Raw genomic sequence first — 47,379 nt, 5'->3', positions numbered from 1 at the left:
ACGGTGAGCCCGGCGCCGCGAAGCGCCCTGGCCCTCTCCACCATTCTCCTACTGTATGCCATGCGGACTCCGTTCCGGACCTCAACGGTCCAACTTTTTGTCCGCAGTCCCCGTCCAGAATGGGCCGCGCTTTCCCAAAGGGGGTCCTCTGGGAAAGCGCGGCCCAGAATTCGGCAAAATAATGGGGCACAGTTTCCGGTTGAGCCTTCTGGCGGAAACTGTGTCCCATCGTTGACACTCGAAGTGGGATGTGGTTTCCGTCCCGCTCTCGACAAGCATCTAACGCTACAATAACTACCACGTGGCTGGGTCTGGCCGGCCAAATGTGCGATGCTGCGGGAGGGGACATGGTCGAGTTTACAAAGACGATTAAAGATCCGTTGGGACTACATGCCCGCCCGGTTGCGCTTCTCTATGACATTATCGCCAAGCATCGTAGTGACGTGTCGGTCAGCATCGGCGATCGCCACACGGATGGCCGCGATATCATGGGACTCATGGCCCTCTATGGTGAGTGCGGCGAGAGCGTTGTCTTTCGTGTTTCGGGCGCGGATGAGGCCTCGTGCGTCACGTCGATCAGAAACCTCTCGCTCTAAGCGTAACAATGTGAAAAAGGGAGAGTCCCCTCTGTTGCATACATTGGTATGACAAGGCACCGCAAAGAGACCGTCTTTGCGGTGCCTTTGTTTAATATAGGAAACTTTTTCGAAAACTGAATAGAGATTCTTTCCAAAAAGTTAACCGCGTGTTATTTTACTAGTTCGAACATAGACGCGGTTAACTTTTATCGCGTCGATGTTGAGGACGAACCGATGTTAGGAGCTCACTCATGTCTTGCGGACCGCAGATGCCGGCCATGCCGCTTTCGATGGTAAAAGCGGGCGAAACCGTGCACGTTTCTCGTGTAAAGGGCGATGAGGACATAAAGCACCGTCTCAAGGACCTCGGCTTTATCGAGGGCAGCGAGATCCACGTGGTGAGCTCGAGTGGCGCCAATATCATCGTCACGGTGCTGGGCGCACGCTTTGGCATCGATTCCAAGGTTGCCATGCACATCATGACCGTCGGTTAATCCGCAGCATTTCATAAAAACCGAAAGGGGGACAAGAGGATGAAGACGTTGGGTGACGTTAAGGTGGGCGAGAGCTCTACCATCGTCAAGCTTCACGGTGAGGGCGCGCTTCGCCGCCACCTTATGGACCTGGGGCTCATCAAGGGCACTTCGTTTAAGGTCGTGAAGGTTGCACCGCTCGGTGATCCGGTCGAGATCAACGTGCGCGGCTACGAGCTTTCCATCCGCAAGGAGGAGGCGGCCGTCGTCGAGGTCCAGTAAGGGCCCACGACGTATATTTCTGCAGATTAAGTTAGATATTTCTAACTTAATGCAGTAACTTTGAAGCACATTATCCATCCTGCGCGGAGAAAGCAGCGCGGGCAAACAAGGAAGAAGGATTGAATGGCGGATTCTCAGATCCATGTCGCGCTGGCGGGTAACCCCAACTGCGGCAAGACCACGCTTTTCAACCTGATCACCGGCGCCAACGGCTACGTTGGCAACTGGCCCGGCGTCACGGTTGAGAAAAAGGAGGCCAAGCTCCTGAGCGACAAGAACGTTACCATCACGGACCTCCCCGGCATCTACTCGCTTTCCCCCTACAGCCCCGAGGAGCAATGCTCGCGCGATTACCTCATGAGCGGCGAGCCCGATGTGGTCGTCCAGGTGGTCGACGCCACCAACCTCGAGCGCAACCTGTACCTGGCGCTTCAGGTTATCGAGACCGGCCTACCCGTGGTCGTTGCCCTTAACATGGCCGACTTGGTCGAGAAGAACGGCGACAAGATAGACACGGACAAGCTCTCCAAGAAGCTCGGCTGCCCGGTCATGATGATTTCGGCCCTTAAGAACAAGGGTATTAAGGAACTGTTCGAGCAGGTTAAGAAGTCCGCTGCTTCCAAGGGCCAGGTGCCGGAGCACAAGTTCGATTCCTCCATCGAGGACGTTCTGGACCACATCGAAAACAACCTGCCGGCGAGCGTTCCCGCCAACAAGCGTCGCTACTACGCGGTTAAGCTGTTCGAGCGTGATGCGGACGCCTGCAAGCTCATCAACCTCACTAAGGAGAAGGCCGCTCGCGTGGAAGAGCTGGTCGCCCAGTGCGAGCAGGACTGTGATGACGACGCCGAGTCCATCATCACCGGTGAGCGCTATGGCGTCATCGCGCACATCATCGACGAGTGCCTCACCAAGGCTCCGGCCAAGATGAGCACCTCCGAGAAGATCGACCGTGTGGTTACCAACCGTATCCTGGGCCTGCCGATCTTTGTGGTCATCATGTTCTGCGTGTACTACATCGCCGTTTCCACCTTAGGTGGCACGGTGACCGACTTCACCAACGACCAGCTCTTTGGCACCGACGGTTGGTATGTGCTCGGTCAGGGCCGCGACGCCTACGATGCAGCCGTCGAGGCTGCGGGCGACGATGCCGACTCGGTTGACCCGGCGCAGTACGGCCCCTATGTCCCGGGTATCACCACCGTGGTGCACGATGCCCTTGTGGCGGGTGGCACCGAGGACGGCGGCCTGGTCGATTCGCTGGTCTGCGACGGCATCGTCGGCGGTTTGGGCGCCATCTTTGGCTTTGTGCCGCAGATGTTCCTGCTGTTCGTCATGCTGTCTTTCCTGGAGGATTGCGGCTATATGGCCCGCGTTGCCTTTATCATGGACCGCGTGTTCCGCCGCTTTGGCCTGTCCGGTAAGTCCTTTATCCCCATGCTCGTGTCCTCGGGCTGTGGCGTCCCCGGCGTCATGGCCACCAAGACCATCGAGAACGAGAAGGACCGCCGCATGACGGTCATGACCACCACGTTTATTCCCTGTGGCGCCAAGCTGCCGATCATCGCCCTGCTCATGGGTTCCATCATCGGCGATTCTTCCACCACCGCCGCGTGGATCAGCCCGCTCTTCTACTTCCTGGGCGTCTTCGCCGTCATCGCCTCGGGCCTTATGCTCAAGAAGACCAAGCTCTTCGCCGGTCGCCCGACGCCGTTCGTTATGGAGCTTCCTGCCTACCACTTCCCGGCGATCCGCTCTTGGGCACTGCACGTGTGGGAGCGCTGCTGGGCCTTTATCAAGAAGGCCGGCACGGTCATCTTCGCATCCACCGTCGTTGTTTGGTTCCTCTCCAACTTTGGAAGCTACAACGGTTCCTTTGGCTTCCTGCCTGCAATGGACGGCATCCCCGAGGAGTTCATGGACTACTCCGTGCTTGCCATGCTCGGTAACCTGGTCGCTTGGATCTTCGCTCCGCTCGGCTTTAGCACCTGGCAGGCAACTGCACTGACCGTCTCGGGCCTTGTGGCTAAGGAGAACGTCGTCGCCACCGCCGGCTCGCTGCTGTCCGTGGCTGATGCCGCCGAGACCGACCCGAGCCTGTGGACTGCGTTTGCCGGTATGTTCCCCACCATGGGCGCTTGCGTTGCCTTTGGCGCGTTCAACCTGCTGTGCGCTCCGTGTTTTGCCGCCATGGGTACTATCCGCAACCAGATGGATTCCGGCAAGTGGACTGCGATTGCCATCGGTTACGAGTGCGCCTTCGCTTGGGTGATCGGCCTGTTCATCAACCAGTTCTACAACCTGTTTGTGTTGGGACAGTTTGGTATCTGGACGATTGTGGCCATCGTTCTGCTGGTTGCGATGCTCTTCCAGATCTTTCGCCCTATCCCTGCGCATGCATGGACCGACGAGGACGAGACCAACACTGCTTCCGCCGCAGTTTCCGCTTAAGTCCGAATAAGGATTAGCCCCTTTCCACGAGCCCGGGTGTCCCAGCGACACTCAGGCTTTTTGGCGTAATGGGGGACAGATTGCTTTGCTCCAGAAGTAAGATGTGGCGTTTCCGCAGATAAAACCGACCAAAATAAACCTGTCCCTTTTTGGTAGGTGGAAAATAGGGTAAAGTAAGTGCTGGTTAACTAGAGGAGGCTTGCTATGGCACCTATCGATATTGTTGTTCTGGCTGTTATCGGTATTGCGTTTGTCGCGGTATGCGTGCGCATCTACCGCAAGGGCACCTGCGCCGACTGTGCTCAGGGTGGCGTTTGCACGGGGCATTGCTCCAACAAAAAGACGTGTGCCGCACTTAAGGGCGTGGACAAAATCGCCGAAGACCTGGGCCGCGGTATTCATTAGTCGAACGGCGCTTGGGCATGTATGACTGCAGATACGGCAGCTGCTGATACGATAGGTGTGTTAGCAACTGCCGCCGAGCGGCTCAAACGAAAGGAACCCTGTATGGAGTCCTGTGCCTACCCGATGCTCTTTAGCCCGATCAAGGTCGGTACGACCGAGGTCAAGAACCGCGTCTTTATGCCGCCGGTATCTACCAACCTAGCCGATCACGGCTATGTGACCGACGACTTGGTCGATCATTACCGTGCCCGCGCCAAGGGCGGCGTGGGCCTCATCATTACCGAGGTCGTGACGGTTGAGCCCACCTATACCTATCTGCCGGGTGACATGTGCTGCTACGACGACACGTTTATCCCCGGCTGGGAAAAGCTCGCCGCGGCCGTCCACGAGTATGGCTGCAAGATCATGCCGCAGCTCTTCCACCCCGCCTACATGGCCTTTAACATTCCGGGCACGCCGCGCCTGATCGCTCCGTCCTTTGTGGGCCCGTCCTATGCCCGCGAGGCACCGCGTCCTATCACGGTCGATGAGATTCACGAGCTCACGCATCAGTTTGGCGACGCTGCCGTACGTATGCAGAGGGCCGGTGTCGATGGCGTCGAGGTCCATGCGGCACACGCCCACGGCATGCTCGGCGGCTTTTTGACTCCGCTCTACAACAAGCGTACCGACGAGTACGGCGGCTCGCTCGACGCCCGTATGCGCTTCTTGCTCGAGGTCATCGCCGAGATTCGCGAGCGCTGCGGCAAGGACTTTATCATCGACGTCCGCATCTCGGGCGATGAGTACACCGATGGCGGCCTGACCCTCAACGACATGATCTACGTCTCGCGTCGCCTGGAAAAGGCCGGCGTCGACATGATTCACGTGTCGGGCGGCACCACCATCAAGCGTGGCTCCGCGATTCCCGCCGCCGGTACCCAGCAGGCCTCGCACGCCGCCTGCTCGCGCGAGATCAAAAAGCACGTCAACATTCCCGTCGCCACCGTCGGACGTATTAACGAGGCCTGGATCGCCGAGGAGCTGATCGAGGACGGCGCGGCCGACATCTGTATGATGGGCCGCGCCAATCTGTGCGATGCCGAGTTCTGCAACAAGGCAGCCGCTGGCAACGCCGACGAGATCCGTCCCTGCATCGGTTGCCTGCGTTGCCTGAACGGCATTATGTTTGGCAAGCGCATCTCCTGCACCGTCAACCCGGACGTGGAGCGCGACGAGGCTGGCTACGAGCCTGCCGCCGAGGCCAAGAACGTACTGGTTGTGGGCGCCGGTCCCGCGGGTATGGAGGCAGCCTACATTGCCGCCAAACGCGGTCATAACGTGGTGCTCGTGGATAAGCAGGACGAGCCGGGCGGCGAGATGCGCATCGCAGCCGTTCCGCCGGCAAAGCAGGAACTCACCCGCGTGATCAAGTATCAGTACCGTCGCCTGGCCGAGGCCGGCGTAAAGTGCGTCTTTGGCACCGAGCTTACTGCCGAGGACATTCAGCGTGACTACGCCGACTACGAGGTCGTCCTGGCCTATGGCGCCGAGCCTATCGCCCCGGCCTTCATGCAGGGCTTTAAGCAGGTTATGACGGCTGACGACCTGTTGGGCGGCAAGGCTTTCCCGGGCAAGAAGATCGTCATCGTGGGTGGCGGCACCGTTGGCTGCGAGACGGCCGATTACCTGGCCCCGTTGGTCAACGACCTGTCGCCGGCCAACCGCGACGTCACCGTCATCGAGATGACCAAGACGCTCGCCGCCAACGAGGGTGGTGCCGGTCGCGCGGTGCTCATCACGCGCATGCTCTCAAAGGGCGTTCACGTGCTGACCGAGGCCAAGGTGACCGAGATTACCGAGGACACTATCAGCTACGAGAAGGACGGCGAGGTCCACACCATCGCCGGTGCCGATACGCTGGTGCTTGCTATGGGCTATCGTCCCAATACCAAGCTGGCCGACGACCTGGCGGCAGCCGGCGTTACCACTCACGTGCTGGGCGATGCCAACAAGTGCGGCAACATTCGCGACGCCATCGGCGATGGCTACAAGGTCGCCTGCGAGCTCTAGTCAACCCCTTGTTGCATGGGGACAGGTTGCTTTGCACCAACTTGGTGCATGTGAACCTGACCCCATTGCACCATTTGATAAAACGCAAGCGGCGGCCGTCCCGTGTTTGGGCGGCCGCCGCTTGCGTTTTATCAAAGAAAGATCATTGCCGAGCCTTAAATGCCTTTTGTCTGTGTGCCTTCCACAATCATGTTGCGGTTGTAGGCCAGGTGCAGATACATCGCATCGTGATCGATTGAGCCATACGAAAGCGAAATTATGCGTCTTAATTCCGTACGCAAATCAAGATGAAAACCGTTTGCGTCTCGGATAAATCAGTACGCAAACGGTTTTCGTCTTATATCTTGAAGGCCTACAGGCGAAACGATTCGGCAACGGTGGAGGTCGACCGGTTTGAGTATGGCAGGCTGACGCTCGAAGGCAGCAACGTAACGTTCGACGCGCTCATGTCGGCTCGCCAGGACTTGAGTTTTCACACGCTCGAGCATAAGTGTGTTGAACATCTCGGCATTTCTGAGCTAACGCCGGATATTATGCGCACGCTTCGCTTGCTCGGCAAAGATGGCTATACCAACGCTGCGGCGATTTTGGCGGATAAGAATGATTTTCCGGGCATCGACTGCGTCCGTTTTGGTGATACCGAGGATGTGATCTTGGATCGCGAGGCGGCGACAAATGTATCCGCAATTGAGCAGGTGGACAGGGCGGTGGCTATGTTTGCACGCTGCTACCGTTATGAACGTATCGAAGGGATGGAGCGCGTCCAAACCGATCGAATTCCTCTCGAGGCGTTTCGCGAAGCTGTCGCAAATGCTTTGGTGCATCGGACGTGGGACGTTCGAGCTATAGCAACCCGCATAGCGTGCCTTGATCATCAACCGTCCGTATTTCGCAGCAACTTATAACAGGCTCGGGGTGCCAATTTGGGGTGCAGTAGTGCTGCGCCACGAAAAGGGCCTATCTACTACGTTTAAGCCTCAGGGGTCAACCATAGTCGGCTTTTTCGAAAATCGACAAGCTGCCTACCTGCGGTTTTGTTTTCACGGTTTTTGGTATGGCCGAGGCTATCCGTGTTAACGTAGTAGATGGGCCACTTTTGTGGCAAGGGGCCGATCTGCGGGCTAGGGTAGCTAAAAGAGCCCCGTCCCAAAAAGACTGATTGGGAGCTGGGGCGTGTCGATGCGATAGTATTGCATGGTGGTATTCGACTAACCGAGGGTTTATCCGAGGGCTTTATGGAACAGCACCAGCATAATCAAAGCTTGCAAGATCAGGCATACAATGCACTGCGCTCCAAGATCATCTATGCCGAGCTCAAGCCCGGCACGCGCCTTTCGGCGATTGGTCTGGAAAAGGAGACGGGAATCGGGCGTACGCCCATTCGCGAGTCCTTTGTGCGCCTGCGTGAGCAGGAGCTGGTGGAAACGCGTCCCAAAAGCGGCACCTACGTCTCTAAGATCAGCATGGAGCGCGCCGAGAACGCCTGTTTCTTGCGCGAGAAACTCGAGCGAAGCGTACTCATTAAATGCTGCTCGGTCGCCACGCCCGAGCAAAAGCATCGGCTCGATCAGATTCTTGCCGAGTCCGAGTCGCTCGACCATGGCGAAACGCGTCGTTTCTTTGACCTGGACAACCTGTTCCATGAGACGTGTTTTGAGATTGCCGGCCGTCACATGTTGTGGGATTGGATGAAGAGCGTCAATACGCATTTTGAGCGATACAACTGGTTGCGTATGGTGTCGCAGGATCTAGATTGGGAGCCGATTCGTCGGCAGCATCGCCGGATTCTCGAGGCCATTAAGAGGGGCGATACCGACGCGGCGAGCTATCTGGCCGAGACACACCTGCACCTGATGCCCGAAGAGCAAGGTCCGGTTATCGCCTTACATCCCGATTATTTTGAGCTGTCCAAAGACTCGGCTATCTAGCCCATTATCGCATCTGCTCGAGACGCAAAAACGATGCTGTTCACCTACAGCGTTTTGCAACCGAGATTTTTAAAAAATGCCTAAAATGGCTCAGACTGCCGACAATGGGGAAACGGGGTGCGCTATGGCGCAGATGAGAATCAAGGACATTGCCGTCGAGGCGGGTGTGAGCCCGGCCACGGTCTCGCGCTATCTCAATAACCGCCCCGGGCAAATGACCGAGGAAACCCGTGCTCGCATTGCGGAGGTTATCGAGCGTACCGGCTATCGCCCACGTGCCGCCGCGCGCAATCTGCGCAGCTCGCGTACCAACCTCATCGGCGTGATCTTGGCCGACATCGCCAACCCGTTCTCTAGCGCCATGCTCGAGGGCCTTTCCGCCAGCGCCGCCGCGCGCGGCTGCTCGCTCATGACAGCCATTAGCGGCAACGATCCTGCCAAGGAGGCCGAGTCGCTCACCAGGCTTATCGACGCTGGCGTGGACGGCCTGGTCGTCAATACCTGCGGTGGTAACGACGAGGCGATCGTCGCGGCAGCGGGACGCCTGCCCGTTGTGCTGCTCGACCGCGACGTTGCCGACGGCGGTGTCGATCTGGTGACATCTAACAACCGTGAGCTGGTCGCCGGCTTGGTAGACGCCTTGGCTGCTGCGGGCAGCGAGCACCTGTGCCTGCTCACCGAAGCAAGCGACGATAGCCCCGTCCGTCGCGAGCGCGCCGAGGCCTTTACCGACGAGCTTTCGCGCCGCGGCCTTGCCGGCGAGGTCGTCACCTTGGCCGATGGCGGCGCCACGGGCGTCGGCCGCCTGGACGAGACCATCCGCGGCTATGCAGGAAAAGAGCTCGGCCTCATTGCCGTCAACGGCCTGGTTTTCCTGAGCCTGACCGAGGCGCTGGCTCAGCTTGGTCCCTCGCTGCCGGCGGGGCTCAAGATCGCGACGTTTGACGACTGTCCCTGGAACCATGTGCTCTTTGGCGGAGTCACCACGGCCGCGCAGGACACCCTCACCATCGCCGAGCGCGTGGTCGATCGCCTCTCCGAGCGTATCGACGTTGTTACCACCACCGTGGGCGATGCCGCAAAGCTCGCCCCTAAGCGCATCGAGGTTCCCGGCCACATCGAACACCGCGCTTCGACCTCGCGCTAGCCGCTCGTTCGTAACTGCCTGTTCGCGCACGTTTTTTGGGCGCTTGATACGCTTTAACCCTGCGGAAACATTTTTCTGCGATAGTATCTGCGATATAGACCAGTCGAAACCCGCCCGAAAGAAAGGGGAGCGACATGAACCAGCAGAACATCGATTACGTACTCCGTTCCGTAGAGCAGCGTGACATCCGCTTTGTGCGTCTGTGGTTTGTCGACATTCTCGGCCGCCTCAAGAACTTTGCTATTAGCCCCGAAGACCTCGAGGTCGCTTTTGAGGAGGGTATTGGCTTTGACGGCTCCGCCATCGAGGGCTTTGCCACGCCCGAGGAAGCCGACATGCTCGCATTCCCCGATGCTTCGACCTTCCAGATCCTGCCGTGGCGCCCGAGCCATAACGGCGTCGCCCGCGTGTTCTGCGATGTGTGCACCCCCGACCGCAAGCCGTTTGCCGGCGACCCGCGCGACGCCCTGCGCCGCATGTTCTATAAGGCCGAGAAGGCCGGCTACCTGCTCAACGTGGGTGCCGAGCTGGAGTACTATTATTTCCCCGACGAGCACACCCCCGATCCGCTCGACAACGTGGGCTACTTCGACCTTTCGGTGAGCGATGCCGCTCGCGACCTGCGCCGTAATACGGTCCTCACGCTCGAGAAGATGTCCGTGCCCGTGGAGTACACCTTCCACGCCGCCGGCCGCTCGCAGCACGGCATGAGCTTGCGTCACGCCGAGGCCCTGAGCATGTCCGACGCCATCACCACGGCCAAACTCATCATTAAGCAGCAGGCCTACGAGAGCGGTTGCCACGCCTCCTTTATGCCCAAGCCGCTGGCGGGCGAGGACGGCAGCGCCATGTTTTTGCATCAGTCGCTGTTCGACCACGACGGCAACAACGTCTTTTGGGGCGAGGACGACGAGAAGTACCACCTCTCCGATATCGCCAAGCACTATATGGCCGGCATTCTGGCACACGCGCGCGAGATCAGCGCCATCACCAACCCCACGGTCAACTCGTACAAGCGCATCACCACGGGCGGCGACTCCGTGCCACAGTACGCTACGTGGGGCCTGCGCAACCGCGCGAGCATGGTCCGCATCCCGGTCTACAAGCCCGGCAAGCAGCTGTCCACGCGCATCGAGCTTCGCAGCCCCGATCCCATGGCCAATCCGTACCTGGTCAACGCCGTCACGCTGGCGGCTGGTCTGGACGGCATCGAGCGCAAGCTGGAACTCCCGCCCGAGGCAACGGCCGAGACGCTCAAGCTTACCGACCGTCAGATGGTCGAGGCCGGCTATACGCCGCTGCCGCGCTCGCTCAAAGAGGCGCTCGACGTGTTTGAGGACTCGCAGTTTATGAAGGATGCCCTCGGCGAGCACATCCACAGCTTCTTCCTCAAAAAGAAGCGCGACGAGTGGCATAAGTTTGAGTCCACGATCACCGAGTGGGAGATCAAGCACTACCTGGCGAACTCCTAATCGCGCCGGCTTGTTCCAGTACGATTGAGCTCATTTCCTTGGAGGTCGATATGTCCGAAAAGAGTGCCCTGTTCATGGCGCGCACGACGCGCTTCCACGAGTTTGCCCGCAGCTTGACGACCACCCTGGGTGTCGAGGTGAGCCTGGCAACCCCCGATTCGCCGACTGCGGCGCATGACTTTGACCTGCTGATCCTCGATTCCGATGGCATCCGCAGCGACCGCATCGATCAGATTGCCAAATGGCTTGACGACCGCGGCGGCGTTCCCATGCTGGTGATCGTCGACGACGAGGCGCTCGGCACCCTGCGCCTGCCCAATCACGCGCATGCCGACTTTGTATGCCCCACGGCGACACCCAACGAGCTTAAGGCTCGTGCGCAGCGCCTGATGGGCGAGGAGGAGACCATCACCGCCGACGATGTGCTCAACATCGATAACCTCGAGATTAACCTGGCTACCTACCAGGTGACACTCGACGACGAGCCCATCGACCTGACGCTGATGGAGTACTCGCTGCTGAGCTTTTTGGCGACGCATCCCAACCGTGCCTACAGCCGCGAAGTGCTGCTGCACCGCGTGTGGGGCTTTGAGTACTGCGGCGGCACGCGCACCGTCGACGTGCACATTCGACGCATCCGCTCCAAGGTGGGCCCGCAGATCGCGGCGCACATTACCACCGTCCGCGGCGTGGGCTATCTGTTTAAGGACTAGCTTTTCACCGCAAAGGGGCAGGCGCCTTCGTGGTGGTTTTGCCGCATGCGTGGATCCCTTTCGAGTTTGCAGCAGAACTTAAGCATTCCTTAAAGATTGCGTTCTCATACACGTTCGCCCGCATATTGGGGTACAACTCAACGTGAACAATGATGGCCCGCCACATGTTTGGCGGGCCTTTGGTTATTAGACGAAAGGATCGCAGTCATGAGCGAGAACGATTCCCAGCGTCCCCAGGATGCGGGCAACGCTGGCGAGACCCAGCAGCAGCCGCGCGTGCAGGTGGAGTCGACGCCTGCCGACGGCAACATTCCCTACGTGCAGGCCTACGACACACAGACCGGCCAGCCGCTGGGCGGTCAGCAGGTTGTAACCAAGCACACGGTGGTCAAGACCAAGACCAAAAAGCTACCGATCTTTATTACGGCGCTCGCCGGCTGCGCCTGCGGCGCCCTGCTGGTCATCGCGCTCATTATGAGTGGCACGCTCAACATTGGCGGCGGAAAGAATGTCGTGACGGCGGGTGCTTCGGGTTCATCGACGCAAAAGATTACGATCGACTCCGAGGACACCACGCTTGCCGAGGCCGTTTCTGCCAAGGCCCTGCCCTCCGTCGTTTCCATCACCGCCACTTCGAGCGGTAGCCAGAATGGCTCGCTTTCGCAGTCTGCCGACGAGTCGGATGGTTCGGGCAGTGTCGGTTCGGGCGTGGTGCTCGATACCGAGGGCCACATCCTCACCAACAACCATGTGGTCGATGGCTATGACCAGTACGTGGTTACCATGGACGACGGTACCACCTACGAGGCCGAGTTCGTGGGCAACGACGCCTCGAGCGACCTGGCCGTCATCAAGCTCAAGGATGCTGACGCCTCCAAGCTCACGCCGATCGAGATTGGTGATTCCTCCAAGCTCAACGTGGGCGAGTGGGTCATGGCGATCGGCTCGCCGTTCGGCAACGAGCAATCTGTCTCCACGGGCATTGTGTCGGCGCTGTATCGCTCCACGGCCATGAGTTCTACCAGCGGCAACACCATCTACGCCAACATGATCCAGACCGATGCCGCCATCAACCCGGGCAACTCCGGCGGCGCGCTCGTTAACGACAATGGCGAACTCGTGGGTATTAACTCTCTTATCGAGAGCTACTCGGGCTCCAGCTCGGGCGTGGGCTTTGCCATTCCGGTCAACTATGCCAAGAACATCGCCGACCAGATTATCGACGGCAAGACGCCGGTTCATCCGTACCTGGGCGCCACGCTTTCGAGCGTCAACGCGCTCAACGCCCGCACTAACAATCTCGGCACCGATAGCGGCGCGTATGTGGCAAGTGTCGTCGAGGACGGTCCTGCCGCCAAGGCTGGCATCCAAGAGGGCGATGTCATCACCAAGCTGGGTGACGATGAGATTACGAGTGCCGATGGCCTGATTATCGCGCTGCGCAGCCACGAGGTGGGCGAGAAGGTCGAGATCATGCTCGTGCGCGGCAAGGAAGAGAAAAAGGTCACGGTCGAGCTGGGTTCTGATGAGGAGCTGCAGAACCAGCAGCAGAACGACAGCGCGACCGACACCGGCAACGGCGGCATTACCGACGAGCAACTGCGCCAGTACCTGGAAGAACTGCTGGGCCAACAGGGTCAGGGGCAAGGCTACGGTCAGGGTTTCTAACGAGCTGTATCGCACATATCGAAGCCAGAGGGGCTGTTCCGCCAGCGCGGGACAGCCCCTCTTCTCTTATTGGTCCGTTGGGGACGGAGGAAAACGGATCATTTAGAAATGGCAAGGGCATGGTTCGGAAGGGCTTGGACAGTTAGTTCAGATTTGTATAAAACGGGTGCGGTCTGAGGCGTGTTTTGAGCGGTTTTGAAATGAAAGACGGGCCGAGATGGGTGTCTCGAAGACGGAAGCAAACCTAATTTGCCGTTCAGAACGATTGATTGGGGCGAAAAGCCGATATTTCAGCTCGATTCGGCGCGCGTAATTATACAAATCTGAACTAACTGTCCAACCCCGGTCCGGTCGCTGCCAATTCGGTGCGGTTTGAGACCGCTATTCGGCCCCATTGCGACCGGTGGTACTCTAGTATCCGTTTGAAATCGAGCGAAGGAGTGCCGCTATGGAGCAATCGAGCCTGTTTGGTGACGGCGTGGACATCGATACCGAAACGCCAGCGAGCACGGATACCGCCGCGCCGGCCGATGACCGTGCCCAGGCGGCAGCGCGTGCGGCTGAGTTGCGCCACGAGCTCGATTACCACGCCTACCGCTACTACATGCTCGATGCGCCCGAGATCACGGACGTCGCCTTCGACAAAATGCTCGTTGAACTGCAAGAAATCGAGGCTGCCTACCCCGACCTGGTGACGCCCGACAGCTATACCCAGCGCGTGGGCGGCTACGTGAGCGAGCAGTTTACACCGGTCACGCACATGGCACGCATGTATTCCATGGACGATGCCATGGATCTGGACGAGCTCGACGCATGGCTCCAGCGCACCGAGGATGCGCTCGGTGCCGGTAGCGTTACCTATACCTGCGAGCTCAAGATTGACGGCCTGGGCGTCGCGCTTACCTACCAAAACGGCACCTTCGTACGCGCGGCCACACGCGGCGATGGCACCACGGGCGAGGACGTATCGCTCAACGTGCGCACTATCAAGGATGTGCCCATGCACCTGTCCGAGCAGGCGCTCGCTCACATGGGCGCCGACCGCGAGCGTACCATCGAAGTGCGCGGCGAGGTGTACATGCCCAAGGGCAGCTTTGTTCGCCTGAATGAAGAGGCCGATGCCGAGGGCCGCGACCCCTTCGCCAACCCGCGCAACGCCGCTGCCGGATCCTTGCGTCAGAAGGATCCCAAGGTCACGGCGCGCCGCGACCTGGCCACCTTTATCTATGCCATCGCCGATACCGATCCGCTGCACGTCCACAGCCAGCGCGAGTTTCTGGACTGGTTGCGTAGCGCCGGCTTTAGCGTCAACCCTAACGTGGCTCGTTGTGCCACGCCGGCCGAGGTCCACGAGTTCTGTGCCCAGGCGCTCGAGCACCGCGGCGACCTGGATTACGACATCGACGGCGTGGTCGTAAAGGTTGACAGCTTCCAGCAGCAGCTCGACCTGGGCTTTACCGCTCGCGCACCACGCTGGGCCATTGCCTTTAAGTTTCCGCCCGAGGAAAAGCAGACCATCCTGCGCGAAATTCGCATCCAGGTGGGCCGCACCGGTGTGCTCACGCCGGTCGCCGAGTTCGACCCGGTGACGGTTGCCGGCTCCACCATCGCGCGCGCCACGCTGCACAATATCGACGAGATCCGCCGCAAAAACGTGCGCGAGGGCGATACCATCATCGTGCACAAGGCGGGTGACGTGATCCCGGAGATCGTGGGTCCGGTGCTCGACAAGCGTCCGGCCGATTCGGTCGACTGGCATATGCCCGAGGTCTGCCCCGTGTGCGGTAGCCCCGTGGTCCACGAGGATGGCGAGGTGGCTTACCGCTGCGTGTCCATCGACTGCCCCGCACAGCTCAAGGAGCGCCTGCTCCACTGGGTGAGCCGCGGTTGCATGGACGTCGATGGCCTAGGCGACGAGATCGTCGACAAGATGATCGCCGCCGGCCTGATTCACGACGTCGCAGACTTCTACCAGCTCACGGTCGACGACATCGCCGGCCTGGACACGGGGCGCACCTATGCCAGCTCCAACAGCAGAAAGGGCGTTAAGAAGGGCGACCCCATTCCGGTAGGCCTCAAGACGGCCGAGAAAATCATCGCCGAGCTCAACAAGTCCAAGAGTCAGCCGCTCGGTCGCGTGCTGTTTGCCCTGGGCATCCGTCACGTGGGCAAGAGCGTGGGCGAGGTCATCGCCGAGCGATTCCTGTCGATTGACAAGCTTATCTTGGCGAGCGAAGAGGATATTGCCGAGTGCGAGGGCATCGGCCCCAAGATTGCGGCGAGCGTCAAGCAGTTCCTGGCCGTGCCCGAGAACCTTGCCGTCCTGGAACGTCTGCGCCAGGCGGGCCTGTCGCTCGAGGTCGATTTGGGCGCCGCGCACGCGCAAGCCGCAGCCGACGCTGGCGTGGCAGGCGAGCTCGCCGACGCACAGCCGCTCGCGGGTCTGACCTTCGTGCTCACCGGCACGCTCGTCAACCGCACGCGCGACGAGGCGGGCGCGGCGCTCAAGGTGCTCGGCGCCAAGGTTTCGGGCAGCGTATCAAAGAAGACGAGCTATCTGGTTGCCGGTCCCAAAGCGGGTTCCAAGCTTACCAAGGCCGAGCAGCTGGGCGTACCCGTGCTGGACGAGGACGCACTCGAGCAGATCCTGGCTACCGGTGAGGTGCCCCAGGCTTAAGGCATCAATAGTCAAATTGAAGAACCGCCCGAAAGCGCGATGCCTTCCGGGCGGTTCTTACTTTGTTGGGGAAACCGGCATCGTGATCTGCGTCACGTAGGTCGCGGGGTCGTCGCTGATGATGTCGTCAATGAGAGCGATTTCGCATTGCCCCGCTACGCTGCTAACTTGTCAAAAGCCCCGCGCCGGTTGAGCACGGTAAACGCGACAACACAGATGACTGCCGACAAAATCGACCCGCACGGCGAGGCGATGCCCATGGGAAACAGCGTGTCGGAATAGGCGTTCGACAGCAGCCACGCGCCCGGCACGCGAATGAGTGCCACGGCCAGCACGTTGTGCGCAAAGCCGATGTAGCTCTTGCCGTATGCAGCGAAAAAGCCGCTAAAGCAAATGTGGATGCCGGCAAAAATCGCGTCGAAAATATAGCTGCGCATATAGCCGGTGCCGGCAGCGACTACTGCAGCGTCCTTGGCAAAAAAGCCAATAAACGCCGGCGCCACCAGCCACATCAGCACCGTGATCAGGCAGCCGTACACCACCGAGATGGTCATGGCGTCTTTGAGCACCTGACGCGCACGGTCGCCCTTGCCCGCGCCGGCGTTTTGCGCCGTGAGTGCGCTGACGGTGGCGCCCATGGAACTCGGTACAATGAACAAAAAGCTGATCATCTTTTCGACCAGGCCCACGGCGGCGGCGTCGACCAGGCCGCGATGGTTGGCGATGACGGTGATAAACATAAACGCCACCTGGATGCAGCCGTCCTGTACGGCCACGGGCACGCCGATCTTAAGGATGCCGCCGAGCACCTCGGGCTGGGGGCGCAGGTCGCTACGCTTAACGTGGATGTTCGTGCGGCGGCTCTTAAGCCACACGAGCGCGAGGGCAACGCTTGCCGTCTGGGCGGTTACCGTGCCGAGTGCCGCACCCACGGGGCCGAGTCCCATGTGGCCGATAAACAGAAAATCGAGCGCGATGTTGATGATGCACGCCACGCCGATCACGTACATGGGCGAGCGCGAATCGCCCAGCCCGCGAAAGATGGCCGAGAGGATGTTGTATGCGGCGATAAACGGGATGCCGACAAAGCAGATGCGCAAGTAGGCGGCGGTTCCTTCGACTGCCTCGGCTGGCGTGCCAATAAGTGCCACGATCTGTGGGCACAGTGCGAGCAGGATGGCTGCCAGCACTACCGAGACACCCATAAACAGCGTGATAGTGTTGCCGATGACGGTCTCGGCGCGATCGAAGCGGCGCGAGCCCACGGCGTGGCCGACGATAACCGTCGTTCCCATGGCCAGACCCACGAGCGTCACGGTAATGATATAGAGCGTCTGCGCGCCATTGCCCACGGCGGTGATGCCGGCGGCACCGCTAAACTGCCCCATCATGTACAGGTCGGCCATGCCGTAGAGCATCTGCAAAAAGTACGAGAGCATATAGGGCAGGGCAAAGACCGCGATGGTCTTAAGGACATTGCCGCGTGTGAGGTCGTGTTCCATAAGTGGGGCTTTCTGGCTGGGTCTGTTTACGTACCAGTGTAGTGAAAACCCTACAACGATTATAGAGTCAAGGTTTGTGTGTTGAGGAAGGGCTTGGAAAGCCGGTCTTGTCCGAAGCGACCTGTCCTGTCGTACGGGTGTCGGCACGATTCTCTCGTGGGGTATTATGTTTTCCTAAGAATAAAACGCCGCGTGAGGGGAGGGCTGCGTGGACGGGCGCGTGCAGCATGACGGTTTTGGCCGCGATATCAACTACCTGCGCATCGCCGTTACCGACAAGTGCAATTTCCGCTGCATCTATTGCATGCCGGCCGATGGCGTGGCGCCCCGTGCACACGACGAGTTACTCAGCGCCGAGGAAATCGCCCGCTTTGTGCGCTTGGTGGCGGGGGAGGGCATTCGCCGCGTGCGCCTGACGGGCGGCGAGCCGCTGGTCAGCCGCCGTATTATTCCGCTTATTCGCGACATCCGCGCGATCCCTCAGATCGAGGACATCTCGCTCACCACCAACGGCGCCCTGCTGCCCAAGCTGGCGCCGCAGCTCAAAGATGCCGGGCTTAACCGCGTCAACATCTCGCTCGACACGCTCGACCCTACGCTCTTTGGAAAGATCACGCGCCTGGGTCGGCTCGAGCAGACCATGGCCGGCATCGACGCGGCGCTGGCTTGGGGCTTTGAGCCCGTTAAGGTCAACTGCGTTGTTGTGCGCCGGCTCAACCAGGATGTGGCGGCCCTCGCGCGGCTCACGCTCGACCGTCCCATCCACCTGCGCTTTATCGAATATATGCCCATCGGCGACGAGCACACGAGCTCGCATTGCGCTGTGGACCCGCATGCGCCCGCGCTCAATCCCGAGCTGTGGGACGCGAGCGATACCGTGCCGAGTGACGAGCTGCGGGCGCGCATCAATGCCAGGGCCACCGCGAGGGGACTGGGCGAGCTCGAGCCGCTCGACATCAACGACGCTCCTACCGGCGCGGGCCCTGCGCGCTATTGGCGCTTTCCGGGCGCGGCGGGAACGGTTGGCTTTATTAGCGCCATGTCCAACCATTTTTGTGCGAATTGCAACCGTCTGCGCCTGACGGCCGATGGCAACGTGCGTCCGTGCCTGTTTAGCGATGCCGAGTATTCGGTGCGCGACGCCCTGCGCGGTGGTGATGATATGCAGGTACTTTCGATTTGGCGCGATGCCGTGGCCCACAAACCGCAGGAACACGCGATAATTGAGGGCACGCAACGATTTATGTCCCAAATCGGAGGATGATCATATGGCCAAGAGCAGGTACGCCGACGCCACCAAGGCCGCTCGCAGGGCCGCGATGTCTGCCCACAAAGTCACGGCCGCGGCGAATGCCGGCAACGCCGGCGCGTCCGCGCAGCCGACTTCCAGCGCGGCCACCGAACCCGCCCGTGACGCACGTCGCAACGAGCTGACGCACGTGGACGCCAAGGGCGAGGTGCGCATGGTCGATGTGTCCGACAAGGCCGAGACCCATCGCATCGCCATCGCCGAGGGCACCATCCTCATGCATCCCGAGACACAGGCCATGGTGCTGCAGGACCGCGCCAAAAAGGGCGACGTGCTTGCCTGCGCGCGCGTGGCGGGCATCATGGCCATCAAACGCACGAGCGACATCATTCCCATGTGCCATCCGTTGCTCATTACCAAGAGCAAGTGCGACATTGCGCCCATCGCTCCGGCGGGGACGCCGGCCGAGGACGTGCCCGAGGGCTGGGCACCGGCGCGCGCGGACGGGCAGGTTGGCTTTCACGTACTGGTTACGGCCGGCGTGACGGGCAAGACGGGTATCGAGATGGAGGCCCTGACCGGCGCGAGTGCCGCGTGCCTAACGATCTATGACATGTGCAAGGCGGTTGATCGCGGTATGGAGATCGTCGACGTGCGCCTGCTGCACAAGGAGGGCGGCCGCTCGGGCGTGTGGGACCGCGCAGAGCGTCAGGCCGCTGCTGTCGAGGCCGTGGCCACTGACGGTGCCGCACCCGCGAGCTCACCCGTCGCCGTCGCGCCCGCAGCTCCGACACCGGCCGTCCCCGCGATCGCGTTTATCGGCTACCAAAACTCGGGCAAGACCACGCTCGTCGAGAAGGTCATTGCCGAGCTCACCCGCCGCGGCCTGCGCGTGGGCTCACTCAAGCATCACGGGCATCACGGCTTTGATATCGACGTGCCCGCTAAGGACACCTGGCGCCATCACCAGGCCGGATCCAAGCACGTGGGCCTCATCTGCGCCACGCGCTGGGCGGAGTACGCCGACACGCGCGAGGGGGACGAGATGCCCGCGCGCGAGCTGCTGTCGCGCTACAACGATGTCGATGTGGTGATCATCGAGGGCTACAAGACCGAGGGCTTCGACAACATCGTGGTCGCGCGCTCCGGTGTCGACCGTCTGCGCGGCAAGAGCTCGCTCGACCTGGTCGACGGTCACACGCTGGCCCTTGCCTGCAATGAGGCCCTGGCGCGTCAGGCCTTCGACGCAGGCTTTGCGACCCGAGCCATCAACATCAACGACGCCCGAGCCATCTGCGACCTTATCCAAGACCACCTTTAAGGCTTGGCGCTGAACCTGCCAAAAAGGGACAGGTTTATTTTGGCAGGTTTTATCTGGGCAAACGTCATTTCCAGCACAGAGGGACCAGGCATCTTTGTGGTGGTTTTTGCTTTGGTAGATTTTTGTGACATGCCTTACAATCTACCAAGTAGTTCATGACGGGCGAAAAACGGAGAGAAGGGTCCTGATGCGTCCTCAATGTTTCATGCGGATAGATTGATTTGACAGACGGTGGCGAATGCCCACCGTCCTCATTCGTATGAAACAAGGAGTCTTCATGCTCGCCTCTCTTTTCCCAAAGCCTCAATCATCGCTGTCCGTGCAGGCCAAGCGCCTGGCGGCGATGCGCTTTCTCATCTACACCGGCTTTCAGACCAGCTACTTCATCGGCGTCATCGGAACGCTCACCTATGCAGACGATGCCTCGGTCGTGGCGATATCGCTGGCCGTCCTGTTTATGAACGTCTTTGTGATCCTGGGATCCTTTGCGGGTGGAGCGGCGCTTGACGCTTGGGGTCCGTGCCGGCATTTCCGGGCGAGTATCTTCGGCACGTTGGCAACCGGCGCGGCGATTATCGCCTTTGGCAGCGCGACCGGAACAGTCCTTGCCGGCGCGGTGCTCCTGGGCTTTGTGATAGGATTCGCCCAGCCCGTCGCCACGTCCTATCCGGCGTATCTCACCGACGACCCCTTCGAGCTCAAAGACATCAACTCCGCCATCGCCATGCTCTCCAACGTGAGCATTATCGTCGGCCCCACACTGGGCGGCTTTGTCGCGGCGGCTGCATCGTCACACGCGGTGTTTTTGCTCATGATGATCTTTACCGTACTGGCGCTCGTCGTCGGTTGGGGCTTTAGGCCGCAAACAGGTCGCGTCGCCGCGCGCGAAAGTGCTCCCGCGGATAGCAGCACAACGGCAAGTACTGCCATTCAAAGCTCCGACTCCAATAAATCCACCCGCGTCACCTTCGTGACCAGCATCAAGACAGTCTTTACCAACAGCGTCCTCGCCCTGCTGTTCTGCATTATTTTCCTTTCGAACTTTGGCTATGGCGCCTTCGATCCGCTGGAGTCATTCTTCTACCGTGATGTTCTGCACGTCGGTGTCGAGTGGATGGGCTGGCTCTCGTCCGCCTGCGGCGTGGGCGCGGTGCTGGGCGCCGTGGTCGCGCTCCGCTTGCCGCCGCACCTGGTCAACCTTAAGACGCTGCTTGTGGCGCTTCTGTCCGTGGGCCTGGGAAGTTTGCTCTATGTGGGGACACCGTACGTGGGCGTAGCCCTTGTCGGCCAGATTGCCCTGGGCGTGGCCTGGGGCGTCGTCAACCCGCTCCACAACACGATCGTGCAAACGACGGCCCCGCTCGAACAGCTCGGTCGCGTCAACTCGGTCATGGGCTTTGGCAACATGTTCGCCGGCGTGGCGCCGCTGGCGATTGCCCCGTGGCTGGCGGCGACGTTTGGCGTGCAGCAGACGCTCATCGGGGCGGGTATGGTCGTGACGGCGGTTCCCGCGGCACTGCTGCTGTTTGGACGCTGGCATTTGGATTGTGCCGCAAAGCAGTAAAAACCATCACAACATTCGATGAAAATCGCGATTTTGCCGAATAACGTCGAATGTTGTGATGGTTTGCGCCCCGGGTCATGCCATCCTGCGGGTCCGGCCACCACAAAGGGGGCAGGCACCTTTGTGGCGGTTTTCGCTATGGACGGTGCGGTTTCGCTGCAGAACCGCCGGCCCGCCGCCTGCCAACCGCCACCCTCGTTACGTTTTCGCTGCATTTGGGTAAAGCGCCTGCTCCAAGCCGGCGTTGCCTTGTATACTAGAGCGGTTTAACTGTTATGCGGAAGGGAGCGCCTATGGCACTCAGCGAGAAAGACGTGCGCGGTATCGCCGAGTACGCAAAGATCGCACTGACCGATGACGAGCTCGCCCAGATGACGTCCTACATGAACGATGCCGTCCAGATGCTCGAGCCCGTCTTGCAATATGACTTGCCCGACGTGGAGCCCACGTTCCATCCCATCGGAAGCCTGTCCAACGTGATGGGCGATGACCTGCGCGAGCCCGAGCGCGACCTGCCGCTCGACGTCGCGCTCGAAAACGCCGGCAGCGCGCGCGACCGCTACTTCCGCGTGCCGTCCATTTTGGGAGAGGGGGAGAGCGAGTAATGGCGCAGAGCTTCGATTCCCTTACCGCTGTCCAGATTGCCGCGGGCGTTGCCGCTGGCGACTTTACCGCTACCGAGGTGGCCCAGGCCTCCCTTGCCGCCATCGAGGCGCGCGAGGGCGGGGTCCAGGCATTCCTGCAGGTGGCGCCCGAGCTTGCGCTCGAGGCCGCCGCGCGCGTGGATGCCGATCGTGCCGCAGGCAAGCCGCTGCCCCCGCTTGCGGGCGTGCCGCTGGCCATCAAGGACAACATGAACCTTGTGGGCACGCGCACCACCTGCGCTTCCCGCATGCTCGAGAACTACCAGAGCGTCTACACCGCCACCTGCGTCCAGCGCATGCTCGATGCCGGCTGCCTGCCCATGGGCAAGGCCAACATGGACGAGTTTGCCTTTGGCAGCTCCACCGAGAGCTCGGCGTTCCACCGCACCAACAACCCCTGGGATACCGAGCGCGTGCCCGGCGGCTCCTCGGGCGGCTCCGCTGCCGCCGTCGCTGCGGGCGAGGTCGCGCTCTCGCTGGGCTCGGACACCGGCGGCTCCATTCGCCAGCCGGCGTCGCTGTGCGGCGTGGTGGGCTTTAAGCCCACATATGGCGCCGTGAGCCGTTACGGCGTGGTCGCCTTTGGCTCGTCGCTCGACCAGGTGGGCCCCTTCGGCCGCACGGTCGAGGATGTCGCGCTGGCCATGAACGCGCTTACCGGCGCGGGCCACGATCCGTACGACTGCACCAGCCAGGATTGCGCCGTCGATTTTACCGAGCATCTCAACGACAGCATCGAGGGTAAGCGCGTGGGTATCATCCCCGCGTTTATGGAGGCCGAGGGCCTGACGCCCGAGGTCAAGGCCGCTGTTCAGCGCGCCGCCCAGGAGCTGCAGAACCAGGGCGCCGAGCTGGTCGAGGTCGACCTGCCGCACCTGGATGCCGCCATCGCCGCCTACTACGTCATCGGCCCGGCCGAGGCGTTCTCCAACCTGGCCCGCTTCGACGGTATTCGCTACGGCTATCAGGAGGAGGGCTGCGCCAACCTGTCCGACCAGAGCTCGCTGTCGCGCGCCCACGGCTTTGGCGCCGAGGCCAAGCGCCGTCAGATGCTCGGCGCCTACCTGCTGAGCTCGGGCGTGTACGACAAGTACTACTACGCTGCGCAAAAGGCCCGCACGCTCATCACGCAGGACTACGACACCGCGTATGCCAAGGTGGACACCATCCTCATGCCCGCCTCGCCGCGCACGGCCTTTAAGTTTGGCGAGATCAGCGACCCCACGCAGATGTACCTCTCCGACCTGTACACCATCTCGCTCAACATTTGCGGCAACGGTGGTATCTCGGTGCCGCTGGGCTTGGGCGAGGATACTCAGCTGCCCGTTTCTGCCCAGCTGGTGGGTCCGGCGTTTAAGGACCGTCAGCTGCTCACGTTTGCCCGCGCCCTGGAGCGCGGCTTTGCCGATGCCGCCACGGGTGCGCCCGCGCTTTCCGTCGCACCCGATTTTGCCGGGAAGGGAGGCGAGCTGTAATGAAGGAGCTTTCCGAGGTCCTGCAGGATTGGGAGGCCGTGATCGGCCTGGAGATTCATACCGAGCTCACCGCACTCGATACCAAGATGTTCTGCAACTGCAAGCTCAGCCACGATGACGAGCCCAACGCCAACGTGTGTCCGGTGTGCTTGGGCCTGCCCGGCGCCCTGCCGGTGCCCAACAAGCGCGCCATCGAGAGCATCGTTAAGGCCGGCCTCGCCACCAACTGCGAGATCCAGCGCCACTCGATGTTCTACCGCAAGCACTACTTCTATCCCGATATGGCCAAGAACTTCCAGACCACGCAGGGTCCAGTCGCCTTTGCCATGTACGGTCACCTGGACCTGGACGTGACTGGTCGCGGCGCGGCAGAGCGCCCCGATTGCGCGTTTGGCGAGGCCGAGGCCCAGAGCCTGGCGAGCGCCTCGGCCAACGCCGAGGGCCTGTCCACGTCCATGACGTCGACCATGCGCGAGGGCAACCAGCGCGCCGGCCATCTGGCCAGCTATGACGCGTCCAACCTGCAGATGCCCGAGCGTCGCGAGGACGGTTCCTACACGGTGCCCATCCGCATCCTGCGCATCCACATGGAGGAGGACGCTGCCAAGATGGTGCACGTGGGCGGTGCCGAGGGCCGCATTACCGCCGCTGCCGAGTCGCTCGTCGACTACAACCGCTGCGGCACGCCTTTGATTGAGCTCGTCACCGAGCCCGACTTGCGTACGCCTGAGGAGGCTCGCCTGTTTATGGAAAAGCTCCGTCGCATCTTTGTGACGCTGGGCATTTCGGACTGCTCCATGGAGAAGGGCTCCATGCGCTGCGACGGCAATGTGTCGCTGCGCCGCCGCGGCGAGACCAAGCTGGGCACCAAAACCGAGCTCAAGAACCTCAACTCGTTTAAGAGCCTGCACGACGGCCTTGCCTACGAGATTTGCCGCCAGGCCGAGGTGCTCGAGGAGGGCGGCATTATCTATCAGGAGACCCGCCACTGGGAGCCCAGCCGCAAGCGCACCGTGGTCATGCGTGTGAAGGAGACGGCCGACGACTATCGTCTGTTCCCCGACCCCGACTTGGCGCCGTTCGATCTGGACGACGAGTTCATCGATCGCTGCCGAGGTGAGATTCCCGAGCTGCCCGATGCCAAGCGCGCCCGTTTTGAGGCCGATTTTGGCATTAAGGCGGCCGATGCCGAGCAAATCGCCGGTGACCCGGAGTTTGCCGAGTTCTTTGAGGCCTCCGCTGCCGGTATGGCTGGCAAGGAGGCCCAGACGGTTGCAAACTTGCTGGTGAACGAGATGATCGCCTACCTTAAGGGCGCGGGCGTGTCGCTCGCCGAGTCCGGCATCGCGCCGGCTCAGGTGGCAGCGCTTGCCAAGCTGCTGGCGACCGATGCCATCAGCTCCAACCAGGCTCACGAGGTCTTTGAGGCCATGGCCCAGACCGGCGACGACCCCAACAAGATCGTCGACGAGCGCGGTATGCGTCAGGTGAGCGATGCCGGCGCGCTGCAGCCGATTGTGGACGAGGTACTGGCAAACTGTGCCGAGCAGGCACAGCAGTATCGTGACGGCAACCAGAAGGTCATCGGCTTTTTGGTGGGCCAGTGCATGAAGGCGAGCCGCGGCAAGGGCAACCCGAAGCTCTTCAACGAGTTGCTGAGAACGTCGCTCTCGTAAACGGGAACCGAGGGGCCGGGCGCAGGGCCTTGCCTCTCAATTTCGGACAGTCCTGACTCACGACGGAGGCGCCACTGGCGCCTCCTGTTCGTGCGGAACTCATTGAGAGGCAAGGCCCTGCGCCCGGCCCCTCGGTTCCGTGGCGACTCAGCCGTTCTGGTCAGTCGGGCTGAATGGAATTTGGTGAATGAGGGTGCCGTTGGCACCCTCATTTTTTTGTGGATGTGGCGCAGGGACGGTCCCTTGGTCACATTTTTGGGCTGTGGAAAGCGAAGCTTAATACTTTTCCCGAGAAGTGAACGACCTTATTTGGACCTCTGAAGCATCGACACTATTTGGACGCTGTTTCCTGCGGTTTTGCCGAGTTTTCCCTGCGGTTTTGTTACTAAAAAATGCGGATGCTTCAGGGGTCCGATTTTGCTCGTTCACTTCTCGGGAAAAGTATTAGACCTCGATTTGCTGGGACGGGGGAGAGTCTTTCTTGGATGCCGGAGATGTACGTTGCGGCAGACCGATTGTCGAAAGTCGGCCGGTCTGCACCCTAAGATTTCCAGAAAGTTAACCATTTTTGACCTTAATAGTTAGATAAATTAAATTATTTTCCAAAAGTGTGCTTTAGTAAACTTATTCACTCGGGTGCTGAGGCACCGTGCCGTGTCCAATGCGGCAAAAGGGAGAAGCAACATGAAGAAGCCGACGTTTAACACCCTGCTTGTCGGTGGCGGTTTTCTGCTTGGTACGGCTGGCATCAAGCTGCTCGCCAGCGCTCCGGTAAAGAATGCCTGCGTGCAGGGCATTGCGTGCGGCATGCTGCCGTCGAGTACATCGTGGCGCACGGCATCACTTCGTTAATCGAAGGGCGTCGCGCCATCATCGGTTCCGAGCACTTTGACCGATACGGATCTTGCAGCGATCGTGCGCCTGCGCCGTATGAGCCAGGGCCTCGTTGATCGTCTGACGAGCTCCTACTCTAAGGTGATGCTTACCAACTCGGCGCTCTTGGCACTGGGCAGTACCGGCGCGATTGCCTCGCAGGCATCGTCGCTGCTGCACAACGGCTCGACGATCGCCTACAGCCTGAGCAACGCGAAGGCTTACCTGCGTTAGCAGACGTGTTTGCCCACGTTATCTGGCCTGCGCCCAGACGGCATCGGTGTCGTCCGGGCGCAGGCCTTGTGCATCTGACCCCAATTGATAGCGTCTCTATATAGTGTTGCTATCGAGGATAGCAATTGAAGGGAGCGAGAGCGCCGTGGGTGCTGCTAGCGGCATGGCGCAGGTGAACGTTTGCGTGGATCGCCAGGTCAAGAACCGTGCCGAGGAGGCGCTGCGGCTTTCGGGCGGGTCACTGCCCGAGCTCATCAAAAAGGTGGTGGCCAAGGTTGCGCAGGGTGGCGGTTCGTGCGAAGAGGTGTTGTCGGCCGTTGAAGACCAACTGCCTAGTGCTGGTGCCACCTCGCCGTTTGTCGCATCATGGGCGGCGGCGGATCAGCTTTACGCGGACCTGGGCATCGATACATCATCTGCGTCTGATGACCGCAGCTGGGACACAGTCTATCCCGAAGCCATGGATGAGCATTATCGCCAAAAGGGGATGATCCTGTGAGTGGAGGCCCCCTTAAGATCAGGGTGGACGCCAACGTATGGGTCGATTCGTTTTGCGCCGAGCATACCGAGTCGCTTGCCGCGCGTGCGTTTATTGGGCAGGCGACGGAGGCGGGGGCATTGCTGTTCTTTCCGGTGCATATCGCCAAGGACGTGCTGCACGTTGTCCAACACGAGCTGAAGCGTAGCGTTCTTGCCGGCGGGGGAGCGCTCGACGAGGCATCTGTCCGTGCAATTGGCGATGCGGCGTTGGCGTTTGTTCGGAACATGACCGAAAACGCCATGGCCGTGGGCGCTGATGCATCCGATCTGTGGCTAGCCGACAAATATCTGACGCTCCATCGCGATTACGAGGACAACTTGGTGCTCGCCGCGTGCAAGCGCGCGCAGATCGATTACTTGGTGACCAACAATCGCAAGCTGCTCGAACATGCCGATCTTGCAGCAAAGACCCCGCGCCAAATGATGCCGATTCTAGCTTTGGCCGAACGTGGTGGCGCGGCTATCGGTTAGCGCGAACTGTTTGCGTGGCCTTCGGAACGTCGGCGCTCAGAAGGCCACGCATCCTTTAATTACAAAAGCGCTGCCTTGATGACGGGAGCTTCGACGAGCTTCTCGGCGGCCTTTTCGTCGGAATCGTTTAGTGCTGCTAGACTGCGGTAGACCCACTCGTTGACCTGGGTGTTCTTGACGCCTGCGGTCTGCATAAGGGCGCCTACCTCGCGGATTGCTGCGAGCAGATCGGCTTTGGGACCTGCGAGCTCGACCTCGATGCCGTGGTAGGCGGCCACGCCGCGGTTCTCGCTCACGTGGTCGATAAAGCCCGCGACGGTCTCAAACTGCTGGGCGAGAGCTGCATCATCGTCAGCGTCCAGCGCAACAAGGGCGTTCGATACCGTGAGGGCGGGATGTCCACAGGGGACAAAGCCTTCGATGACATCCATGGCTTCGGTAATGGTTGAGCCCAGGCCTGCGAGGGCATTGACGAGTTGCTGCTTGGTATCCATAACGGTCCTTTCGACGGGTCAATTTTGCTTGGGGAAAATATACGTGACGCGTTCAGTGGCAAAAATGCGAAGTATGGTGCACATTAGGGTCTTCACAGCTCGTGCATAGAGCAGCTGTCTGCCTTTAGAACGTGGTAAGATAGCTATCCACGAGCGGGGTTTATCCCGCGTGTTCCTTGAAAAGTCGACGGTTATCGGGTGTTTGCAGGCCCGATACCATCCAGACTTTCCCAACATTCGGGGGCGACTGGTTTCGACACGATAGCTCTGAGAGAGGAAGCAAGCCGAGGTCTCCTCGCCTCGTTAAACAGGGGTACCGTCAAATTGAATTGACAACAACTCTTCTTTTGAGCCTATGGCTCTCGCTGCTTAGTTTATAGCGGCGCGTCAACCCGGTGATTTCCCCGACACCGGCGCGACGTCATGTTAGGGGAATGCTCCCGCGCACGTAATCGGTATGGCGCGGGCTAAGACCGAACCGGTTGGGATGCCGCGAGCGTGTCGCTGCGCGCAAAGCGTCCGAGACTAAACCAGCGACTGAGCTTGGAGATGCCAATCAGGGGGCTTTCGTGGACCGGAGTTCGATTCTCCGCGCCTCCACCAATAGCTACAGGCAGGTAGGTAAACGCACCTACCTGCTTTTTTATTACTTATAGATACCGCGGAGAATCGAACTCTATGCAGGGCGCGGGCGTAAAGAAAACGCGTAAGCGTTTTTAGCCCGCGGGCGAGGACGCCGGCAGGCGGCCGAAGCCGGTGCGGATTTGCGAAGCAAATACGCGGATTCTCCGCGCAAAGCCTCTACAAGGTGGAGTAGTCAATTTGGGACGGGGCTTTTTTAGCTACCCCTATAAGCCAGTCGATATTAGTTCCGGTCCCCAATAATTCGTCGACAGTCAAAGGGCAGCTAAAATAGCCCCGTCCCAAATTGACTGCTCACGTTGACGCCTCAAGCGGAAGTTGCATCCCAGAATCTACGCTCAGAATGGGATGCATTTTCCGGATGGGTTGTTGGCGGAAAGTCCATCCCGGAATCGCCCCCCAGAACGGGACGTGCTTTCCGCCAGCCGCCCCGTCCTGCTCAACTCCAAAACCCATGCGCTCGCCATCTCAAAACTGGGTAGAAGAAGGCCAAAACGAAACAGTAGGAGGTCAACATGACGGCAGAAGATAAGGCAAAGAACGCCGGCAAGGTCGCGCTCGTCTTGGAGGGCGGCAGTTTTCGCGGGCAGTTTACCGCGGGCGTGCTCGACGTCCTCATGGAGGCTGGCGTCGAGATTCCGGCTGTCTACGGTGTATCGGCCGGCGCTCTCAACGGCGTGAACTACAAGTCGCACCAGATCGGCCGTGCCAACCGCATCAACCTGGCTTTCTGCAACGACAACCGCTTCATGGGTGCCGCATCGTTTGCGTCCACGGGCTCCATCGTGGGTTACGACTTCATCTTCAACGATGTCCAGGACCGCTTGGATCCCTTTGATAACGAGGCATTCGACGCGAGCCCCATCGAGATGTACGCCGTCGCGACGGACATGCTCTTTGGAACCGCTGCATACCTGCCGGTCAAAAGCGCCGTGCTCGACCTCGATGCCGTGCGCGCCTCGACGTCGCTGCCGCTGGTGACGCCGCCGGTCGAGATCGACGGGCACAAATACGTCGACGGCGGCGTAGCCGATTCGGTCCCCATCGAGCACGTGCTGGAGGAGGCCGGCTTCGATCGCGCGGTTGTCATTGTCACGCAGGACCGCTCGTACGAGAAAAAGCCCTACGAGTTTATGCCTGCCGCACGCGCCCGCTATGCCGACTACCCCTACCTGCTCGAGGCTATCGAGACGCGCCACGACCGCTATAACATCCAGCGCATGCATCTGTGGAAGTATGAGCGCGAGGGCCGCGCGCTGGTCGTTGCCCCGCAAAAGCCTGTCGAGGTCGGTCACGTCGAGCACGATCCGGCAAAGCTTCTCGACCTGTATATTCAGGGTCGTCAGGAGGCAAAGCGTCTGCTGAGTGATATCGAGGCATTTGTCGAGCGCTAGCGTCGCGACATCATTACCGATGGACGACATGTGCAGAAAGTCTGGTCAGAGCCAAAATACCTGTTGACTCGGGCGACGGGCGGGGTAATATGGACGGGTTACTTGCAGAGCCCCGTGAATCTCTGTAACAACACGTACTGTACATGGAGGAGTCTAAGTGATTTCGAAATCGACTCACTACGCCAAGCAGGGCGAGGTCCAGCGCAACTGGGTTCTCGTCGACGCCGATGGTGCTGTCCTGGGCCGTCTTGCCACCCAGATCGCAATGATCCTGCGCGGTAAGAACAAGCCCCAGTTCACGCCCAACAGCGACTGCGGCGACTTCGTTGTCGTCATCAACGCCGATAAGGTCCAGCTTACCGGTAACAAGGCCGACACGAAGACCTATTATCGCCACAGCGGCTACAACGGCGGCCTCAAGGCTGAGAGCTTCCACCAGGCTATGGAGAAGCACCCGGAGAAGGTCATCGAGCGCGCCGTTCGCGGCATGTTGCCCAAGACCACCCTCGGCCGTGCCCAGATGACCAAGCTTAAGGTCTACGCTGGTGCCGAGCATCCGCATGCTGCCCAGAACCCCACGAAGATTGAGCTGGAGGCTTAAAGATGGCTGAGAACACCGTTGTCTACCAGGGTACCGGCCGTCGTAAGAACGCCGTCGCCCGCGTCCGTCTCGTCCCCGGCACCGGCAAGGTGACCATCAACAAGCGTGACGCCGAGCAGTATTTCGGCCGTCATCAGCTCGTTGAGAACGCCCTTGCTCCCTTCAAGGTGACCGATACCGCCGGTCAGTTCGACGTTATCGCTCTGTGCGATGGCGGCGGCATCTCCGGTCAGTCCGGCGCTCTGCGCCTGGGCATCGCTCGCGCTCTTCTGAACGCTGGCGACTACCGTGCTGACCTCAAGAAGGCCGGTTTCCTTACGCGCGATGCTCGCGTGGTCGAGCGCAAGAAGTACGGCCTCAAGAAGGCCCGCCGCGCTCCCCAGTTCTCCAAGCGCTAAGGTTTTATCTCCTTACGAGATACAATGTACAAGCGGGGCCTGCCGATTGCTCGGCGGGTCCCGCTTTTCTTTTTCGACTAGGGTGGGCGACTGCGTTTTGCCCACTTGGGAAGGAGCGATCCTATGCCCCAGAACATCTTTGGCACCGACGGCGTCCGTGGCGTCGCCAACGCCGACCTCTCGTGCGACCTCGCGTTTCGCCTTGGCCGTGCGGCGACCAAGTTCCTTGGTCCGGACATTTGCGTTGGCCGCGACACGCGTCTTTCGGGCACCATGCTCGAGAGCGCTCTGACCGCTGGCATTATGGCCGAGGGCGGTCGCCCGCACTGCTGCGGCGTTATCCCTACGCCGGCCGTGGCGCTGCTCACTGTCCAAAACGACCTCGACGGCGGCATCGTCATCTCCGCTTCGCACAATCCGCCGGAGTTTAACGGCATCAAGTTCTTTAGCCGCAAGGGCATGAAGCTTCCCGATGCCGTTGAAGAAGAGATCAGCGCCTGGGTCATGTCCGAGGAGGCCATGGCTGCCGACACGCTGCCGACCGGCGCCGGTGTGGGCCACATCATCAAGATGAAGGACGCTCGCAAGGCATACGTCGACCACGCTATCAGCACCCTCGACGGCCTTAAGCTCGACGGCCTGGTCGTTGCCGTTGACTGCGGTCACGGTGCTTCCTGCCAGACCACGCCTGCCGCGCTTCAGCGTCTGGGCGCTACGGTCCACGCCATCAATACCGACTACTGTGGCACCGACATCAATGTCGAGTGCGGCTCCACTCATCTTGAGCCCCTGCGCGAGCTCGTGCTGCGCACCCACGCCGACATCGGCCTGGCCCACGACGGTGACGCCGATCGCGTGCTGTTCGTGGACAGCGAGGGCAACGAGATCGATGGTGATTACATCCTGGCCATCTGCGGCTCTGACCTCGCCGCTCGCGGCAAGCTCGCCAACTCCGAGATCGTCTCGACCGTTATGTGCAACTTGGGCTTTTCCATCGCTATGAAGGAACAGGGCTTTGAGATGGTGCAGACCGCCGTGGGCGACCGCTACGTGCTGGAGCGCATGCTCGCGGACGGCGCCGTTATCGGCGGAGAGCAGTCCGGCCACATCATCTTCCTGGAGCACAACACCACCGGCGATGGCCTGGTGACGGCGCTGCAGCTGCTGGCCGTGCTCAAGCGCACTGGCCGCACCCTCACCGACCTTGCCGGCATCATGAAGAAATACCCGCAGGTGCTCGTCAACGTGCATTCCGACAACAAGGCCGGTCTGGACGATTGCCAGCCCATTTGGGACGCTGTCGCTGCCGCCGAGAAGGAGCTTAACGGTCGCGGCCGCATTCTGGTGCGCCCGAGCGGTACCGAGCCGCTGGTTCGCGTGATGGCCGAGGCCGAGACGCACGAGCTGACTCAGCGCGTCGTTGACGACATCGTCGAGGTTGTCAAGCGCGAACTTCCCTAATGGTCAAAAACCAATGCCAAGTGGTAAACTAGTAAGCTGGTTTTGATTATTGGTATGTCCAAGGGGGAGCATGTTCACTAAAGTCCTAAGGTCTTTTGGTATGCGTGGTCGAGTCCTTACGCTGGATGCTCCCATCTCGGGCGATGTCATTCCGCTTTCCGAGGTTAAAGACCAGACGTTTGCCACTGGCCTTTTGGGCCAAGGCGTTGCCATTCGGCCTACGGGCACGCGCGTGATTGCACCTGCGGATGCCAAGATCGAGGCGATTTTTCCAACGGGACACGCCGTTGCGCTCAACACGGTCGATGGCTTGGATGTTTTAATCCACGTTGGACTCGATACCGTTCAGCTCGAGGGCAAACACTTTACCGTGCATGCACAGGTGGGCGATATCGTCCATAAGGGCGATGTGCTTATCGAGTTTGAACGCGAGGCAATCGAGGCCGAGGGCTACGATGTGACGGTTCCCATTTTGGTGTGCAACTCTGTTGAGTTCTCGAGCATCAAGGGCTCCGTCGGCGAGCATGTCGAGGAGATGGATCAGCTCATCGTCGCTCGCGAGCGCTAACTCGTTCGCTTGCCCTTTGGCCTACAATTCAAACACGTTTACGGAGGGCGCCCTTGAAAGAGGGCGCCCTTCGTGGCAAGATGAAAAATGTCCGAGGCTAAAAGGCTTCGGGTCACCGTGGACGGGCAGGGGCCTCGACGCGGCTAGACACGAGATACATACATTACGCGACCTCGCCCTGGTGGCCGCACACGTTGGTTGCGGCCGACGCAGGCCGCGGGCAAGTGCTTGTAAGGGGAGCCTTGCCTCTCTTCTACGAGAAAGGATGCGTAATGAAGATCATTAAAGCTAAAGACTACGAGGATATGAGCCGCAAGGCCGCCAATATCATCTCGGCGCAGGTTATCCTTAAGCCCGATTGCGTGCTCGGTCTTGCCACCGGCTCCACTCCGATTGGCGCCTACAAGCAGCTCGCCGATTGGTACAAGAAGGGCGATATTGACTTCTCCGAGGTCAGCACCTATAACCTGGACGAGTATCGCGGCCTTTCGCACGATGATCCCCAGAGCTATCACTACTTCATGCGCGAGAACTTCTTCGATCACATCAACGTCGATCTGAATAACACGCACGTGCCCGATGGCTCCAACCCCGATGCCGCCGCTGCCTGCTCCGAGTACGATAAGATCGTCGCTGCCGCCGGTTACCCGGATCTGCAGCTGCTCGGCATTGGTAATAACGGTCATATTGGCTTCAACGAGCCCGATGACCACTTCTCCAAGGGTACGCACTGCGTCGACCTCACCGAGAGCACCATTCAGGCCAACAGCCGCCTGTTCGATAGCATCGACGACGTTCCCCGCCAGGCTTACACCATGGGTACCCAGACCATCATGTATGCCCGCATGATCCTGGTCGTCGCCAACGGCGAGGCCAAGGCTCAGGCTGTTCACGATATGTGCTATGGCCCGGTTACGCCCGAGTGCCCGGCTTCGATCCTGCAGCTGCACACCAACTGCGTCGTCGTTGCCGACGAGGCTGCCCTTTCGCTCTGCGAGTAGTACAATCCGAGCGATTTGTTATTACTTTGTTACAGGCTCCCGTTCTGCGGGGGCCTTTTTTATTATGCATATGCGGGATGGCGGCTAGCTTATAGGCTCATGGGCCCCTATGCTGCGTCCGTCCGCAATATCTGCCAGCGGAATCAGAATGAGCGCGGGCTTTATGGTGTGCATAACATTAGCTTGCCAAAAGCTTGACGGTGGTGCCTCGTATAGTGTGATGCATTCTCTAGCATATTCTATTCAAAAATGCTACTAATGAGTCGCAAACGGTAGCAGCGCGTAGGCGAGTTGCGCAACAAAATATTACAAGCCCCATTGCGTTACACTGCCAAAAGAGTGGGACATGCTGGCAAGCGCATTGACCTGCGCAAAGACCGGTTGGTTGGGGGAAAAGTTTCAATCGGCGCTCGCTGAACAAAAACTTGCCAAATGCGAACCGAAAGACAACCTAAAACTCTGCGTCGTTCGATTTACGGGATGGCTTGGGCTGTCTTGCGATTACGGTGTCCATGTGGCCGAGGTAAGGAGCGAGCATGATGAACGGGCTGAACGATACGGACGATTTCGAATTGGCGCCATTGGGCACAGGTTATATGGTCCGACGTGATCGCCTGATGAGCGAGTTGATTGTCAAGGGCCGCAAGGCGGGCATTGTGTTGCTCTATGCACCAGATGGGTTTGGGAAAACATCGATATTGCTTCAGTACACTCAGGAAGTCAAAAGCGACCCGACGCGCGGTCTGGTACGAATCATCGAGGCTGACCGCGCGATTGCCCGCGAGGTGTTTATGCAGCTCGAAGTGGTCACAGATGAACTTGAGGACAAACCGCGATCGTTGATTGCGATTGATAACGTCCCCAACCTTGATCAGCAAGATACCGAGGAGCTTATCGATCGAATTCGAGGCCTGCGCACTATGGGGATCGGGGTCTTTGTCACCTGCCGCCCCTCAAATCGCCAGTTGATTCGCGGGCTGGGTGACTCGGTCAAGATCAATGCGCAGATGCTCAAGGTGCATGCCTATGAGTATTCGGCTTGGGCATCGGCGTTCTCGATTAGCACGTCGCTCGATTTTTACCAGCTCACACAGGGTGTTCCCGAGTTGGTTTCGGCTATGCAGACGGGGCTGTACGGAGAGGGCGACGTTGCCAGCTTGCTCGAAAACGAGATTGTCAACGTATACGGTGCGGCACTTGCCGATATGGCATCAATCGATAACGGCGCCCTATTTAACGTGGCGTGCGTGATGGCCCTGATGGGCGAGGGCAAGATTGCGGAACTTGAGGCATGCGGTGTCAGGCTCTCCATGATCGATCAGTCCTATCTTGTTCGTGATTATCCGATTTTTGGTGTCGATCCGGTCGACCGAAGCTTTACGTGTATGGGCACCGAGGATAACGCGCGCCTGAGATTACGAAAAATGGTTGCGGAAATTCGTCCAGAGCTCGTTATGCGCGCGGCACGCATTCTGCTCAAGGCGGGCCGATGCGATGCTGCGATGGATTTGGCAGATGCCTTTTTGGATCGCGACGCCGTCCTTGAGCTTGCTGGACAGTATGGTGTCGATTTGGCTCTGACTGGGCATGGAGGGGATGTCTGTCGCGCGGTACTGAGGACGACGGATGCCGACAAGCCCGCGTTGGAGCCGACGCCCACCGAGGCACTTGGTGTCTATTTGGCGGCGGTAAGCGTTTCGAATACTAAACTGGCCCGGTATATGGCCTCGATTGTCGAACATGCGAGCGCACAGTCGGTCCGCGAGATTGATTCGGTTTCTTGGAAAGTCGCCCAGGTGCTTACGGTCGTCTGTTATGGAGATTGCGAGCTTGGGCTTCCAGCCAATCCTGCGCTTCCAAAAAATGAGGCATCTTGTGCTGCGCTCGATATGCTGTCGGCGCATATCGAGGTTAAGAGCCGGCTGACCGAACAGGCGAAAGACGGCGCAGTACTTTCGGGACTCAAGGCGAACAAGGTATATGATTGCGAACTCGATATTGCAGAGATTCTCATACGGGCAGATCGGATGTTGGTGGAGCTCTTCGATGGGTCCTTTATGGGAATCGATGAGCGTGACGACGAGATGTCTCGAACACGGGAGGCACTCGATGCTCGTGGGCTTAAGGCACCGGCTGTCTGGGTGCGTATGGTGCTGGCGGCACGGCGTCTGCTTGCAGGCCTGCCAATGACTGACGATACGGCGTTTAATGAGCTCGATCGCTTTGCCGTGCGCGTGCGTGACAATCAAATCCAGCTGTTTGGCCTGCTACTCGAAGGCTGGCAGGCGCTTGCCGAGGGGCGCCCGGTCAACGCGAAGTTCCGCGCGGTCCAGGTGCTCAAGCTTGCTGACGAGTCGATCGCATACATGCGCGACAACGCGTTGCTGTTGGAGCGTGCATCAAGCCTTCGCAATACGTCGATGGTGTCGGTACGAGAAGAGGCAGAGCTGCTCGACCTAAGTCGGACACAAGTCGGCGGAGCGGAGGCTTGGGTCGTAGCGCTGCATTTGGCGTCTGCGGGCCGTGACAGCGATCTTGCCGCCTGGATGTCTATGAATCGTTCTGGGATTCTGGAGCCAGCGTATCGGCTGTTTGCACGCCTTGCGATGCATTGCCTGGGCGAGCCTGCTGCCAAGATTCGAAAGAAGCTCCCGGTGCGCGAGCTATCGCGATATTCGCTGCGCGACGATTTGGAGGGAGAGAGCGAGCGGCTGTTCCAGGTCGGCGAGGTCGAACCCGTCGACGCTATCGATCATATCGAGATTCGCATGTTTGGTGCGTTTCGTGCCGAGCGCGACGGATTTCCCATCACAGACAAGATGTGGCGTCGTAAGAAAGCGGCAACGCTTGCCGAGCGGCTTGCGTTGGGTATCGATTCGTTTGTCGATCGCGAGACCTTGGCTATGGAACTGTGGCCACATGCCGAGTACAGTAGCGCCCGTAACAACTTGTATTCGACTGTGTCACGCTTACGATCCGCTTTGGGACCCACGCCAGATGGCAAGTCGTGCGTCCTGATCCAAAACGACTGCCTTGGCCTCAACAGGGATTACGTTAAGACCGATGTGAAGCTATTTGAGCAGATAAGCCGCGAAATTTTGGGTAATCGCACAAGAGTGCGTGGGCCTCACCTGGTCGAGCTGTGTCTTAAGATCGAACAGCTCTATACCGGACCGCTGTATATCCCCAACGGTTGCAATCCGACGTACTTTTTGCGCATGCGCCGCATCATGCAGTCGAAGTTTATCGACTGCATGATTGTGGGAGCAAGCGCTGCCTTGGAAGAAAACGACCTGCAGTCGGCAATCTGGCTGGTAGAAGCGGGGCTACGTCAGGAGACCGCACGCGAGGACATGGTGCGATGCGCCATGCGCGTGTACGGAGCGGCGGGGAGACGCCGCGATATCGTCGAGCTCTATAGCGGGCATATCCATCATCTTAAGGAACAGGTCGCAGGCGTTCCCGAGCCCGAGACCAAGCGTCTCTACGAGCGTCTGGTCGAAAGCAGGGTCAACCGACCGTTCATTGAGCGATAAAAAACGGGCGCCCGCATCATTCGGACGCCCGCAGGCTTGCTCTGTGTGAACCGATCGGCCCTTAGACGAGCTTGATCTTCTCGATATCCTTGCGCGAGGACTCTCGATACAGCGAGAACTTGCGACCGATAACCTGAACGACGTCGGCGTGGCAGCGCTCGGCGAGTTCCTCGGCGGCCTCGCGGGCAGAAAGGCTGGAGCCGTCCAGCACGGAGCACTTAACGAGCTCGTGCTTTTCCAGGTAGGCGGCCGTCTGCTCGACGGTACCCTCGTTGACATCGGACTTACCGATGATGATGGCGGGGTTGAGGTGATGGGCCATGCTGCGAAGCTGCTTGACCTGGGCTCCTGTCAGTGCCATGGGATCTCGCTTTCTATGTATGGGGCGCCCCGCGATGGGGCCTTAATCTACGTGAGCTGTCCCACGATAGCGCAGGAACGGCGCGGTGTGGAGCGCGTTTGCCAGTTCGCAAAGAATGCGGATGCCGGGCGGGTAGACGATGCATGCTTTAGATGGGCTACGGTCGGGGCGCAGAGACCGGCTCCCAGGCGATAAACGCCCATCGGACCTTGCGGATGTGGTCGAGCATGTAACGTCCCTGCGGCACGCCCTTGGATCCCGGCTCGCCGGCATGGGGGTTCTCGATCATATGTTGGGCGATATAGTCGCGCAGACGATTGATCTTATCCTCGTTGCCATGCTCGAGCATACGGGAGAGGTCCGCCACGCCGGCCTCGAGGCTATCGAAGGTGTCACGACGGGTCGATTCAAAATACGTGACCTGCGGTAGTGCACCCATCTGAATAAGGATGTTAAAGGCGTACACAAAACCATTGCTACGGGTAACCGAGGCGCCGATGGCATTCATCACGTGCAGGTCATAGCGCGGGCTGGAGTTGGCGACCATCGTGACAGCACAACGCCGCCGAGCAGCCTGTAGACGCATCCATTCGCCATTCCAATCCGCAGAAAGAAGCTCAGATTGAATTACACCATCAGCCACGGGCCATCCCCCTTACAACAAAAAAGCGGCCCCTCCCAAAAGAAGAGCCGCAACAAGCATATATCAGAAAAAGAACCGTTCCAACGCCAAACCGCCGCACCAGCCAAGTGGTGCAGGAGCGAAGCAACTGCAACCGGGATAGAACCCAACTGAGGTCCCGTTGTGCGGGAGCCCCGGGGAGGGCAAATATATAAGGTCGATCGCGAGTTCCGCACGAGCCGGAGAGCACTTAATGTGCTCTCCGTGCGAGTCAGGACTGTCCGAGCAGGCGACCTTATATATTTGCCCTCCCCGGGGCTCCTCGCCAGTCCCCCTCAGCTAGTTCTTGAGCGAGTTCAGCGGCGCCGGGAAGCGTCCACCGCGGTGGGCAAGCACGGTGCCGGCGTTGGGGTTCACCGGCATGATGGGCGCACGGCCAAACAGGCCGCCATACTCGACGCAGCCGCCCACGCCCTTGCCGATGGCGGGGATCACGCGCACGGCCGTGGTCTTATTGTTGATGACGCCGATGGCCATCTCGTCGGCGATAATGCCGGCGATAGTCTCGACCGGGGTGTCGCCGGGAATGGCGATCATGTCCAGGCCAACGGAGCACACGCAGGTCATGGCCTCGAGCTTCTCGAGCGAAAGCGCGCCGGCTTCGACGGCGGCGATCATGCCGGCGTCCTCGGACACGGGGATAAAGGCGCCCGAGAGACCGCCCACGCTGGAGCTGGCCATGACGCCGCCTTTCTTGACGGCATCGTTGAGCATGGCGAGCGCGCAGGTCGTGCCGGGGCCACCGCAGGTGCCCACGCCGATGATCTCGAGGATGCGCGCGACGGAGTCGCCGACGGCAGGCGTAGGCGCCAGCGACAGGTCGACAATGCCTTTCTCGACACCTAGGCGACGGGCGGCCTCGCGACTCATGAGCTCGCCGGCACGGGTGATCTTAAAGGCGGTCTGCTTAATCTTTTCGGCGACTTCCATCATCGATGCGGAATCGGGCAGCTTCTCCAGGGCTGCGGCCATAACGCCGGGGCCCGAGACGCCTACGTTGATGACGGCGTCGGCCTCGCCACCGCCGTGAACGGCGCCCGCCATAAACGGGGAGTCCTCGACCATGTTGGCAAAGCAGACAAACTTGGAAGCACCGACGGAATCCTCATCTGCCGTAAGCTTGGCGGCATCGATGATGGTCTGAGCCGCCATGAGCACGGCGTCCATGTTGATGCCGGCGCGCAGGCTGGCGACGTTGACGCTGGAGCAGACGCGGCTGGTGGTAGCGAGCGCCTGGGGGATGGACTGAATGACGCGGCGGTCGGCGTCGCCGATGCCCTTCTGGACGAGTGCGGAGAAGCCGCCCAGGTAGTCGATGCCGAGCGTCTCGGCCGCGCGGTCGAGGGCATGCGCGATGGGGGTGAGGTCCTCATCCTTGCAGCACGCGGCGATCTGCGCCACCGGGGTGACGGAAACGCGCTTGTTGACAATGGGGATACCGTACTCGCGTTCGAGGTTCTCGGCGGTCTCGACCAGATGCTCAGCCGTGTGCGTCACGTGGTCGTAGATCTTCGTGCACATGCGGTCGAGGTTCTCGTCGCCGCAACCCATGAGCGAAACACCCATGGTGATGGTCCTGATGTCGAGGTTCTGCTCCTCAACCATGCCGCGGGTTTCCGCGATTTCTGCGGGCGTGATCGCCATCCTTGCACTCCTATCTGCCAAAACGAGCATAGTCTTGTCTATTCTAACGTGCCGCACGTGCCAAGTGGCGCATGCGGCACGTTTTGGTGCTCGGTTGTTTCCGTTGTGTTACTGCCCAAAGACCTCTTCGGCGATACGAGCGCTTTCGGCGGCGTCCTTGGCGTAGTAGTCCGCGCCGATCTGCTTGGCGTATTCGGGGGTGAGTACGGCGCCGCCTACGATGATCTTGACGCCCGGCACCTTGGCATGAAGCAACTTGATGGTCTCCTCCATAGCGACGACCGTGGTGGTCATAAGCGCCGAGAGGCCGACGAGCTTGATGTCGCGCTCCCGTACGGTCTTGAGCACCTCCTGCGGGTCGACGTCGCGGCCTAGGTCAAAGACGGTATAGCCGTAGTTATCGAGCAGCATCTTGACGATGTTCTTACCGATGTCGTGGATGTCGCCTTTGACGGTGGCCACGCAGATTTTGCCCTTGTCGGCAATCTCGCCGGCGGGCATCCGGCGCTTGATGGTGTCAAAACCCACGCGCGCGGCCTCGGCCGAGGCCATGAGCTGCGGCAAGAAGAACTTTCCCTGGTCAAAGAGGATGCCAACCTCGTCGAGGGCGGGGATAAAGTGGTTGTTGATGAGGTCCATGGCGTCGTGGTTTGCCAGCAGACGCTCGGTCTCGGCCGCAATCTCGCCTTTGCGGCCCGAGACGACCATGCGACGAATCGGGTCGTCGTTGCCGTCGGTGCCGTCGGTGCCAGCGGCGGGCACAGTGTCGGTCGATACTGTCTGAGCCGCCGCCGGGTTCGCGGCGATCTTGTACGGATCGGTCCAGCCGGCGTAGCGCTCGATGTATCCGGTTGAGCCCTCGTCCTCAACGCTCAAGACGCGATAACTGTAGACGGTATCCATAAAGCGCTTGGAGCCCGGGTTCATGATGGGGGCGTCCAGGCCCGCGCCAAAAGCGGCAGCCAAAAAGACCGAGCCCAGCAGCGGGCGGGCGGGCAGACCAAAGCTGATGTTCGACACGCCGAGCGCGCATTTGACGCCCAGACGCTCCTTACACAGGGACATGGCGCGCAGAATCTGTTCGGCTTGGCGTTGATTGGTCGAGGCGGTCATGACCAGGCAGTCGATGAGGATGCGGTCCGGTCCGATGCCGTAGCGGGCGGCCTCGGCCACGATGCGCTCGGCGATGGCGAAGCGAGCCTCGGCGGTATCGGGAATGCCGCCTTCGTCGAGCGTGAGGCCGACGACGTTGGTGCCGTAATGGGCGACCAGCGGAAAGATCTCATCCATGATCTGCTGCTTGCCATTGACCGAGTTGATGATGGGCTTGCCGGCGTAGCGGCGCACGGCAGCCTCGACGGCTGCGGGGTCGGTGGAGTCGATCTGCAACGGCAGCAGCGTGGAACCCTGGAGCTGCTCGGTGGCCTGTTGGATGATCTTGACCTCGTCGATCTCGGGCAGGCCCACATTGACGTCCAGGATGTCGGCGCCCTGCTCCTGCTGGCTGATGCCCTGGCTTACGACGTAGTCCAGGTCGCCGTCGCGTAGGGCCTGCTGCAGGCGCTTTTTGCCGGTGGGGTTGATGCGCTCGCCGATGACGGCGATCTTGTGGCCGTCACAGGGAAGGTCAACCACGGTCTGGGCGCTTGTGACCGACATGCTGGGCTTGCGGCGGCGCGGACTGGGCGTGTGGTTGTCGATAAGCGTGCGCAGCGCTGCCATGTGCGCCGGCGTGGTGCCGCAGCAACCGCCCACGACGCTCACGCCGTCGGCGATCATGCCGGCGACGGCCTTGGCGTATTCGGGGGCCTGGATGTCAAAGACGGTGTTACCGTCGTCGTCCACGTGGGGCAGTCCCGCGTTGGCCTGCACCATAACGGGCTTGTCGGTAACGGTGAGCATGCGTGCGGCGAGTCCTCGGAGCTCGGCCGGTCCCTGGCTGCAGTTGATGCCCAGGACGTCGGCGCCGATGGCGTCGAGCGTGATGGCGGCAACCTCGGGACTCGTACCCAGGAAGGTGCGGCCGTCTTCCTCAAAGGTCATGGTGGCAAAGACGGGCAGCTCGGAGTTCTCGCGGCAGGCAAGGACCGCCGCCTTGATCTCGGCAAGATCTGTCATGGTCTCGATAATAAAGAGGTCCACACCCGCGTCGACGCCAGCGCGCACTTCCTCGGCAAAGAGGTCATAGGCCTCGTCGAAGCTGAGGGTACCCAAGGGGCGAAGCAGCGCGCCGATGGGGCCGATGTCACCGGCGACATAGCGGGCGCCGGCCTCGCGGGCGCAGGCGACGGCGGCGGCAAAGACATCTGCCACGGTGGCGGCACCATCGAGCTTGTGGGCGTTGGCGCCAAAGGTGTTGGCGGTGATCACATCGCAGCCGGCCTCGACATACTGACGCTGAATATCGGTAATGACCTGGGGCTCCTCAAAGTTGAGCAGCTCGGGCAGGGCGCCGGCCTTCATGCCGGCCGCCTGCAGCATGGTGCCCATGCCGCCGTCGAACAGCAGGTGCCCCGTGCCCTCGATGGCGGCGCGCAGGCGATCGTCCTTAATGTAAAGGTCGTCGATCGTGCGCGTCTTGTACGTGGCGCCCCTGCGGCGGGCAGCATCAACGGGCGCCGCCAGCGCGGCGCCGTCCAGATCATGAGTGATAAGCGGAGTAAACATCGGGGGCTCCTAATGGCTGGAATAGCAGGTGGTGTGGGCGGCGCGGAAGCGGCAGTGCTCGCGCATGCGGCAGATATTGCAGGTGGGGCGACTCTGGGCGTCGTGGACCTCGCCGTCAAACAGGCCGATCACCGCGGTCACGCTCTTGGTGGGCATGAGCAGGCTGGTAGGTGTGACGGTAAGCCCGATGAGCCGCGTGGCGTTGAGTGCAGCCACGATTGAACGCTGAGCCGTAAGCGGGCAGTCGCCGTAGCCGGGACTGAAGCGCCAGTTACCGGCGAGTCCGTGTGCGGCGGCCGCAGCCTTGACCTGCTGGTCCATCTGCTCGACGGCAGCTTCCACATAGGCGGAGCACGCGGCATCGAGCACGGCTCCCTCTAGGGGCTGCTGGGCTCCCGTGGTGCGCAGGCGACGCTCGGCATCCATGCCGAGGGTGCATGCCATGAGCGCGGCAAAGCGGGCGTCTTTGAGATGTCGATAGATATCGCGACCGCGCAACTCAACGCTGGTTCCAACAAGACGGATGCTGGGCTCTCCCTGCTCGTCCACGCCCATGGCATCGACGGCAAATACGCGGCGCACGCCACGGGGCTCAATGTCCAGTTCCAAACGTTCAACGACAAGCTCAATACGCTGCGACAGCTCGGGCTCAATCTGCTGGCCGCCGTAACCCAGATACCGCAGCATCTCGGCACGATCGACGCGGGGATGGTGGGCATCATCGATACGGTAGAGCGCCGGCGACGCAAGGTCGGCCGGCACTTCACCAAAAGCTGTATCGATGTGCGGTTTTTCCATTACCCCAGGCGCTCCATAATGGTTGCGGCGATCGCAGGACGATTCATAGTGTACAGGTGCAGGCCGTCGGCGCCGTGCTCCTTAAGGTCGCAAAGCTGGCGGGCTGCATAGTCTACACCGGCTGCCTGCAGGCTCTCGGGGTCGTTCTCGTACTTGGCGAGAATCTTGATGACGGGGGAGGGCAGCGACGCGCCGCACATAAAGACCATGCGGCTGATCTGCGACTTGCCCATAAACGGCATGATGCCTGCGGTAATGGGCACAGTGATACCGGCCTTGTCGGCAAGCTCGCGAAAACGGTAGAAGCACTCGTTATCAAAAAAGAGCTGCGTCACAAAGAAGCTCGCGCCGGCGTCCTGTTTTTGCTTGAGGTATTCGACCGAAGCGTTGAGATTCTCACAGGCAATGTGGCCCTCGGGGTAGGCTGCGGCGCCCACGCAAAAGCCGGCGTCGACGAGCTCGGGGATGAGGTCGCGGGCGTAGACGTAGTCCGAGGCGGGCTTGTCATCCTCGCTCGCGCCGGCGGGAAGATCGCCACGCAGAGCCAGCACATTTTCTACGCCGGCGGAGCGGTATTCGTCGATCTTGGCGGCGATATCGGCATGCGTGCGACCAACGCAGGTGAGGTGCGCCACCGAGGGCGTATCGAATTCGCCCGTAATCATATGCGCGATGGGGGCGGTGGTGGCGCCGTTGCCCGAGCCGCCGGCCGAGCAGGTGACCGAGACAAAGCTCGGCGAAAGCTTGCACAGATTGCCAGCCACCTCGCGAGCCGTGTCGAGGGTAAGCTCGCCTTTGGGCGGGAACATCTCAAACGAAACGGGCGTGGTGCCCTGGGATGCTGCCTGCTTAAAAACCTCGTCGACGCGCATGTCGTGCTCCTTTAGATACATTAGCGTGATGTGTTGTAAGGATTCTACAGCACCGCTGCGCTACGGCGGAGTTTTACTCGCTATTTGGAAATATCAATCGAAGATGTTTCGCTATCGGCATTCCCTATAACAGCGTAGCTAATTTGGAGCTTTTTTACCCCATCAACCAGGTACGCAGGGTAGTCTTTTTGGGACGGGGCTTTTTTAGCTACCCAATCCGGCGCCTCCAAAGCTTGAGACCATATTTAAATAGGGCAGCTAAAAAAGCCCCGTCCCAAAAAGACTACCCTTAAACCATGCGGAGAGATCTGCAATTTATACAGTTGATTGACTGTTGAGGGTGGCAACATTGCCGCGATGCGGTAACCTCATTGATTAGTTTCGCGACGGCAACACAACGGTAATGTCGCGGAAACACGGCGAGTCTAAGCTATGACTCGTTCGTTAGTAATCAACACCGCTTCTCACGCGGTGCCGATACGAAGGGAGTTCCGTATGGCCGAACTTACTGACCGCTTCGGGACCATGGTGTTCTCTGAGGAAGTCATGAAGGACTACCTCCCCAAGGACATTTGGAAACGCCTTGCTGCAACCCTCGAGGACGGTGAGCCGCTCGACCTGGATGTGGCCAACGCCGTTGCCCATGCCATGAAGGTTTGGGCCATCTCCAAGGGCGCGACGCACTACGCGCACTGGTTCCAGCCGCTTTCGGGCATTACTTCCGAGAAGCACGACAGCTTCCTCGAACCCAACCACGACGGCACCGCTATTACCAAGTTTACGGGAAAGAACCTCATCCAGGGCGAGCCGGACGCCTCCAGCTTCCCCAACGGCGGCCTGCGTGCCACCTTCGAGGCCCGCGGCTATACCGCTTGGGATCCCACCAGCCCCGCCTTTATCAAGGACGATGTCCTGTGCATCCCCACGGCTTTCTGCTCCTACACGGGCGAGGCCCTGGACAAGAAGACCCCGCTGCTGCGCTCCATGACCGCGCTCTCGCGTGAGTCCAAGCGCGTTTTGGCGCTGTTTGGTAAGACCCCCAAGAAGGTCGTTCCTTCCGTGGGCGATGAGCAGGAGTACTTCCTGATCAAGAAGGACGCTTACCGCAAGCGCAGGGACCTGGTCATCACCGGCCGCACCCTCTTTGGTGCTGCTCCCTGCAAGGGCCAGGAGCTCGAGGAGCACTACTTTGGCGCTATCCGCCCCACCGTCTCGGCCTATATGAAGGACCTGGACGATGAGCTGTGGGCGCTTGGCATTCCCGCCAAGACCAAACACAACGAGGTCGCTCCCTGCCAGCATGAGCTCGCCCCCGTCTATGGCGAGGTCAACGAGGCCATCGACCAGAATCTGGTCATGATGGAGAAGATGAAGCTCATCGCCTCCCGCCACGATTTGGTCTGCCTGCTGCACGAGAAGCCCTTCGAGGGCATCAACGGTTCGGGCAAGCACAATAACTGGTCGCTTGGCACCGAGTCCGAGAATCTGCTCGATCCGGGCGACACCCCGCTCGACAACCTGCAGTTCATCGTCTTCCTCACCGCGGTGATCGAGGCCGTCGATAACTATCAGGAGCTCCTGCGTGCCTCCGTTGCCTCGGCCGGCAACGACCATCGTCTGGGCGCCAACGAGGCTCCTCCGGCGATTATGTCCATCTTCCTGGGCGACCAGCTTACCGAGGTCGTCGAGAAGATCATCGATGGCAAGGCTTCCGTCCATGCCACGCGCGGCGTGCTCGACCTGGGCGCCGATACCCTGCCCAAGCTGATGCAGGACAACACCGACCGCAACCGCACCTCTCCGTTCGCCTTCACCGGCAACAAGTTCGAGTTCCGTGCCTGCGGCTCCGAGCAGAACGTCTCCGACTCCAACCTGGTGCTCGATGCCGCCGTGGCCAAGTCGCTCAAGTCCTTCGCCGACGCACTCGAGGGTACGCCCGAGGATAAGTTCCAGGACGCCGCGCTCGAGTACTGTAAGAAGGTGCTGACCGATCACCAGCGCATCCTGTTCTCCGGCGACGGTTACTCCGACGAGTGGCCCATCGAGGCCGAGAAGCGCGGCCTTGCCAACAACAAGACCACGGCCGACGCTCTTCCCGCCTTTGTTTCCGATAAGGCTATCGCGCTCTTTGAGGAGACGGGCGTTCTGACCAAGGCCGAGGCTCAGTGCCGCTACGACTGCAAGCTCGAGAAGTACAACAAGCTCATGAACATCGAGGCTACCACGATGATTCGCGAGGCACGTCGTACCTATCGTCCGGTCATCACTGCCTATGCCACCAAGGTCGCTAAGGGCCTTGAGACAATTCGTGCCGCCGGTGCTGAGGCCGCCATGCAGTGCGAGCAGAACACGCTCAACAAGCTCTGCAACGGTATCACCGCCATCAACGACTCCATCAAGGCGCTCGATGCCGTGCATCAGAAGGCCGAGGCTCTCGATGGCCAGGAGCAGGCCAATGTGTATGCACACGAGGTCGTTCCCGCTATGGATACGCTGCGTGCCTCCGTGGATGCCATGGAGGAGATCGTGGCCGCCGACTACTGGCCGGTTCCGACCTACGACGACATTCTGTTCTACGTGTAGGGCATAGCCAACATATCGTCACGGTATTAAGCCGGGGTCCGCATCGCGCGGGCCCCGGCTTTTTGATTGCGAAGGACGCTTTGGAGTCCGTTTTGCCGCCGATTTGCCGGGGTCCGCACCCTGTTGGGCTCGAATTCCGGCGTTGGGGTAGAAAAAAGCCCGCCACCGCGAGGGTAACGGGCTTCTCGTTTTAAATGGTGCCCCCAGCGGGATATCCGCGTGCGGCTGGCGCCGCCCGCCTTCGCTGCGTCGCTTCGCTCCTTGCGTGCTGCGCTGGAAAAC

The 47,379-nt window shown here is 60.3% G+C and carries 39 protein-coding genes and 1 other RNA gene; 32 read left to right on the top strand and 8 right to left on the bottom strand.

Annotated features, from left to right (window positions below):
* Positions 1-347 precede the first annotated feature (347 nt).
* From ACTQW0_RS07125 to ligA, 13 genes are all read left to right on the top strand, one after another.
* Positions 348-596: an HPr family phosphocarrier protein gene (locus ACTQW0_RS07125; RefSeq protein WP_195838595.1), complete on the top strand. Its 249-nt coding sequence runs from the start codon at positions 348-350 to the stop codon at positions 594-596.
* A 233-nt stretch (positions 597-829) separates the two neighbouring features.
* Positions 830-1,072: a FeoA family protein gene (locus ACTQW0_RS07120; RefSeq protein WP_229770688.1), complete on the top strand. Its 243-nt coding sequence runs from the start codon at positions 830-832 to the stop codon at positions 1,070-1,072.
* A 39-nt stretch (positions 1,073-1,111) separates the two neighbouring features.
* Positions 1,112-1,333, top strand: a complete 222-nt coding sequence (locus tag ACTQW0_RS07115; RefSeq protein ID WP_006234774.1) for a FeoA family protein — start codon at positions 1,112-1,114, stop codon at positions 1,331-1,333.
* A gap of 123 nt (positions 1,334-1,456) precedes the next feature.
* Positions 1,457-3,784: a ferrous iron transporter B gene (gene feoB, locus ACTQW0_RS07110; RefSeq protein ID WP_427719812.1), complete on the top strand. Its 2,328-nt coding sequence runs from the start codon at positions 1,457-1,459 to the stop codon at positions 3,782-3,784.
* Positions 3,785-3,988: 204 nt separating this feature from the next.
* Complete coding sequence (locus ACTQW0_RS07105; protein WP_117634210.1) at positions 3,989-4,189, top strand: hypothetical protein; 201 nt, start codon at positions 3,989-3,991, stop codon at positions 4,187-4,189.
* Between the two features lie 102 nt (positions 4,190-4,291).
* A complete protein-coding gene (locus tag ACTQW0_RS07100) occupies positions 4,292-6,241 on the top strand; it encodes an FAD-dependent oxidoreductase (RefSeq protein ID WP_441567539.1) in 1,950 nt (649 codons plus the stop codon).
* A 287-nt stretch (positions 6,242-6,528) separates the two neighbouring features.
* Positions 6,529-7,146, top strand: a complete 618-nt coding sequence (locus tag ACTQW0_RS07095) for a hypothetical protein (RefSeq protein ID WP_441567537.1) — start codon at positions 6,529-6,531, stop codon at positions 7,144-7,146.
* Positions 7,147-7,476: 330 nt separating this feature from the next.
* On the top strand, positions 7,477-8,169 hold the full coding sequence (locus ACTQW0_RS07090; protein ID WP_427719797.1) for a GntR family transcriptional regulator: 693 nt from the start codon (positions 7,477-7,479) through the stop codon (positions 8,167-8,169).
* A 124-nt stretch (positions 8,170-8,293) separates the two neighbouring features.
* Positions 8,294-9,316, top strand: coding sequence for a LacI family DNA-binding transcriptional regulator (locus ACTQW0_RS07085; RefSeq protein WP_441567535.1), 1,023 nt, complete (start codon positions 8,294-8,296; stop codon positions 9,314-9,316).
* Between the two features lie 134 nt (positions 9,317-9,450).
* Entirely contained in the window at positions 9,451-10,788 is a 1,338-nt protein-coding gene (locus ACTQW0_RS07080) for a glutamine synthetase family protein (RefSeq protein ID WP_441567533.1), read from the top strand.
* A gap of 50 nt (positions 10,789-10,838) precedes the next feature.
* Positions 10,839-11,501: a response regulator transcription factor gene (locus tag ACTQW0_RS07075; protein ID WP_427728642.1), complete on the top strand. Its 663-nt coding sequence runs from the start codon at positions 10,839-10,841 to the stop codon at positions 11,499-11,501.
* Between the two features lie 207 nt (positions 11,502-11,708).
* The gene (locus tag ACTQW0_RS07070; protein WP_441567531.1) at positions 11,709-13,169 is read left to right on the top strand and encodes a S1C family serine protease; all 1,461 of its coding nucleotides are present in this window, start codon (positions 11,709-11,711) and stop codon (positions 13,167-13,169) included.
* A 448-nt stretch (positions 13,170-13,617) separates the two neighbouring features.
* On the top strand, positions 13,618-15,846 hold the full coding sequence (ligA, locus tag ACTQW0_RS07065) for an NAD-dependent DNA ligase LigA (RefSeq protein WP_441567529.1): 2,229 nt from the start codon (positions 13,618-13,620) through the stop codon (positions 15,844-15,846).
* A gap of 155 nt (positions 15,847-16,001) precedes the next feature.
* Here ligA and ACTQW0_RS07060 read toward each other — a convergent pair whose 3' ends face one another.
* Positions 16,002-17,348: an MATE family efflux transporter gene (locus tag ACTQW0_RS07060; protein WP_441567527.1), complete on the bottom strand. Its 1,347-nt coding sequence runs from the start codon at positions 17,346-17,348 to the stop codon at positions 16,002-16,004.
* A gap of 208 nt (positions 17,349-17,556) precedes the next feature.
* Between ACTQW0_RS07060 and moaA the strand changes: the two genes are divergently transcribed.
* From moaA to ACTQW0_RS07010, 10 genes are all read left to right on the top strand, one after another.
* A complete protein-coding gene (gene moaA, locus ACTQW0_RS07055) occupies positions 17,557-18,612 on the top strand; it encodes a GTP 3',8-cyclase MoaA (protein ID WP_441567525.1) in 1,056 nt (351 codons plus the stop codon).
* Positions 18,613-18,616: 4 nt separating this feature from the next.
* The gene (gene mobB, locus ACTQW0_RS07050) at positions 18,617-19,918 is read left to right on the top strand and encodes a molybdopterin-guanine dinucleotide biosynthesis protein B (RefSeq protein WP_441567523.1); all 1,302 of its coding nucleotides are present in this window, start codon (positions 18,617-18,619) and stop codon (positions 19,916-19,918) included.
* Between the two features lie 277 nt (positions 19,919-20,195).
* Positions 20,196-21,482: an MFS transporter gene (locus ACTQW0_RS07045; RefSeq protein WP_441567521.1), complete on the top strand. Its 1,287-nt coding sequence runs from the start codon at positions 20,196-20,198 to the stop codon at positions 21,480-21,482.
* A 293-nt stretch (positions 21,483-21,775) separates the two neighbouring features.
* Positions 21,776-22,087, top strand: coding sequence for an Asp-tRNA(Asn)/Glu-tRNA(Gln) amidotransferase subunit GatC (gatC, locus tag ACTQW0_RS07040; RefSeq protein WP_035136890.1), 312 nt, complete (start codon positions 21,776-21,778; stop codon positions 22,085-22,087).
* On the top strand, positions 22,087-23,601 hold the full coding sequence (gene gatA / locus ACTQW0_RS07035; protein ID WP_441564775.1) for an Asp-tRNA(Asn)/Glu-tRNA(Gln) amidotransferase subunit GatA: 1,515 nt from the start codon (positions 22,087-22,089) through the stop codon (positions 23,599-23,601). Before gatC ends, gatA begins: the two co-directional genes overlap by 1 nt.
* Entirely contained in the window at positions 23,601-25,277 is a 1,677-nt protein-coding gene (gene gatB, locus ACTQW0_RS07030; protein WP_441042508.1) for an Asp-tRNA(Asn)/Glu-tRNA(Gln) amidotransferase subunit GatB, read from the top strand. Before gatA ends, gatB begins: the two co-directional genes overlap by 1 nt.
* Before the next feature lie 684 nt (positions 25,278-25,961).
* Complete coding sequence (locus tag ACTQW0_RS07025; RefSeq protein ID WP_441016404.1) at positions 25,962-26,129, top strand: hypothetical protein; 168 nt, start codon at positions 25,962-25,964, stop codon at positions 26,127-26,129.
* 36 nt (positions 26,130-26,165) lie between these two features.
* Positions 26,166-26,384 (top strand): hypothetical protein, encoded by a 219-nt coding sequence (locus ACTQW0_RS07020; RefSeq protein WP_441547419.1) that lies wholly within the window; start codon positions 26,166-26,168, stop codon positions 26,382-26,384.
* 145 nt (positions 26,385-26,529) lie between these two features.
* Positions 26,530-26,883, top strand: coding sequence for a hypothetical protein (locus ACTQW0_RS07015; protein ID WP_441547420.1), 354 nt, complete (start codon positions 26,530-26,532; stop codon positions 26,881-26,883).
* The gene (locus tag ACTQW0_RS07010) at positions 26,880-27,395 is read left to right on the top strand and encodes a type II toxin-antitoxin system VapC family toxin (protein WP_441567519.1); all 516 of its coding nucleotides are present in this window, start codon (positions 26,880-26,882) and stop codon (positions 27,393-27,395) included. Before ACTQW0_RS07015 ends, ACTQW0_RS07010 begins: the two co-directional genes overlap by 4 nt.
* Before the next feature lie 59 nt (positions 27,396-27,454).
* Here ACTQW0_RS07010 and ACTQW0_RS07005 read toward each other — a convergent pair whose 3' ends face one another.
* Entirely contained in the window at positions 27,455-27,889 is a 435-nt protein-coding gene (locus tag ACTQW0_RS07005; RefSeq protein ID WP_427719414.1) for a hypothetical protein, read from the bottom strand.
* A gap of 239 nt (positions 27,890-28,128) precedes the next feature.
* Here ACTQW0_RS07005 and ssrA point away from each other — a divergent pair.
* The 8 genes from ssrA (at position 28,129) to ACTQW0_RS06965 (ending at position 37,490) form a co-directional block, all read left to right on the top strand.
* Positions 28,129-28,492, top strand: a transfer-messenger RNA (tmRNA) gene (gene ssrA / locus ACTQW0_RS07000).
* A 554-nt stretch (positions 28,493-29,046) separates the two neighbouring features.
* The gene (locus tag ACTQW0_RS06995; RefSeq protein WP_441567517.1) at positions 29,047-29,925 is read left to right on the top strand and encodes a patatin-like phospholipase family protein; all 879 of its coding nucleotides are present in this window, start codon (positions 29,047-29,049) and stop codon (positions 29,923-29,925) included.
* Between the two features lie 157 nt (positions 29,926-30,082).
* Positions 30,083-30,526, top strand: coding sequence for a 50S ribosomal protein L13 (gene rplM / locus ACTQW0_RS06990; protein ID WP_370450665.1), 444 nt, complete (start codon positions 30,083-30,085; stop codon positions 30,524-30,526).
* Positions 30,527-30,528: 2 nt separating this feature from the next.
* Entirely contained in the window at positions 30,529-30,924 is a 396-nt protein-coding gene (gene rpsI / locus ACTQW0_RS06985; RefSeq protein ID WP_022094634.1) for a 30S ribosomal protein S9, read from the top strand.
* Positions 30,925-31,047: 123 nt separating this feature from the next.
* The gene (glmM, locus tag ACTQW0_RS06980) at positions 31,048-32,385 is read left to right on the top strand and encodes a phosphoglucosamine mutase (RefSeq protein ID WP_427794158.1); all 1,338 of its coding nucleotides are present in this window, start codon (positions 31,048-31,050) and stop codon (positions 32,383-32,385) included.
* 100 nt (positions 32,386-32,485) lie between these two features.
* Complete coding sequence (locus ACTQW0_RS06975; RefSeq protein ID WP_370450664.1) at positions 32,486-32,953, top strand: PTS sugar transporter subunit IIA; 468 nt, start codon at positions 32,486-32,488, stop codon at positions 32,951-32,953.
* Between the two features lie 272 nt (positions 32,954-33,225).
* Complete coding sequence (gene nagB, locus ACTQW0_RS06970) at positions 33,226-33,954, top strand: glucosamine-6-phosphate deaminase (protein ID WP_427747557.1); 729 nt, start codon at positions 33,226-33,228, stop codon at positions 33,952-33,954.
* A gap of 539 nt (positions 33,955-34,493) precedes the next feature.
* Positions 34,494-37,490 carry an AfsR/SARP family transcriptional regulator gene (locus tag ACTQW0_RS06965; RefSeq protein ID WP_441567515.1) on the top strand — a complete coding sequence of 999 codons (2,997 nt, stop codon included), beginning with the start codon at positions 34,494-34,496 and terminating at the stop codon, positions 37,488-37,490.
* A gap of 61 nt (positions 37,491-37,551) precedes the next feature.
* On the opposite strand, the gene ACTQW0_RS06960 is transcribed toward ACTQW0_RS06965, so the two are convergent.
* The 6 genes from ACTQW0_RS06960 to ACTQW0_RS06935 form a co-directional block, all read right to left on the bottom strand.
* Entirely contained in the window at positions 37,552-37,851 is a 300-nt protein-coding gene (locus tag ACTQW0_RS06960; protein WP_427795027.1) for a YhbY family RNA-binding protein, read from the bottom strand.
* Between the two features lie 157 nt (positions 37,852-38,008).
* Entirely contained in the window at positions 38,009-38,494 is a 486-nt protein-coding gene (locus tag ACTQW0_RS06955; protein WP_441567513.1) for a hypothetical protein, read from the bottom strand.
* A 318-nt stretch (positions 38,495-38,812) separates the two neighbouring features.
* A complete protein-coding gene (locus tag ACTQW0_RS06950) occupies positions 38,813-40,177 on the bottom strand; it encodes a PFL family protein (RefSeq protein ID WP_441567511.1) in 1,365 nt (454 codons plus the stop codon).
* Positions 40,178-40,285: 108 nt separating this feature from the next.
* Positions 40,286-42,844: a homocysteine S-methyltransferase family protein gene (locus ACTQW0_RS06945; RefSeq protein ID WP_441567509.1), complete on the bottom strand. Its 2,559-nt coding sequence runs from the start codon at positions 42,842-42,844 to the stop codon at positions 40,286-40,288.
* Between the two features lie 9 nt (positions 42,845-42,853).
* On the bottom strand, positions 42,854-43,642 hold the full coding sequence (locus tag ACTQW0_RS06940; protein WP_441567507.1) for a hypothetical protein: 789 nt from the start codon (positions 43,640-43,642) through the stop codon (positions 42,854-42,856).
* Positions 43,642-44,514, bottom strand: a complete 873-nt coding sequence (locus tag ACTQW0_RS06935; RefSeq protein ID WP_441567505.1) for a methylenetetrahydrofolate reductase — start codon at positions 44,512-44,514, stop codon at positions 43,642-43,644. The genes ACTQW0_RS06940 and ACTQW0_RS06935 overlap by 1 nt, the downstream gene beginning before the upstream one ends.
* A gap of 495 nt (positions 44,515-45,009) precedes the next feature.
* On the opposite strand from ACTQW0_RS06935, the gene ACTQW0_RS06930 reads away from it, so the two are divergent.
* Entirely contained in the window at positions 45,010-47,097 is a 2,088-nt protein-coding gene (locus ACTQW0_RS06930) for a glutamine synthetase III family protein (protein WP_154517961.1), read from the top strand.
* Positions 47,098-47,379 lie beyond the last annotated feature (282 nt).

Source organism: Collinsella sp. LCP19S3_B7 (assembly GCF_052121795.1).
Taxonomy (GTDB): domain Bacteria; phylum Actinomycetota; class Coriobacteriia; order Coriobacteriales; family Coriobacteriaceae; genus Collinsella.
Note: the sequence above shows the minus strand (reverse complement) of the source record. Positions and strands in the feature narration are given on the sequence as shown.

Excerpts from the sequence above, each read along its gene's own strand:
- ACTQW0_RS07125 (WP_195838595.1), top strand. The coding sequence starts at position 348 with ATGGTCGAGTTTACAAAGACGATTAAAGATCCGTTGGGACTACATGCC.
- ACTQW0_RS07120 (WP_229770688.1), top strand. The coding sequence starts at position 830 with ATGTCTTGCGGACCGCAGATGCCGGCCATGCCGCTTTCGATGGTAAAA.
- ACTQW0_RS07115 (WP_006234774.1), top strand. The coding sequence starts at position 1,112 with ATGAAGACGTTGGGTGACGTTAAGGTGGGCGAGAGCTCTACCATCGTC.
- feoB (WP_427719812.1), top strand. The coding sequence starts at position 1,457 with ATGGCGGATTCTCAGATCCATGTCGCGCTGGCGGGTAACCCCAACTGC.
- ACTQW0_RS07105 (WP_117634210.1), top strand. The coding sequence starts at position 3,989 with ATGGCACCTATCGATATTGTTGTTCTGGCTGTTATCGGTATTGCGTTT.
- ACTQW0_RS07100 (WP_441567539.1), top strand. The coding sequence starts at position 4,292 with ATGGAGTCCTGTGCCTACCCGATGCTCTTTAGCCCGATCAAGGTCGGT.
- ACTQW0_RS07095 (WP_441567537.1), top strand. The coding sequence starts at position 6,529 with ATGAAAACCGTTTGCGTCTCGGATAAATCAGTACGCAAACGGTTTTCG.
- ACTQW0_RS07090 (WP_427719797.1), top strand. The coding sequence starts at position 7,477 with ATGGAACAGCACCAGCATAATCAAAGCTTGCAAGATCAGGCATACAAT.
- ACTQW0_RS07085 (WP_441567535.1), top strand. The coding sequence starts at position 8,294 with ATGGCGCAGATGAGAATCAAGGACATTGCCGTCGAGGCGGGTGTGAGC.
- ACTQW0_RS07080 (WP_441567533.1), top strand. The coding sequence starts at position 9,451 with ATGAACCAGCAGAACATCGATTACGTACTCCGTTCCGTAGAGCAGCGT.
- ACTQW0_RS07075 (WP_427728642.1), top strand. The coding sequence starts at position 10,839 with ATGTCCGAAAAGAGTGCCCTGTTCATGGCGCGCACGACGCGCTTCCAC.
- ACTQW0_RS07070 (WP_441567531.1), top strand. The coding sequence starts at position 11,709 with ATGAGCGAGAACGATTCCCAGCGTCCCCAGGATGCGGGCAACGCTGGC.
- ligA (WP_441567529.1), top strand. The coding sequence starts at position 13,618 with ATGGAGCAATCGAGCCTGTTTGGTGACGGCGTGGACATCGATACCGAA.
- ACTQW0_RS07060 (WP_441567527.1), bottom strand. The coding sequence starts at position 17,348 with ATGGAACACGACCTCACACGCGGCAATGTCCTTAAGACCATCGCGGTC.
- mobB (WP_441567523.1), top strand. The coding sequence starts at position 18,617 with ATGGCCAAGAGCAGGTACGCCGACGCCACCAAGGCCGCTCGCAGGGCC.
- ACTQW0_RS07045 (WP_441567521.1), top strand. The coding sequence starts at position 20,196 with ATGCTCGCCTCTCTTTTCCCAAAGCCTCAATCATCGCTGTCCGTGCAG.
- gatC (WP_035136890.1), top strand. The coding sequence starts at position 21,776 with ATGGCACTCAGCGAGAAAGACGTGCGCGGTATCGCCGAGTACGCAAAG.
- gatA (WP_441564775.1), top strand. The coding sequence starts at position 22,087 with ATGGCGCAGAGCTTCGATTCCCTTACCGCTGTCCAGATTGCCGCGGGC.
- gatB (WP_441042508.1), top strand. The coding sequence starts at position 23,601 with ATGAAGGAGCTTTCCGAGGTCCTGCAGGATTGGGAGGCCGTGATCGGC.
- ACTQW0_RS07025 (WP_441016404.1), top strand. The coding sequence starts at position 25,962 with ATGAAGAAGCCGACGTTTAACACCCTGCTTGTCGGTGGCGGTTTTCTG.
- ACTQW0_RS07005 (WP_427719414.1), bottom strand. The coding sequence starts at position 27,889 with ATGGATACCAAGCAGCAACTCGTCAATGCCCTCGCAGGCCTGGGCTCA.
- ACTQW0_RS06995 (WP_441567517.1), top strand. The coding sequence starts at position 29,047 with ATGACGGCAGAAGATAAGGCAAAGAACGCCGGCAAGGTCGCGCTCGTC.
- rpsI (WP_022094634.1), top strand. The coding sequence starts at position 30,529 with ATGGCTGAGAACACCGTTGTCTACCAGGGTACCGGCCGTCGTAAGAAC.
- glmM (WP_427794158.1), top strand. The coding sequence starts at position 31,048 with ATGCCCCAGAACATCTTTGGCACCGACGGCGTCCGTGGCGTCGCCAAC.
- ACTQW0_RS06975 (WP_370450664.1), top strand. The coding sequence starts at position 32,486 with ATGCGTGGTCGAGTCCTTACGCTGGATGCTCCCATCTCGGGCGATGTC.
- nagB (WP_427747557.1), top strand. The coding sequence starts at position 33,226 with ATGAAGATCATTAAAGCTAAAGACTACGAGGATATGAGCCGCAAGGCC.
- ACTQW0_RS06965 (WP_441567515.1), top strand. The coding sequence starts at position 34,494 with ATGAACGGGCTGAACGATACGGACGATTTCGAATTGGCGCCATTGGGC.
- ACTQW0_RS06960 (WP_427795027.1), bottom strand. The coding sequence starts at position 37,851 with ATGGCACTGACAGGAGCCCAGGTCAAGCAGCTTCGCAGCATGGCCCAT.
- ACTQW0_RS06950 (WP_441567511.1), bottom strand. The coding sequence starts at position 40,177 with ATGGCGATCACGCCCGCAGAAATCGCGGAAACCCGCGGCATGGTTGAG.
- ACTQW0_RS06945 (WP_441567509.1), bottom strand. The coding sequence starts at position 42,844 with ATGTTTACTCCGCTTATCACTCATGATCTGGACGGCGCCGCGCTGGCG.
- ACTQW0_RS06940 (WP_441567507.1), bottom strand. The coding sequence starts at position 43,642 with ATGGAAAAACCGCACATCGATACAGCTTTTGGTGAAGTGCCGGCCGAC.
- ACTQW0_RS06935 (WP_441567505.1), bottom strand. The coding sequence starts at position 44,514 with ATGCGCGTCGACGAGGTTTTTAAGCAGGCAGCATCCCAGGGCACCACG.
- ACTQW0_RS06930 (WP_154517961.1), top strand. The coding sequence starts at position 45,010 with ATGGCCGAACTTACTGACCGCTTCGGGACCATGGTGTTCTCTGAGGAA.